The sequence below is a fragment of the Candidatus Desulfosporosinus nitrosoreducens genome (genome assembly GCF_030954495.1).
Lineage (GTDB): Bacteria > Bacillota > Desulfitobacteriia > Desulfitobacteriales > Desulfitobacteriaceae > Desulfosporosinus > Desulfosporosinus nitrosoreducens.
Window position 1 is genome coordinate 1 of the sequence record NZ_JAVHUW010000054.1, and the last position, 57,671, is coordinate 57,671.

Genomic DNA, 57,671 nt, shown 5'->3' on the forward strand with positions numbered 1-57,671 from the left:
GCCATTGAAAGAATGGATGACAAGATGCGCAATGCAGTGGAAGGAAAGTTTGGCGCAGGTAAAAGGAAATCTGGCGTTGATCGTATTGATGCGAAATTAAAAGAAACGGCCGCGTGTATGATTAGCATGCAATTGTTTGTCATGAACTTGGAGCATAAGCTCTGAGTTCTTTTTGTGCAATTTTTGAAGAGGTATTTTATAGTGACAGATTTTGGTTTTTTGCTTGATTAAAGGGTTTGGTTAGCAAGCCCTAATTAAACTCCGTTTATATTGACGGTTTATAAGCAAATATTATAAATCAATATGAAACGGAGTTACTTTGAATAAAATACCGATAGCAGATGATGATGGGAATACCAAGATTCATAACGGCAGCATAAGTGTTGAAAGTGAACCCGGAAAGGGTGTTTCTTTTCTGTGACACTGTCAAAAGGGTGAAACCCTACGAATTTTCTTGCAATAGTTTAAATTTAGCTACTGCTTCTGCCAGGTTTTGAGCCATTGCCACTAGAGATTCTATACTTACGCTAATACTTTCAATGGCTGTATTTTGTTTTTCGGTGGAATTAGCAGTTTCTTCAATACTTGCGGATGTTTCCTCAGCAATTGAAGCAACTTGTTGAATGGAGGAATTAATTTGTCCATTATTTGTTTTAATATTTATCAAATTAGAGTTTACCTTCTCAATATGGGTAGCCATCTTATTAATTTCAGAAGCTATTAATTTAAAAGCTTCATTAGTATCTGAGATAAGATTTGTTCCTTTTTCAACCTGCTTATAGGCACCTTCCAAAGTATTACTTACAAGTTTACTTTCATTTTGAAGATTGCCAACGATATCGGTTATATCCATTATAGAATTGCCTGTTTGTTCAGCGAGTTTGCGAACCTCTTCGGCAACCACAGCAAAGCCCCTGCCGGTTTCACCTGCTCTTGCGGATTCAATAGCGGCGTTCAGAGCTAATAGGTTGGTTTGATCAGCTATAGATTTAATGACATCAACAAGTTTAGAAATTTCATGCGTATTTTTTTCAAGTTCATTTACCTTGCCTACGGAATCGCTAACAATTTCATTAATAATTTGTATTTGAGCAATGGACTTGTCCATTTGCTCTGAACCATTTTGCGTGACATTCAAAACTATTGTTGAAGATTCTTCAAGATCTTTACTGCTTATACTTGCCTGCTCAATCAAGCTGTCAAGATTAACAATAGAATTGGCGACTTCGCTGGATGAATTTGCTTGTTCTTCTGAACCAGTTGCTATTTCTTGCATAGTTGAAGCAACTTGCCCGGACTGTTCTTTAATTTCTTTGGCCAGGATTGCTGCTTCAGCATTCTTGTTGGTTAATTCTTCAGAGACTGTTTTTACATGCGTAATCATGCTTCTTAAATTTTCAATCATCACATTTATGGCCTGCGATAACTGACCAACCTCATCTGTGCTTTTTACCGTAATTGTCTGTGATAAGTTTCCCTGAGAAACCAAAAGAGTTACATTCAAGGCATCTTTAAAGGGCTTGATTATCATCTTTATTGCTAATGACAAGATCAGGAATGTAACAATGATCAAATTCACAACCGTAGAAACTAATACTGCATAGGCAGTGTTTTCAAGTCCGCTCATGTTAAGTAATTTGATAATATATCCGGAAATTATTGGACCAATAATTTGTGATATGACAATGACGAGAATGAGCTTTAAAAGTATACTGCTTCTAATCCTAATAACACCAAGTTTGGTAAGTTTGACATTCCCCATATCTAGCTCTCCTTTCATGACGTTTATTTCCTATACATACTTCTTCAAAATTCGATTAAATCCTTTATTGGGGCAACATTTTTGAGAAGTCTTATAAATATCTACAAATAGCTGTGACCTTTTTACCGGACAGCCTTTTTTATAAGCCTAAAAGTTTTGGGGCGTTTAGGAGGTATCGGGCTGTTGATTATTCGTTAGAGTTTTCAAGGAAAATTAGAAGGAATATCCAGGAAACTTGTTGAATGTTGAGTACCATAGAGGGAGAAGAACGATAGAGTGTAATAGTTGTTTGGTAGCGAATTGTCGGTGGGAAATAGTTAAGATCCCCGAAGTAATAAAAAATAGGGGGAGTTGCAGGTGAAAGAATCAATTTTGATTCCCTCGCTGGTTGAAACAGACAGATTAATAGTTCGTGATTCTACGATGGAAGAGTGTACGGCCCTTCAGCAACTTAACGAAGTCTCAGATTATATTGCCGCTTGGGTTGGCATGAAAACTGAACCCGATTATATCTACAAGTGCCTTACTGAAGGCTGCTTGCCGCCAGGCGGAAAAAATGAATTATATCAGGCCAAGTCCATTTATATTAAAGAAAACAGGAAGTTGATCGGTTTTTCTGAATTGTATCATGGTTATCCGGAGAAAGAAGTATTTTTCATTGGTTGGTTATTTATTCATCCGGATCATCAACACAAGGGTTATGCTCAGGAATTCGTAAATAATGTTGTTTTTGAAGCTTCAAGAATTGGATTTTATGCAGCAAGGGTCGGCGTACATTTAAAGAATTGGCCCGCGCTAAGGTTTTGGAGTCAACTGGGCTTTGATAAGATAATGGGAATAATAGGCGATAGGGAGCATAGCGAAAATACTTATTCGGTACTGAAATTAGAGAAAAATTTACGTGAGATGTGAGTTCAGGAACGTCTCCAACGGTAAATTATTTGTCGCTGATTCTGGAAGGCGGTTAGAATGAAAAAATTCATCGGATTAGTAATAGTTTTATTCATTCTTACCAGTAGTGAAGTAAGTTACTTCCAATCGAATATTAGAACGGGAACTGTCCTTGGCTGGAATAATAAACTGTATACGATTATGTCCCAAACAAACGCGTCTGATGCAGGTAATAAACTTGGAGAGGTCTCGTACCACGGGAGGGAATCCGGCTTGTATTCTATCTTTGAATTTCGAAAAACTAATCCTGAAAACAGCATTATGTTTGAAGCCCCGAATGGCAAATATTATAGGGCGATTAGTTCACCAAACGAGGGAGTAACAGGGAAATAGCGAGTGATTCTCTGCACAAAGGTGAAGAGGTGATTCTGTGATATTAGAGGCGTTTGAATCTGTTGTCATACCGGAATTAACTAACGATTTTAAGACTAATATCGAAAATTTGTTTACCAGCAACCATAAGCAAGCAATATACAGGCATGTTCAGCGTGTAGCCACTACCAATAGTGAGATAGCCGAAAAATTTCATTTGAATAAAGAAGTGTGTATACAAGCGGCGTATTGTCACGATATAGCCGGTATTATCAACGAGAACCATATGCTGCAATACGCCAGAGATTATAATATGCCTCTGGATGTAGCAGAAGAAAAGTATCCGTTTTTATTGCACCAAAGATTTTCTGCTCTGCTTGCAATGGATATGTTTAAAATTAATGATGAAAGAATATTATCGGCAATAGCATATCATTCAACTTTAAAATCAAATCCTTCTCAATATGATATGGCGCTGTTTGTGGCTGATAAGTTATCCTGGGATCAGGATGGGGCGCCACCTTATTTGCAAATTATTCAAAGTGAAATAGATAAATCGTTATACCATGCTTCCTTGGCGTATATTGAATTCGTGCTAAACCACAATATGATTCTTTATCCTCACCATTGGTTGGTTGAGGCTTATGAATGGTTAAAAATGTATCGCTGTGATGGTTTTAACTAGTTTACATTCATTTACTAGGGGTGCGAACAGCGGGAAAAAATGGGGAATACAAAAATGAAAACTATTGGTTTAATTGGTGGAATGAGTTGGGAATCTACTGCTACGTATTATCTTGAGATAAACCGTTACATCAACCAAAAATTGGGTGGCTACTATAGTGCAAAATGTATTTTGTATAATGTTCAATATCAGGATATAAAGGATGTTCATAAAAATGGAGACTGGGATCGCGCCGGTGACATTTTAGCGGAAGCAGCCTTATTCCTGAAAGCGGCTGGGGCTGATTTCATAATATTAGCTACAAATACAATGCATATTGTAGCGCCAAGAATTAAGGCGGCCGTTGACCTTCCTTTTTTACATATAGCGGACGTTACGGCAGATCGGCTTATTCAAGATAACATAAAAATGGTGGCCTTATTGGGTACGCGCTTTACTCTGGAGAAAGATTTCTATAAAAAGGTGCTCGAAGCTCGCGGTATCAATGTCCTGATTCCCGCAAAGAATCACATTGAAAAAATCCATGAGATTATAAACAAAGAGCTGATTTTAGGCAAAATTGAAGCGTCATCTCGCGATTGTTTCAAGAGCATTATTCTTGAGCTTCAGAAACGAGGCGCACAGGGAGTTATTTTGGGGTGCACGGAAATTGGTCTTCTAATTAAGCAGGAGGACAGTGTTTTACCTGTATATGACACGGCGCTTTTGCATGCGGATGCCGCGGCGGACTATGCTTTAAGCAATTTCTAGGCTTTAAGATTACAACTTGAAGGCTGTGCTGGTAAATTAATTACTGATTATTCATATATCAATGGAAATTTGTTTTATAGAACTACCTTTAGCGGAACTCTCAAGTCCCTTTTGCAAATCGAAAAAATATATTATTCGGACTCATTAGTGGGACGACATTCTGAGAAGGTTGTTAAGGCTTGTCACCAATAGGATGAACCATTTAAAGAAAATCCACCCTGCAAGGCTGATTGGGGAGGTTAAATTGATTCAAGGCATAAGCCATTTGACGTTTATCGTCAAGGATATTGAAATTGCATCTGTTTTTTTTCGATCAATCTTTGATGCCAAAGAAATATATTCTAGTGAAGAAAAGACTTTTTCATTATCTAAAGAAAAGTTTTTTCTCATTAATGATCTGTGGATTGCAGTAATGGAAGGGGAATCATTATCTGATCGTTCCTATAATCACGTTGCCTTTAAGATCAATGACGAGGAATTTGACATTTATGAGACAAAAATACGGGCCTTGGGAGTAGATTTTAAGTCTCCTCGACCAAGGATTGAGGGTGAAGGCCGTTCGTTGTACTTTTATGATTTTGATAATCATCTTTTTGAACTACACACAGGGACGCTTGCGGAAAGGTTACTTCGCTATTCCTTGGGTACCTGTGAATAGGCTTAGCGCATCACAGATATTTACCGGCAACAAACCAAGCTATTCTGCCGGGGGCGTCGTTTTTAGAACATTGGGCGAGGGAGTGTTAAAATGGATAAAATTATAGAACGGCTAAATTATTTAATCGAGATACTTCCATTAAAGGTAAATGAGTTTTCGGAAGAAGAATTCTCTGTAAAGTTGTCGAATAAGTGGTCGAAGAAAGAAATATTGGGGCATTTATGTGATTCTGCTACAAATAATCACCATAGGTTTATTAGAATTCAATTTGAGGTGCAACCCTTTGTCAGCACTTCCTATGATCAAAACAACTGGGTCTTAATTCAGGACTACCAGACGATATCAACTGTTGATATCGTTGACTTTTGGCTGGCTTTAAACAGACAAATTATCAGAGTTATTTCAAAGCTTCCGGAAGAAAAACTTTCTTATCAATGTAGTGTTGGCGATAATAAATCCTTTACTTTACTAGGACTAATTCAAGATTATCTAAGGCATATGGAGCATCACCTTAATCAAATATTCGGTACATCTGACCTGTGAGTTACCTTTTTCCTGCCCAGTGTACCTGTTAGCTAGGGAAGAGGATTAAGAAAATAAGATGAAGAATTGTCAACACCGGAGCATTGAACTCCGGTTTTCAGGGTTTAGCGAAAAACAAATTGCAGGAGATCAAGGAAATTTGTGGAATGATAAGGTGTAGATAGGTTGGTTGCCAATATATCGCCATGTAAAAAGCCTTTTTAGGGGTGAGGGAAATGCAGGATCAATATGCCTTTGTGAGTGAATATGGTAATTACGATTTTGACTTTACAAAGGAAGGAGTATCTACACATTTTATAGTCACTGCAATTATTGTAGATGGAAATAAACTAGAAGGCGTAAGAGGTCAGGTAGAGTCAATCCGCCAAAAGTATTTTCCAACCGGAGAAATAAGCTCAATTAAGGTTTCAGAGGATGACGAGCAAAGGCTTTTAATTCTTAAGAGTTTAGCGAGTGTTGATTTTCATATCTTCAGTATGGTCGTCGATAAGAAGAAATTAAATTTGGAGGGAGGATTAGGCTATAAACGATCATTTCATAAATATTTGAACGGACGCGTTCACGATGAACTATACACAACCTTTTCTAACTTAAAGTTGGTTGCGCGTCAGCATGAGAGCAAGGAATTTATGGAGGGATTTGTTGCCTACGTTAATAAAAAGCATATTCCAAATTTATTTTCACAAGCTGAATTTGGGTTTGTAGACAGTAAAGATGAACTATTAATTCAAGTTGCCGATTTTATAGGTGCTACACTTGCGAAACACTTTGAGGAAAAGACATTATCTGCAAAGGAAAAAACGTCGTCCTCAAGCTATGAAGATTTCTGGGGGCTAATTAGCAACAAGATAATCGGCCTGAGAGAATGGCCAAATCAATTTCAGGATTTTATGGCAGATATCAAAACTCAGGGAATCTTCAATGATATTATAGCCAGGCAATCGGTTGCTTTGGCCTTACAGTATATATCATCTAATGAAGGCTCTATGGCACCGTTCGTACGGGATCAGGCCAATTTTCTAAGATTTCTTTTATTAAATCTTCGTATCGAACCCAATAAATATGTTTCAACCATGGAGATCATAAAAAACCTGAGTAAGCTGCGTGGCAGATCACTAACTCCTTATTATCTTCGATCGCGCATAGTGGGCAAGTTAAGGGATGAGGGTCTGTTAATTGCCAGCAGTGACAAAGGGTATAAACTACCCGTCTCTGAAGCTGACCTATTTGACTTTGTAAATCATAGCAATTTAATAGTACAACCTATGCTTCTGCGGCTTGAAAAATGTCGTAACCAAATATTGCTTGCTACCAAGAATGGACTCGATATCCTGGATAGACCTGAATATGAACGATTAGGAAGGTTCTTCAGAGAAGAGTAATATTTTCCCCCAAAGTAACTCTTGGCGGAAAACGTTTATTTTTAGAAATCACAAATAGCGACAGACCAATTAAAAAAGAAAAACCGCCAGAACTTAATGTTTCAGCGGTTTTTCTACCCCCTAAATTACTAGAGCCACAAGTACTAAAATAATATGCTCTCATTAGGCTGATTTTCAGGAAATTTCCTCCAGAGATTTGCCGCCTGTTTTTAGCCCCCATAGTAATAAAACGATTACAGGGATGCAAACCAAAATCGCCACCATATTGTAAACACCGGTAAATTTATATTGAGCAAAAACGATGGGAATATATAATTGAAGAACAGAAGTTGCCAAACGCCCTGCCGAATTATGAATTCCGGTAGAGGTATTCCGCATTTTTGTCGGATAATTCTCAGCAATGTAACTAAAGGTTATGAAGTTCATAGCCATATTGACAGCGATCAAAAGGAAGCCACAAATTACAATCGGAGCAAAGCCTTTTATTTGTCCAAAGATCACGGCTAATACCGCCACAGAAATAGCCATCACTGCCATCGGAATCTTCCGGCCGCCCTTGTCAGCGATCAGGGAGGATAAATAGCAGCCGGCCGGGACGCCAAACATAAGGAGAGAGGAAGCTGTTAAAGCATCATTAACGCTTAAACCTCTTTGGTTTAACAAAGTCGGTGTCCAGTTTGTAATAACAAAACCGGCAGGAACCGTCAGGAGAACAAAGAAGAGGATGACTAAGGTTCTTTTAAGATACTTCGGTGACAATATACCCGCCAAAACGTCCACTGTTTTAACCCGGGGCTCAACTATAGAAGCAGCTTCAGTTAAATCGACCTTTACATTCGTTAATTGTTCAATGACTTTTTCGGCTGATTCTTTTTTGCCTTTAGTAACTAACCAACGCGGCGATTCTTTTAAATATTTGATACCCATGATGAAGCCGATAAGTCCGACTCCGCCCAAGAAGAAAATATAGCGCCAGGCTTCAGGGCTCAGGGGAATAACGACGCGGCACAATAATCCCACTAAAGGAGCCGCCATAAAGCCAATTGAAGCAGTTAAGCTTTGCCACTTGCCACGAGTGGCCGCGGGGGCCATCTCCGCAATATAGACTTGAGAAGTGACCATCATACAGAAAACACCAAAACCGGTTATAGCTCGGGTTATCGTAAAAATTTCAACATTTTGAGCAAATCCGTTAGCGATGGAACCGAAAGAGAAGAGAAGAATCGCACCTAAGAATGTCTTTCTGCGGCCAATAAAGTCTGAAATTACGCCGCCCGTCAATCCACCGAGGGTCATGGCCACAAAATAGGCGAAATTGATTTTCCCAATCGCTGCCATATTAATCCCCCAGCTTTTCATTAAGGCGGGAGCAATAAAGCCGAAATTCCAATTATCCATTTGCTCAAAGAAATAGGCTAACATAATAATGAAAAATAATAACTTATGGATTGAGGTAACATCTAAACCGTCAAAGTAATTATTGCTGATCTTAGCGTTTTTGGCTGAAGCACCTGGAAGGTTTATAGAATGGTGATCTTTCTCACGTACCTCTACTGACATAACCTATCCCTCCCCTAAGATTTTTGTGAATTATTTCATCAGTGAATGTACCAAACTCCCTTTGCTCTTTGCTTATTATTTTGATTTAAGTAGTTTTGTTAAGCTCCTTTCTTTTTGCTTGTACTTGTTCTCTCAATCGTATTATACATAATCCTAATAGCACCATATAACAGAACCTTATTGTCTTTTCCCACAACAAAAAGTAGTTACTCGTTGGAGGTATTTACGGATAGTTCCAGGCATTCCAAAAACTTTTGCGCTGGAATTGACATTGAATAATTTGCGGAGCTTACCCAGGTAAAAACGAGCTTTAAGCGTAATTCTGACTGGAGTGTGCATTCTTTCAGGGATCGGCAATCACTCAGCTCCAGGGTAGAAACAAGCCCCATCGCCAGCCCGTCAATGATTGTTTGGCGGAATAACTCATTATTAAGAGTTTTTAAAAATACCTTTGGCGACTGATTGATTTCCTGAAAAATCAGAGATATGATTTCAGCGTATTGTTCCGTGTCAAAGCAGACCATGGATCGTTTTACTAATTCTTGGGCCGAATTAATCTGCTCTTTACTCAATGACCAAATTTTAGGAACACAGACAATTAAATCATCGCGTAAGAGTTCTTTATAAGCTAAATCGGGACAAGAATACAATATCCGTTTTTCAGGGTCCAGGTAATAGGCCGCCGGAAAGTTTATCAGCCCTACCACCGCGGGATCATCTTTAATTCGGGCGATAGTTTCTATAGGCGAACTTTCTTTGAGAGTCAAGTTAACATTGGGATATCTTGCTTTAAATAGTTTTAAGGCTTTGGGCAAAACAGTTGTACCCGAATTATGGGAGTGAAAAAGGGTCAAATCTCCCTCAACCGGGGAATTTTTTTGTCGGGAAAGCAGTTCTAACTCAGCCCTTAAGCCATCATACTTTGCAACAATCTCTTTGGCTGTCAGGACGGTCTTTTGTCCGGCTTCCGTTAGTGTTATGCCGTGACGGCTGCGACGAAATAATATTACATTAAGCTCTTGCTCTAAACGCGTAATCATTTGGCTCAGACCTTGTTGGGAAATGTGCATATTTTCAGCCGTCAGGGTAATTGACTTTGAATGAGACAATTCTATTAAAAGCTTTAAGTCGCTGATACGCATCTTTATTTCACTTCCTAAGCTAAAAATTAAATATAAAATCCGACCTTATGCAGTGAGATATAAGGTAAATAAAATCCAACTTTCACATCTAAGGTATTGTTTTGGTTAGTATACCCCAAAAGGGTCCCTGTGCAACAGATCCTTTTAGGGTGAGCTTTCTTAATTCACAACAAAAGGTTGTGATGAAAAACAAGGAAGTTGTGTTTTATGTTTGGATTTAGAGAAAGGTATAATGTACTTAAAAGAACAAGGATAGACAGCTTGATATTGGATAAGGAGTGAATCCCTTTGAGTAATTATTTAGAAACAGAAAAACATTTGATTACCCTTCAATCTGAGTCCGAAGAAAAGTTTTTAGCCGAACTTAGATCAGGAAATTACACCTCGGAAACCCCGCTTGTTGTTGTAAATCCCTATTTGATTAATCCTCTTGCCGCTGTCATTTGCTTTAACACAGATGAAGAAACCTCTGCACAGATAACTGTAAAAGGTAAAGCGGTGGAAGGGGATCTTACGCACACCTTTGCCGCTGCCCGAGAACATGTATTGCCGGTCTATGGGCTGTACGATGATTATGAAAACACTGTGGTTATAACCCTCGGCAATGGGAAAACGTCACAAGTAACGATCAAAATTGAAGAACTGGATGTCAATAAGGCTCTCTATTGCCGTACGACGCCAGAGTATTTTGGCAAAGACCTTATGGTCATCTCGACAACGACACCCCTTGTTGATTCGGCCAAAACCGTAGGCTTTGATTATGCAGGTGATTTAAGATGGGTTATCACCAATAAGCAAAGCTGGGATATTAAAAAACTTGCTAACGGCAGGCTCCTCTACACTTCTTACAGGACAGTGCAAAAACCCTATTATACCGCTGGGGTTATGGAGATGGACTTTTGCGGTAAGATTTATAAAGAATACCGTTTGCCGGGCGGGTTTCACCATGATGCTATAGAGTTGGAAAATGGCAACATTTTGGCCGCTTCTGACCATGATTTTGAAGAATCGGTTGAGGACTATGTTGTTGAAGTCGATAGAAAAAGCGGGGAAATCGTTAAATCATGGGATCTCCTGGAAATACTGCCCAGGGAGAAAGGCAACGCGGGAGATTGGAACCACCATGATTGGTTCCATAATAACGCTGTTTGGTATGACAAAGCTACTAATTCTATAACCATGTCCGGCAGGCACAAAGATGCAGTCATTAACTTTGATTATGATACTTCCAAATTAAACTGGATTCTCGGCGACCCGGAAGGTTGGGGAGAAGAGTGGCAAAAATATTTCTTTAAAAACGTCACTAAAGGTGATTTTGACTGGCAGTACGAACAACACGCCGCACGAATACTGCCCAATGGAGATGTATTCGTATTTGACAATGGCACTTATCGCTCGAAAAACGCGGCAACCAGAGTTTCACCTGAGGACAACTTCTCCAGAGGAGTTATTTACAGAATTGACACCGACAAAATGGAAATCGAACAAATTTGGCAATACGGGAAAGAAAGAGGAGCAGAATTTTATTCCCCCTATATTTGTAATGTCGACTATTACAGCGAGGGGCATTATATGATCCACTCCGGCGGTATTGCCACTTACAGGGGAAAGCATACGGATGGCTTAGGGGCTATGCTTTTGAATAAGTATAAAAACGAGTACATCCATTTAACCCTGGAATCTATCACGGTTGAGGTGCAAAATGATGAAGTTAAATACGAACTGAAAGTTCAAGGCGGTAATTATTATCGGGCACGGAGATTAACTTTATATGATGAAACAACTAATTTTGCTCTTGGCAAAGGGGAATTTCTGGGCGGGTTTGGCATAACCCCGGAGCTGGGATACAAGGTTAAATTTAAAGACGCTGCAGAAGAAGTTTCTGCCAAACACAACTTGTCCTTAATACTTGAAGAAGATAGATTGGCTCTGCGGGCAACATTTAAGGAAGGTTCCGAGGTTTTTCTGGAATTAAAAGGTCAAAACGAAGTGAAATTCTATGCGATCCCAACAGCAGTTCATGATGTGACCGCAGCCTGTGTTTCTTTTGAAGAGCAAAACGACAATGATTTCCAATTCTATGTTAGCCGACAAGGACTAGCCGGCGACTATCATCTTTATTTAAATATAGACAACAAGCGCTACGATACCCAGTTTTCAGCCAAGCTTTAAGAATCCGATGTTTAGTTTTCACTAAAATTGGACTTTGCTCCCTAAAGAAACAGAGAATAATAAAATAAATCTGTTGCTGCGCAGGGAGCCTTTTTTATTCGAACAGACAATGCCCGGCGGGCAGAAAAGTTATTTAGAGAGGTGTTTAAAAATGTCATTGCAACCCTTGGATTCAAGCCGCTTTGAAGAAGTGATTTACAATAACGGAGAACCCTGCCTAGTTATTTTCTCCAGAGAAAGCTGTCATGTTTGTCAGGGTGTTCTGCCAATTTTAGAAGATTTACAGCCACAATTTGCGGGCAAATTTAGTTTTTATCATGTCGATGTGGAGGAAGAAAAAGCCTTATACCAGAAATTTTCCTTAAAGGGCGTTCCTCAAATTCTTTTCTTTAAAGATGGTGAATACCAGGGAAAATTGGCCGGTAAGGTTGAGGAAGAAGACGTTGAGGAAAGAATTACAGACGTGCTGAGTGAATCGTAAGGTGGAATGAAAAATGGCTAATATGTATGATTTAATAATTATTGGCGGGGGACCCGCCGGACTATCCGCCGGCATTTACGGAGGCCGAGCTAAGCTCAAAACTCTGATTATCAACAAAGGTACTCTGGGCGGCTTGGTGAATACAACACGTGAGATTGTCAATTACCCTGGTTACGGACAAATCAGCGGCTCCGCGCTTATGCTGGATTTTAAAAAACATGCCGAAAGTTTCGGTGTGGAGTTTATAAGAGACCAGGTCATACGTACTGATTTTTCCCAAGAAAATAAAGTGATTCAAACAAAAAAGGGTAAAGAGTTTACGGCTAAAGCTGTGATCATCGCTTGCGGGAGTGAGCCGAGGCTTCTGAATATTCTCGGAGAAAAACGTCTCCAAGGCAGTGGAGTTGCTTATTGCGCCACTTGTGACGCCGAATTTTTTGAAGGCGAAGATGTCGTAGTCATTGGCAGCGGTGATCAAGCGATTGAGGAAGGTATGTATATTACCAAGTTTGCCAAAAAAGTTACGGTCATCGTACTTCATGATGAAGGAATTTTGGATTGCAACAAGATCAGTGCTGAACGCGCCTTTCAAAATGAAAAAATGGAGTTTATCTGGAACTCTACCGTCGAAGAAGTGTTGGGCGAGGAAGAGGTTAAAGGAGTTAAAATAAAAAATTTAAAGACCGGCAGTTCTTCCGAATTGGAATGCCAGGGTGTGTTTTTCTTTGTTGGCATGGTACCATCTACCCAATATCTCAAAGAGAGCGGAATCGAGCTGGATAAGAGGGGATATATCCCTGTCAATGGCTTGATGGAAACAAATTTGGAGGGCGTTTATGCGGTAGGGGATAACCGAGTCAAATACCTAAGGCAGGTTGTTTCGGCGGCCGGTGATGGAGCTACGGCTGCCGTAGCAGCGGAGCGCTACATGGAAGAGCTCGATGCCTTTCGAACCAATATCGCAACTAGTGATAAAAAAGTTTTACTGGTATTTTTCAATGCTTCCAATACAGAGAGTCTTAAATTCACTTCCCTTATGGAAGAGCTTCAGCAAGAGCATAATCAAGACTATAAAATTATCAAAGTGGATTTGGCGACTAAGAGAAATCTTGCCCAAAAGTATGGGATAAAAGCTGTTCCCGCCGTTGTTGTTCTAAACAAAGGGGAGAAGATTAAAGAGCTGGAATGTAGTATGGATAAGGCTAATCTCCAAGCGCAAATTCTCTAATTCGTTGTAAATTTGGAAGAGCCGGGGCTGCAGCTCCGGCTCCGTTTTTTATGTTTCCATTTTGGTTGCACTATAATCGGCCGGAAGCCTCTTTGCGCAGATTTTGTGGAACTAACTGTTGACATTAGTTTGACGTCAAACTATAATGCAATTAATGAATACGCAAGATGTTATATCATTAATTTCCAAAATCAGAGAGAAAACAAACAGGTTTATTGTGGCGGAGATGTCGAAATATGGGATAGAAGGTATTGTGACTTCACATGGCGATATCATCAACGCTCTTTTCAAGAAACCAAGATTAACTATGGCAGAGATTGCCGAGAAGATTGGCAGGGATAAGTCTACAGTTACGGCACTTGTTGACAAACTGGTCAGATTCGGGTATGTGACCAAAGAAAGAGATACAGAGGACACAAGGGTCGTTTATGTAACCTTAACCTCAAAAGGGAGCGGCTTGAAGCCCATATTTGCAGCGATATCAAGTGAGACTTTGGCTGTTTTTTATTCGGACATCTCAGAAGAAGAAAAGGAGGAGCTAGTAAGAATTTTAAATAAGATTTATAAAAGCTTCTAAAATTTTTGGCAATATAGTTTGATATCAAACTATATTGCCAGTAACGGCGAAAGGAACGATGAGAACATGAAAGATTATAGCAAACTATTGCCGGAGCATATTGAAAAATATATTGGAGAAAATGACTTATTCTTAGAGATTTATGAAAGCAAAAGCCATCCGGAAGCAATTGGCAAAAAGCCCCCTCTGCTTTTTGTGCATGGTGCTTATACCGGAAGCTGGATGTGGAGTAAATACATTCCGCACTTTGTCGGCAAAGGGTGGAAATGTTACGCAATGAATATGAGAAGTCACTATAAAAGCAGAGTGATGGATATGACGAAGATAACCTACCGTGATTATCTGGATGATATTAAGGAGATAACTGATGAGTGTGGTGAGTCTCCGATAGTCATCGGCTTCAGCATGGGGGGAATCCTCTGCCAAAAGTTAGCTGAAACAATTACCTTTGCCGGTTTAGTGCTAATAGACACAAGCATAAGTAAAGAAGTTTATGCAATAGCCCCCTACACAGAATCGTGTGAGATTATAGCGGAAATTGTAGAACCTGCCCCAGCCCGTGAGGAGTATTTCAGCATCGACGAATCGGCAGATGATCTTGCTTTTCAAAAAAAATACCTGGCCATGGAATCATCAAAGGCCAGAAACGCTATGTTTCCTTTTGCAGCACAGGGAGGAATTTCTATAGATGGCAGTTTGATCACTTGCCCAAGCCTTGTAATTAAGGCCGTGAACAGTGATGAGGATGACAGAAGAGGCAGGGCGACTGCTGAGCAGCTTAAGGCTGAATATATAGGACTTTATAACAAAACTCACACTGGTTTGTTAGTTGGGCAGCGATATAGGGAGGCAGTAGACGGCATAATGAACTGGTTAAGGAGGTTTTAAAGCTGAGCCTCAAGAATATGAGATTTAAAGGAAGAATAGGGTGCAGTTAGCTCCCATTGTTTTCCGGAGGGGCGTAAGAGTCCTATGTAAAAGGAGCAGTGCAAAAGTCAGTTACAACGGGTGCTGCTACCTTTTTTATTATATAACTTTATCAATATATCCTTGTAATACTTTTCTTGACAAATTTCACAACTTGATGCAGGCTAATATAAAGATGCATTAAGTTGCTCCTGAATTTATCAGCAGGCAATTACATTCTGGCTTTGCTTTAGACTGATAAATTGCCGAAAGTTGGCAGCAAGCCTCTGGCAAAGTAAGAATGTGCTTAACCGGTATGGAGGAACTAGAACAAATGAGGGGTGATTACTCTTATGAGTATGATGAAAGTTTCCACGATTGGAAGTTCTTTGTTAGTTGCCGAGGAACTTTATCGAGTCACAAAAATGTATTTCAACAATAAAGTGGAGTTGCTCGACAAATATGATATCAGACAATTGCCTAAACATCTTCCCGAAGACTTATTTATCGTGCTTCCAACTCGTGTCGAACAAGCCTCTCAATTCATACCAAGGGAAAAAATTCTGGGAATTGAACTCGTTCCTGAGCCTCAGCTTTATGTCGAGGTGGCTAAAATTCCCGCAGGAAAGACAATCGGCATTTTTAATAATAACTCCGCTCAAGGAAATCAAATTGTGACATATCTTCATTCTTATGGGCTTGATCAATTTAACTACCTAGTCATCCCTTTTGATGAATTAACGGCTGCCGAAGTTAAGGAAAGAGTAGGGCAAGCCGAGGCTCTCATTGGAGCGAAAGGTTTTGTCGGCTCAGGTGAAGTTCTGTTTAGCCAATATCGGGACGCACTTCGTCCCGACTGCAAGATTATTTCCTTTAATCGGACGATAAAACCTCAAGGAATCATGGATATCATAGAACGTATAACGCTTTTTAACTATCAAGCCATGGCTAAAGAAGCTCAGGAAATCTCCAACACTCTCCATAGCAGGATACAGGAAGTAATGGCGATCTCCGGCAACATTACTCATTCCATGGGATTAACAAAAAAATCAATTGGAGACACGGAGCAGATGATTAAGAAGCAATTGCAGGAGGTTGAACTCACAATCAATATTTCCTCAGATCTGGAAAAGGCCGCCTCGCAAATTGACCAAACAGTTCAACTCATAAAACGAGTTGCCAATCAAACGAACCTCTTGGGTTTTAATGCGTCGATTGAGGCAGCCCGAGCCGGCGAGGCAGGACGAGGTTTTACTGTGGTAGCCCAGGAAATTAAACGGCTTGCGGACGAAAGCCGTCAATCAGTCGAATTAATCCGCACCCTCATTCAGAACATACAGGAAGTCAGTGGTAAGATTATTCCCGTAATGGAGCTTTTAACTGAGGAATTCAAGCAAGTTGATACATCCATCCTGCAGATTTCCGAACGTTCACAATCCGATTCAATATCCATGCAGGCTATTGGCCAGGCTTTAGAAGAAATTGGCGCAACGAGTGAAATGTTATTGGAACAGTATAATCGATTAGTATCATAATCAAAGTTCACCTATTGTGTGTTTTTTTATAAGCTCTGTCTGCTGACAGAGCTTATTTTACTGTTCTTGCCGGGATGTTCTTTCGTCAAGTAGCGAAAGCAGTTTGTCGCTATAAGGTAATTGTATCGAGGTCATCGGGAACGAACAGGTTTCCGCTGTAATATTTTCTCCCTTCGGCAGTATAAAGCTCTTTTCGCCGGGTTATATTGGTATCTTCCGTGTGCCAGAGTACAAGGTTTTTAATATTAAGGGAAGCGGCAAGTTCGCAGGCATCTTTAACGGTGCTGTGATCCTTCTCATAAGGCTTGAATTTTTCGCGGTCACAATAAAGACAAAAGGCCTCAGATAAAAGCCAATCACTATTTAAGGCATATTTTCTGCATAATTCATTACAGGGTTCATCTCCTAAAAAAGTAAGAAGTTTTTCGTTACTCAGTTTCACAGTAAAGCCAAACTGTTTTGCTTTGCTGGAATGGATATCAAAAAAAGTAAAATCCCGACCTAAGAGATTGCTCGTTTGCCCATCATACAGCGGGATGAGGAGAATTCGGCTCCCGATTAAATCCGTCAATTTTTGATCAAGGGTTAAACCTGCGAGAGTTATGATAGTGTCTGTAAGCTCCTCATGGCAATAAATTTTTAAATTCCCGCTATACTGACCTGAAAGTATAGACGAAGCAACCATTCGTATAATCCATACCATCCCCAGTAAGTGGTCTGAATGCTTATGGCTAACGAAAACATGATGAATCCTGGCTAAGGAAATTCCGGCTTTCTCTAAAGCGGCTAATATGCCATTGCCGCCACCGGCGTCAACTAATAGATACTCATGGTCCTCACTTGAAAGGGCAAAACAGGTATTATAGCACTTAGTTACTGCAGCACATCCTGTTCCTAAAACAATTAGATGATTCATTACTTTCACTCCGATTGTAGTTTGCTTTGGTGTATCCGCTGAGATCTTCCCAACTCTTTCATTTGAGAACTAATTAAGCAGGAAGAACAAGAATTATAGTCCTAAAATTGTTAGTTTTTGGATGGCAAAATGTTAAACATTTAACAGACAATTTCTTCTCTAAGACTTATACTAAGAGACAGTAATAAATTAAAAGAAAGGGGATTGGCATGTCTCCCAAAATTATTGGTATTTCAGGTAGCCCTATACCAAACAGTAATACCGATCGCCTGATTATTCAAATGCTAAAATCAAGCGGAGTGGATTACGAGTTTGTCAAGCTCAGCCATATAAATGTAAGACCTTGCCGCGCTTGTAAAGCTTGTGTCACTGATAACCTTTGCAAGGTGTTGGATGATTTCCAGGAACTTGCCCCAAAAGTGAAAGAATCCCAAGCTCTAATCATCGGTGGTTACACGCCCTATGAAATGCTTGACGCTTATACAAAGTCTTTTTTGGAAAGACTCTGGTCGATGCGGCATGTCCGAGGCCTTAATCAGGGCAGAATCGTCGTAACTGTTGTCTCCAGCTTATCTTCACAAACGGCAGCCACTGTTCTGAAGTCAATGGCAGCGGAAATAAATAAGGAGAAAATGAATCACGTTGCACAATTAGGTATTGTCGGCAATGTTCCGTGCCTTACTTGCGGCTCTGGCGACAACTGTGATTTTAGCGGCGTACAAAAGAAATTTGGCCCTGATGCAAAAGCATCCGCTGACTTGTGCAGCGCTGTGGAAACACAACAAGTTTGGGAAGAAGCCAGCGGACTTGCCAAAATGATCGGGCAGTACATACGTGGTGAGAGTGTTATACTTCCCAAGGTGGTCTCTGAAAATAATTAAGAATTATGTCAGGCGCAGACTCCAGCAGAACTATAATTGCCTGTCAGAAAAGAACCGAGGCCGCAGCCTCGGTTCCGTTGCTATTCTTCCGTCTTTTTGCTGTCCTCATTTTGCTGAACCGGAGTTTCTCTTTCTGAAGAGTTTCTGAAATGGTGCTCGTGATTGAAGGAGTAGCCGCATGGCCCTCGTCCTCCGCTATGATGTGCATGGTGTTTGTGCATGGCTTTAAAAAACTGATGTATAGGGGAACCGTCAGGATGTTCGAAACCGGCCTGCCTGGCTTTCTCTTTAAAATTCAAGAAGGCTTCAAATGCTTCCAACTTCGCCCTCAGACTTTCTTTGTCCCCTTGAAGTGTGACCGTAAAGCCATTTTCATTTTCTGTAAAAGCGAATTTAAAGGTCTCTCGATTCATAAATATCCCTTCCTTTTTTACTTTATTTAAATTTGTATGAACCTCAAATTTAATTTGATCCGCTGACTAATCCGTTCTAAGACTCCCGCTGCGGCAAGCGGTGAGTTAAGAGCGGCTAAATCTCTGGCTAAGTGCGACTAAGTTTCAGATGGAGTTAAAACTCCACCTGAATCAAGCCATCTTTATAAAGCGTCTTCGGAAACAGATAGCCAACCTAGAAAAAGCTGTTTTTAGGGATGAAACCGCGGTTTGCGAAATCCTGGTGCCTGCCCCATGGCTCGGCTTCTTCGGCCCATTCTTGGGGAAGCGGAAGAATATGAGTTGCCTTTGATAACAGTAAGGAAAGCAAGGGCTGAAAGAAAAACCAATATTAACCCAGCCTTAAAATAGGGGCCTTCCAGTAAAATAGCTCCGGAGATTAGGAAACCGCTGCTAAAAATCGCTCGGACAATTTGGTTTGTCTGAGCCCTTTGGTTTTGTAAGAGATTCAACTCAAAACTTTTGGCTGGATAAACTTTAATCTCACCAAGTTCTAACCCGGTAATAAAGCGGTTTAGCTTTCCCGGCAAGGAAATAACTTCAGTGAAAGTCTTCTTTGCCTGGTCAAAAATTAATCTTTTAGGGGCATTTCCCGCTCCCTGTCCCAAGAGCAGCTCTTCAGCATAAGGCCGCAGAGTTTTTATAAGATCAAGCTGAGGGTTTAATCCGCCGCAGATTCCTGTAACCGTTAAAAGCGATTTTCCTAAAAACAAAGTCTGAGCCGGAATCTGAAAGGGTTGGGAATACATAAATTCTCTTAATTCTAAAAGGAATTCGTCAGAATTGACTTTATTTAGGCTGGGATCTGCGAAGACATTTGCCAATAGAAGTTTAAGTCCTTTGGCTAAGGTTTGTTTTTCAGCATGCGGCCTGAGGAAACCGAGTTTTTCAAAGACAGCCACCATTTGATCGGTGTCTTTTTGGAATAAAGCAATGATGAAAGCAATTAGTTTTTCTCGCATGTCTTCTTCAATCCGTCCGACCATTCCGAAATCTATAAAAACGAGTGTTCCGTCTTCTTTAACGAGCAAATTACCCGGATGAGGATCTGCGTGAAAAAAGGCGTCGTTCAGTAGCTGCTGCACATAAGCGGAGATCAAGGTGTCGGCAATCTCGGAGCGGTCTAATCCGGCCTTCTCCAGAGCCGCATAATCGTTTACCTTGTAACCGGAGACATATTCCATCGTCAGAACGTGTTGCGTTGTGTATTCCCAATACACTTCAGGAACGCTGATTTTAGAGTTCCCGGAAAAATTTGCTCTGAAAATATCCGCATGCCTGCCTTCCTTGATGTAGTCCAGTTCATCAAGTGTTGTTGCCACAAACTCACGATAAATCAGCTCTAAATCAACGGCCGCTCTGATCTTAGGGTATCGTTTGGCGAAGGTCACCATAAACCGGAGAGCGTTAAAGTCGGTTTGAATAATTTCTTCAATGCCAGGGCGCAGTATTTTAACGGCTACTTTTTTATGACCTTTTATCTCCGCCGTATGAACCTGCCCCAAAGAGGCGGAAGCAACCGGTTCTTGAGAGAAATTTGTATAAACCTCAGCAATGGCACAGCGGTATTCTTCTTCAATTCGCTGGATAATTTCCGGCGTTCCGACAGGTTTAACGGCATCTTGCAGCTTTGCCAGTTCACTTGTATACTCCTCAGGCAAGACGTCTACTCTGGAACTGAAAAATTGTCCCAACTTGATCAGAAGCCCTCCAAGTTCTCCCGCCGTCTCAGCAAAGGCACTGGCCTGCTTCCGATAGAGTGCTTTTGCCTCTTTTTGATATTTTTCTTCGCTAAGAAATCGCTTTTTCTTAGTTATCCACCAAAGTTGAACTATAAATCTTAAAAACAGTAAGATGATCACGCGAAAGCGCTTGTCCTTAAAAAACCGTGTGATAATAGGCATCGGTTTCCTCCTTCTTTAGACTGCGAATTCAATTTTTGACGCTAGGACTTAAGCTTTGTCCCGATAGCCTGAGAGCATCTCCGAATTCAATCATTTTGGTTTGGCACAAGTAAAAAAATATTGACACACTAAACATAAACCCTTATTATGAATTTAAGTTTTACTACAGCTAATATAATATTTATCACACCAAAATGCAAACCTATTTTCTTGTCTTGCCGGACATTCAGATAGAGTAAGAGGAATTATTCTGGTTTTTAGGAGATTAAGCCCCTCTCTAAAGCGCTTGACAATAATAAAACTAGGGAATAGTATTAATAACTAAATATAGACTGGCAGGCTATGACGAGAAGAGTAGGATGATCTGGCTTTTCAGAGAGAAAGCATCAGCGGCTGAAAGTGCTTTTAAAAAAAGACATCTGAAGACCACCTCCGAGCCGGAACGGTGATTCCGTTATCATCATTAATGAGCTAAAATTAGGGTGGAACCGCGGGATAAACTCCCGTCCCTTACGTTAAGTAAGGGACGGGAGTTTTTATAATTATAAGACAAAATCAATCAATGGGAGGTAATTTCAGGTATGATTAAGATTATGCTGAAAGATGGAAGCTGTAAGGAGTATAACAAAGGCATTACTATTAAAGAAGTTGCCGAAACTATAAGTCCGGAGCTGGCAAGGGGGGCTTTAGTAGGCGAAGTTGACGGTGTTATTCGGGATTTGAGTTACAAATTAGAAAATAATTGTACATTGAAGATTTTAACCTTTGCCAGTGAAGGAGGAAAACTTGCCTACTGGCATACGACATCCCACATCCTGGCTCAGGCAGTAAAGAGACGTTATCCGGAAGTCAAACTTGCCATCGGTCCCGCCATAAGGAACGGGTTTTACTATGATTTTGACAGTGATCAAACCTTTACACCTGAGGTTATGCAAACGCTGGAGAAGGAAATGGAAAAAATCATAAAAGAGGCTTTGCCAATTGAGCGCTTTACTCTTGACAAAATTGAAGCTATTAAGTTGATGGAGGAAAGAAACGAACCTTACAAGTTGGAACTTATCCGGGATTTGCCTGAAACAGAGGAGATTTCCTTCTACAAACAGGGAGAATTCGTTGATCTCTGCGCCGGCCCCCATTTGTCTTCAACGAATAAGATTAAGGCTTTCAAGCTGACCCAGTCCGCTGGTGCCTATTGGCGAGGCAGTGAAAAGAATAAAATGCTGCAGAGAATCTATGGAATTTCTTTTCCCAAGAAAAGTGAGTTGGATGAATATCTCGCACGAATTGAAGAGGCCAAGAAGAGAGATCACAATAAACTCGGACGCGAGTTGGAAATGTTTACAACTGTCGATTACATCGGTCAGGGCTTGCCAATATTGATGCCCAAAGGTGCGAAGGTTATTCAAATTCTCCAGCGTTTTGTCGAAGATGAAGAGGAGCGCCGGGGTTACATGCTAACCAAAACGCCGTTTATGGCTAAAAGTGATTTGTATAAAATTTCCGGACATTGGGACCATTACCGGGAAGGCATGTTTGTTATGGGGAATGAGAAAGAGGAAAATGCGGAGCTTTTGGCCCTGCGGCCGATGACTTGTCCATTTCAATTTCAGGTTTATTTGGCAAAGCCCAGAAGTTATCGCGACTTGCCTATGAGGTTTAATGAAACATCGACGTTATTTAGAAACGAATCTTCAGGTGAGATGCATGGACTAATCAGAGTAAGGCAGTTTACAATTTCTGAAGGTCATATAGCCTGTACGCCGGATCAGCTTGACCAGGAATTTGCTAATTGTATTGATTTGGCAAATTTCATGCTTAAGGCAGTCGGCCTGGATGAAGATGTTTCTTACCGTTTTTCCAAATGGGACCCTCAGAACAAGGAGAAATATATTGGAACAGAGGATCAATGGGAAGAAGCACAGAATCGAATGAGACAAATATTGGATAAACTTAATTTGAGCTATGAAGAAGAGGAGGGAGAAGCCGCTTTTTATGGACCTAAACTTGATATTCAAATAAAGAACGTATTTGGCAAGGAAGATACGCTAATAACTGTCCAGATAGATTTTCAGTTGGCGGAAAAATTTGGCATGCAGTATACCGACAGTGACGGTCAGAAGAAATATCCTTATGTAATTCATAGAACTTCTCTAGGCTGCTATGAGAGAACCTTGGCCTTGCTTATCGAAAAATACGGAGGCGCCTTCCCAACCTGGCTGTCTCCGCTGCAGGTGAAAATTCTTCCCTTGAGCGACAAGCATCATGCTTATGCCCTGGAGGTGCAAAGGCTGATGCAGAATAGAGGGGTAAGAGTGGAAGTCGATGCGAGAAACGAAAAGATAGGCTACAAAATTCGCGAAGCCCAAATGGAGAAAACACCCTATATGCTTGTTCTGGGGGACAAAGAATTAGAAAACAGGACAGTAGCAGTAAGGTCCAGAAAAGAAGGGGACCTTGGCACAATGGCAATTGACCAGTTTACGAATATGTTGGCTGGGGAAATAGCTGAAAGAATACGGTAAAAAAGAAGAGGAGCCCCCGGACAGTACCTTGCGGCAAACAACAGTTGATGGACGCTGATCAGTTTGCCGCAAGGGCTTTTTTATTGATGCCTTATACTATAAAGAAGGCTTGATTCAGGTGGAGTTTTAACTCCCTCTGAATCTTAGTCGCCCTTATCCGCTGACTAATCCGCTCTTAACCCACCGCTTGCCGAAGCGGGAGTCTTAGGGCGGATTAGTCAGCGGATAAAAAATTTTAGAATGTAACTAATACTACAGACTATCCTGAGGATATATAGTATGGTTGAATTATTAAATATACTAATTGTGACTATAAAAAAACCAGACTATACTTCAGGAGTTCGCGAAAATTTGTACCCTGTTGCTTCAGAGTAGAAGTGATGGTCACCCTGGTTACTGAGAATTAATAAAGAGAAGTAGGAGGTGGGATAGAATTAAATGTGAAAGAGAGAACGAGAACAAGACGTGAGTGCCTTAAAAGAGGAGGGGTTTACAATGGGATTGCCGACCGTGCATCCAACAGGTACTACAATTTATAATCCGGAAAAAGCCTACAATGGGTACACGATTTTTCAAGCCCAGGAGCTGGGGGCTTTGCTGATTGACATGAATGGCAAAGAAGTTAAGCTCTGGAAAGGACTTCAGGGATTTCCCAATAAAATGCTCCCGGGTGGTTATGTTCTGGGACATCGCGGCACAAGGGATACAAAATTTGGTTATCAGGACGACATTGACCTGATTCAAGTAGACTGGGAGGGAAATGTCGTTTGGGAATTCAATCAATATGAATATATCGAAGACCCGGGAAACGAACCCCGCTGGATGGCCAGACAACACCATGACTATCAGAGGGAAGGGAATCCGGTAGGATACTACGTTCCGGGTATGAATCCTAAAGTCAACAGTGGAAATACTTTGATTTTATGTCATAAAAATCTCGTCAATCACAAGATCTCAGATAAGACTTTGCTCGATGATACCATTATTGAAGTGGACTGGGAGGGAAATATTGTTTGGGAATGGATCTGCAGCGAGCATTTTGAGGAATTGGGCTTTTCCGAAGCCGAAAAAAATGTTCTTTTCCGCGATCCTAATATGCACGAGTGCGGCGGCGGTATGGGGGACTGGATGCATATCAATTCCATGTCCGCTCTGGGACCCAACAAATGGTATGACCAAGGCGACGAGCGCTTCCATCCCGATAACATTATCTGGGATGCCCGTGAGAGCAATATTATGGCTATTATCAGCAAAGAAACCGGAAAAATTGTCTGGAAGCTCGGTCCGGACTTTACCTCCAGTAAACAATTGAAAAAACTGGGGATAATTATTGGACAACATCACTGCCACTTAATTCCGAAAGGACTCCCTGGGGAAGGGAATATCCTTATCTTTGACAATGGCGGCTGGGCCGGCTACGGACTCCCCAGTATGACCAGCCCTTACGGGACAAAAGCCTATCGTCGGGATCATTCGCGGGTTCTGGAAATCGATCCTGTCAGCTTCAAAATCCTTTGGCAGTATACTCCCACTGAAGCCGGTCATCTCCAGCCTTTTCATTCTCATTATTTTTACAGCCCTTTTATCAGCAGTGCCCAAAGATTACCTAATGGAAACACCCTGATTACGGAAGGCTCCGGCGGCAGAATTTTTGAGGTAACGCAAGAGCATGAATTGGTCTGGGAGTTTATCTCGCCCTATTGGGGCAAAAGCTTTAAACTCAATATGGTTTACCGTGCTTATCGTTTGCCCTATGACTGGGTTCCTCAATTAGAAAAACCGCAAGAAGTGGCCATTGAACGGGTCGATGTTACCCAGTTTCGAATGCCTGGAGCCGCACCCTTGGGGTGTGACGATGTGGTCGAAGTGACTGGAACCTTGGGCTACGGTGATGTCGACGGTTTCTGTGTTACTACCGAAGAAGCAGCTCCGGTTGAAAACGCTGAGGAAGGCAGTGAGTACTCTGGACTAATCCGACTTTAAAGCCTGATATCATGATCGAGTTTAACTGGGAGGAGGGTTCTCCTCCCCAGGAGTCAAAATCTTCCGTCATATAATTCAACCTGAATTGGGCTATATCGCTTTATTAAGCAATTGAAAGGCGCAGGAAAACAACTATCACTATCACCCAGGCATTAGAAAGGACGTGGCAAGATGGGAATTTCAACAAATTTACCCGGCCAAACTAGTCCAGGGATAAGCAATAGTTCAGCTAATACGCCAAGGAAAAAATCAAATAATTATTTTGACGGACTGCAAGTAACCAAAAAGCACCTCTTCTTATTCTTTATCATTATTCTATCCTACTTTTTTGAGCAATTAGATAACAACAATTTTTCCTTTGTTGCTCCGGCGATTATTAAGTCATGGGGCGTATCACAAGGACAAATTGCTCACGTAACCTCTTTATACTTCCTGGGTATGACCTGTGGGGGCCTTGTCGGCGGAATCATCTCCGATCTTATCGGACGCCGCAAGTCCTTCTTAGGAGCGATCCTTATTTTCTCCTCAATGTCTGTAGTTAACGGTTTAACAAGTGATTTCTCAATTTTTATGATTTCAAGAGCCTTAACCGGTTTCGGAATTTTTTGTATGATGGTGGTTTCGGTAGCCTATCTCTCGGAGATGGCGCCTGGTGAATCCCGCGGAAAATGGCAGAGCTTAACTGCTGCCGGTGGTTTCTGCGCAATGCCTGTGATCGGCCTTATATCAAGAGCGATTATCCCCATGAGCCCGGAAGCGTGGCGGATTATTTTCTATATTGGCGGAATAGGTTTTATTGGCTTTCTTCTGGGGCTGATCTATCTTAAAGAGTCTCCGCGCTGGCTCGTCGCCAAGGGGAAAATAAGTGAAGCTGAAAAGGTCGTTGAAGATCTTACCGGAATTGCCGTCGATTTAAGTGAAGCCGCCCGCAATGTCCCTAAGAAACTCAAAACAAGTGAACAGTTCATTGGCATGTTCTCCGGAAAATACCTTAGACGAACAATCATCCTGCTTCTGATAGGAATCCCCATCAATGTGGGAACCTTTGCCACACAAGTTTGGACACCCACTTTGCTGAATATGAAAGGGTTTACCCTTGTCCAAAGCTTAAGTGTAGGAACGGCCTCCATGCTTGGCGGTCCGGTCGGGATCTTCCTTTCTTCCTTTGTCTCCGATAAGGGAGGGCGGAAAATACCTATAGGGATTGGCACTCTATTCTTAGTCTGTATGACGATAATCTTTGCAGGCCTGGGAAATACCTATATGGCAACCATGCTCGTTGGCTTCCTAATGAATGCGGCGATTATGGGAACCGGTTTTATCAGCATGGCCTATGTTCCTGAACATTACCCGACAAAAATGCGCAATACATCGGTTGGCTTTATTAATGCCTGCCAGCGCCTCGGCGTGTCAGGATCGCAGCTTTTTATTCCCACGGTTATGGCGGCTTTTGGTTTTAAAAGTTTATTTATGGGAATAGCGGGTCTGTATATCTTTTCAGCCCTTGTGGTACTGCTGCTGGGAGAAAGAACCGGCGGCAAATCTTTAGAGGAAGTAGATTGATGCTGTTAGTTATGGACCACACAGATTAGAGTAAGCTTAGTTCCTTTTAAAAAGATTTTGCTTTAAGGAACATTTGCGGAAGTTTATAAGGGGCATTTTAAATGTCCCTTTTCCCTTCGCTCACAATCTATGTCTATTGAATTTATTATGCTATATAATGAGAGGAGATCCTTTCTTACTTTTTCTGCGACGAGGTGAGAATTTGGAAAATGAGCGGGATGAATTGGCAAAATACATTACTCAATCCGTACTGATTGGGGTGGAAACCCTTCGCAGTGAAGAAATGCCGACAGATATTTGGGAAGATTACTTGTCCCTAGGGAGCCGTGCAGTTAAGAAAAAGGGAGAACACCTTGTTCGCTCGGGAGAGAATTTGCACGGTTTATATTTTATTGATAAAGGCAGACTTAAAACCAGTATCATCAGCCAAGATGGAACGATAAAAACCTTAAGTATTAACAGTGAAAAAACCATTGTCCTTTCGCAATTTGTTTTTCATCAGCAGCCAGGGATTATTGAATGCGTGGTTTTGGAGGATTCCGAACTGTATTTTTTTACCCAAGAAATTGTTTTACATCTAATGAAGGAAAATTTTGCAGTTGCCTTATATTTAGCGAAGAATATGGCAATTGTTTCCAGGATCTTAGCTACTCAAATTCAGGATACAATCTGTCATGTTCAGCAGAGCTTAGCTAGAATTTTATACAGTGTTTACTGTTATGAACAGAGAGATGGAAAGCTCAAAGAGCAAAATACAATCGCCATAACCCATGAGGAATTAGCTAATTTCCTGGGTGCTCATCGAGTAACCATAACCAAAGCCCTGAACCAGTTAAAGCATTTGGGAGTTATAGACTATAAATATGAGAAAATAATCATTTTACACGAAGAGGAACTTAAGGCATTAGCTTTTACCGTGTAAATTTCAGACAGGACTTGGTTTCGGTTAATTGCAATTCTCCCAGCTAAGGGTAAGCGGAGGGTTATAGCATATCTGAGTAATTATTTTTATTGGTAGTTGTAAGCCCGGTTGCAAACTTAGCCGGATAAATTGAGTAAAATAATGATATGCTTGAAATTAATTTTGAAAAGATAAAGAAAATAGCACAGCCTAAAAGATTATCTGTGGGGTGGTAGCATTGAGTTTGATGATCTTTACAGCGACAGGTTGCGCGCGCTGCAAAATTGTTAAGCGCTATCTGGATGAACATCAGATCGGGTATGTAGAAAAAGATGTAAAAGCTGAGGGCAAAGACGAGTTTCAAACCTTTTATAAAGCAAATAGAAAAGCAATTTTCCGTGGGTCCGACGGCATCGAATTCCCAATTATTGTTGACGGAAATACCATTCACCAAAGTATTGGCGCCGCCATAGCCTACCTACACGCAGGGGAAAAGCTGGAAGGATTTTTCAGTGAGGGTACCCTGCACAAAGAGTGGGTGGACGGAATCCATTTGTCCGAGGGAAATCCGGCTTATAAGGATGAGTTCATCCAAGTATTGCAACATATTAAGAGTAATGCTTTGAAACTGCAAATTGACACAGATGGCCGTAACAGCGGAATTCTGCAGCAAGTCATTGAGGAAGGTCTCGCTGATGTTTTAATTATGAATGTACTCGCACCACTTGAGTTATACCCTCAAATATTAGGCTATGCCGCTGAGGACAGCGATATCGTTAAAAGTTTAAGTTTGGTCAGCCGGTTCCCGGCGGCTAAGTTTCAAACAATAATTCAACCGGTCAAGCGTAAAGACGGAAGCTTATCTTACTTAACTCCAAGTGAAGTTGCCGCGACAGCGAAACTCATTCAAGATACAACCGGAAGTAACAAATGCATTTATACGCTTAAGCGCATGTCCCAGGAAAGCGAACGTCCGGCAGGGCAGGGAATCGAACCGCTTTCGCCGAATCAACTCTTAAGTTATCGCTCAAAAGCAAGAGCTTATCAGGTTTATACCGAGATCGAAAAGTCATAATGCTAAGCTTTAAGTTAGGGTTTTATAAAAAAATAATACAGGGGGTGTCGTGATGCAGAAAGTATCCGGCCGTTGGCAAGGTGGCAAAAAAATAGCCCTTTCCCTAAATCCGGACAGGGAAATTGTAATCGATGAGAATGGTCCGAAAGCAACGGATTTAGTCTTAGCAGGCCTAATAGGATGTAGTTCGGGCGTATTGACAATGCTCTTCGAAAAGATGAGGTTAGAACTTCATGGCCTGGAAATCACGGTTGAAGCTGAGCGTGATCCAGAACCTCCTAAGTTGTTCACTAAAATTTCTTTAATCTATCGGATTGAGGTGGACAAAGGGCTGGAAAATAAAGTGATCAGTGTCATAAAATTAAGTAAGAAATATTGCACCGTATTTAATATTTTGAATCAAAGTACCCCTATTGAGATATGCTGTTATATCAATGGAGTCAAGGCAAACTACGATGAAAAATAGGTATTGGCTCATTGAAGCAATAACTCTCCAATAAATACTGCCCGGTAACTGTCTAAAATATCTTCTCTGCCATTTAAAGTAAAAACAAAAGGACTTGGACCTGCTGGGGACAAGTCCTTTTGTTTCCGTAAACGTAACTTTTTGATATACTATGTCCTAATTATTTTAGTTGCGGAAGGGGATAAGGAGATAGATGAATAAGGTAATCAAAGAATTAATTGACGCTGCGGACAAAGCGATAAAAGAGGAACGCTTTGACGATCTTATGGACTTTTACACTGAGGATGCGGTACTTGTTGTAAAACCCGGACTGGAAGCTAAGGGAAAGGACTCCCTTAAAAAAGCTTTTATCAAAATCGCCGAATACTTTAAAAACAGCTTGGTTCCCCGGCAAGGAAAGATGTTGATGATAGAGGCCGGTGACACTGTTCTGGTTTTGTCACAAGCATTGTTGGAAGCAGACAATAAAAGCGAATCAAAATATAGTATGGAGCGAAGAGCAACTTATGTCTATAGAAATATTGACGGCAAATGGTTATGTGCTATTGACAACTCCTACGGAACAGCATTGCTTGACCAACCATAATAATGCCGAGGCAGTCTTAGAATACATATAGTTGTTCCGAATATGTGGAAGGCGGCGGATTTATTCTTGACTTTTCCGGCTGCAACCATAAATGCTTGGGCAGCATTGGCAAGTCTGGCTGTTTGTGTTTTTTGATTATCTTCAAAGATTTTGGAGGAAATGAAGATCAGATGTGGAAGCAATACTAAGCAAGCAGAACGTCATTGTTTAAAGGTGGGTGGCTAATGAGAAAGACTGATTACAGCAGGATTGCGGACAAATATGATAAGAATAAGTTTCGGCAAAAGGTTAAACCGGATGATGACTTGGAGGATTTTATTCACAGCTCAGGGAAACCGCAATATTCAGTTCTAGATTTAGCTTGTGGAACAGGCATTTATTTAGCTAACCAAACTAATTATTTGGCTAATATTAACATTCACTGGAACGGTTTGGACGCTTCCGAGGAAATGCTTAAGATCGCCAAAACAAAAACGGAGGAGGTTACCTATATACAGGGGTTTGCTGAGGACCTGCCATATAGTTCAGAATCCTTCGATTTTGTCGTTAATAATTTTGCCTTTCATCATTTTCAGAAGAAAAGCGAGGTCTTAGACGAAGCTGTCAGAGTTATTAAGAAAGATGGGGTTTTCAAAATACACAATATCTCGATCCATGATATGGAGAAATGGTGGATATACCAGCTGTTTCCTTCAGCGCTTTTTGAAGATTTAAAAAGATATTGGCCCAAGGACTTAATATTTTACGAGCTGTCAGCCAGAGGTTTTGATGTTGAGACTCGGATGGAATATCTGATGAACGGCACTAAACTGGCTGACTACATGGATCATGTTTATAATAGGGATATTTCAGTTCTAACTATTATTAGTGATGAAGAATACCGCCAAGGTATTGAAATGATGGAATACCGGCTTAGAAAAGACCCGGAAGCAATACTCTTTAATGATTTCGCAGAAATTTCTTTTGTCGCGACGAAAAAGTGACATCAGGAAATCAGCCTTGGGAGCATGGCGAACTTTGTTTTCGTGATTGTCTGAGATGGGTTAAAAGGAGTATGCCGAGGATGAATCAATTTGACCAGGATTTCTGGCATTCGCTGGACAAACTAGTGGAAGAAGCAACGGTAATCATCGATCGCCCAAAAGGCAGCAGACATCCCCGTTATCCTAAGCTAATCTACCCGGTCGATTATGGTTATTTGCAAGGCACATCTTCTATGGACGGGGGAGGAATCGATGTTTGGAGGGGAACTAAAGCGGCTCAGACGGTTGATGCGATTATTTGCACGCTTGATTTACTGAAGAAAGACTCTGAGATAAAGATTTTGTTCGGTTGTTCCGCTGAGGAAAAATCTATCGTCTATCGTTTCCACAATGAAAGTGAGTACATGAAAGGAATTCTAATTGAACGGAAGATGTAACAGGAGGGCCTGACTGCGATTCAAGCGGTATTCGGATAATATCGCGAAAATCAATGACTTGCTCGGAGCCTCGAACTCCTTTGCTTAGTGGCTAGGGGAATTGATGCATTTAAAGCCAATGGTTTATCTCCTAAAGACGCCCACCGGTTAAAGCCGGTGGGCTTAAATGTGCTGAAATTCCGAGCAAATTGCTAAATAGTTTGGGTAAACCTTTGGATTTTTCCCCAAATTTATTTCTAACCTTATATTAAGCCGAAATTTAATTTTCCCTTAATTTAATAGTTTGGATTAATTCAAAGTAAAAAGTAAGAAAATACTTTTGAAGAATTTTGATAGCCAGACACATAAATTATAGCGCATTTAGACAATTTAATATTGCCTGGTAAGAATTTAGTAATTCTCATCTGATAATCTAACTGAATTGCCACAGAACATAAATTAACATAAGAAAAATGAATCGCCGTAAACTGTAAGGAGTGATAAAACTTGTTAAATGAACTGCTGCTTCGCTTAGCCAATCCAATTTCTGATGGAGTTTTCGAGAAGTTAGTTACTGAGGATTACGCCAAAAACCCTCTGGTCATGATGACTATTATTGAGAAGCTTACTTTAAGGGCTATTGCCGAAACTGGAATTAGGGCGGAAACGGGCAAGGCACTTTCCCGTCCTATGGGTAGCCCTTTACGGCTTTCTCCCTGGGAAAAGCTTCTCCTCAATCCCCGACAACTATTTCAATTGCCGACTAAAAAACAAACCGAGATAAAAACTGAAGTAACAATAGGGCCTAATGCTAAAAAACCTTTGAAAATAAATCTGCCGATTCTTATTACCGGAATGTCTTATGGCGGTTCTCTCAATCTCAGAATGAAAGAGGCTTTAGCCAAAGGTGCCTCCTTAGCGGGAACAGCCACAAATACGGGTGAATCGTCAGTTACCGCTGAAGAAAGGAAAGCTGGAAAATTCCTGATTGGCCAGTACAATCGCGGTGGCTGGCTTAACACGCCCGAACAGCTTAAGCAACTCGACGCCATCGAAGTCCAGTTCGGACAGGGTGCTTGGGGTGGAGCGGTTGAATCATCTATGAATTACGATCAGATGGACGATCACTTGCGTGAGCTCTGGAACGTTAAGCCTGGTGAAAGCAGCGGAAAAAAATCTCGCTTTGATAAAGTTGATTCACCCGAAGATATTATCAACCTTGTCAATAACCTTAAACAAACTTATCAAGTACCGATTGGCATTAAGATTGCGGCTACCCACTTTATGGAACGGGAATTGGATGTCATCGGCAGAACACAGGCCGACTTCATTGTCATCGACGGACAAGAAGGAGGCACTGCGGCTGCATCTCCAACACTGGAGGACGATCTTGGCCTGCCGACGTTATTTGCCCTTAGCCGTACTGTTGACTGGCTGAGAACCCAAGGGAAGAGGCAACAATTTTCTCTCATTGCCGCAGGTGGATTGCGCACCCCGGGAGAGTTTCTTAAAGCCTTAGCGCTTGGTGCCGATGCCGTTTACATCGGATCAATTGCCATTATCGCTACGTTACAAAGTCAAATGATTAAAGCATTGCCGCAATATCCCGCACCTCAATTAGCACTTTATAACGGTAGTCTGGCCGAACAGTTAGATGTCGATATGGGGAGCAAACATTTGGGTAATTTCCTTCAGTCATGCAGGGAAGAAATGATTATGGCTCTCCAAGCCATGGGCAAAACCAGTATTCGCGAATTGGGACGAGAAGATCTGGTTTGTATTGATCGGGAATTAGCCAATGCGCTTAAGATTGATTATGCCGGCGACCCTTTATCCCAAGGGATTACGGTTCCTTTCGCCGCCAAATAGCAATTTCAGTTTCCAAACAATTAGATTAGTTTCTTAAGCTGGGTTAGAAATTAAATGATGCCAGATTGCGAAAACTCTCAAGGAGCTTGCCTGCCAATAGAGCAAAAACTCAGTTTGCACGAGTTTTTGCTCTTCTTTATTCACCGGGTTATTGATCTAAAAATACCCGCTCCATGTTAATAGAGCGGGTTGTAATGGTTGCAGGAAGCCGCATAGCCATTTTCGGCCTTACTTGTACTGATTTGCAATTTTCCCGCCTAAGGGGGCCAGGTAGCAGATTCGGTTGCTTCATCATAGTATCCTTCATTCTAATAGACTTCGTTAGCTAACAGTTCTCTTCTGTTTGTTCCTTGGGCAGGGCATTTCCCTCATGACATTTTTTGTGTTGGGCAAATTTGATGCATTCAATGATAAAATTCTTCTCATAATCATCCAGATCTTTAAAGCGGGAGACTACTTCCCACTTATCTTTAAAAAAAATAAATGGATCAATTAAACGGCTATTTTCAGCCTTAATATCACCCTTCAAAATCCAGTCGGCAGTAACATTAAAAAAATCTGACAAAGATACGAGATAATGGCCGCCAGGGATACTTCCCTTCTCCCATTTGTTAACACTTCCCCGTGGCGCACCTATTGCATCCTCTAATTTGTTCATGGAAATACCTTTTGTTTCTCTTAAAAACTTTATTCTTTCGCCGATATTATCCAATGAGAAATCCCTCCTAGCAAAATAACTACAAAAACTGGTTCATTCATTCAATTTACTGAATTAAATACCAAAATACCTTGACTTAACTGATTATAGTCTGTAAAATTTAATTGACTGTTTTATTCCTAATAAAATTATATCAGTAATTATAATAGCTTGACCATTAATAAGAATGTCGAACCAGAAAGGAGGAAAGCAATAGCGTGGCGCGTATACGGCCAATTACCGAATTTGGCTGGAAGGTTAAGGGAAAGCTTGCTGATCTGCGGATGGATCAGCGTGAATTCTGTAAACGATATGGCATTCCAGAAAATCGCATGGCTGATCTTATTACGGGCACCAGAAAAGCAACGAAATACCGTCAAAAAGTCGAACAAATTTTGGGCATTGATTGTTCCGGCACGGAACTTGAGGTGTCGTGTGATGATAACTAATAGGGTACAGAGAATTATTTTTTGTCATGATTCGGCAAGCTATGGACCTCAAGTGGGGAGTTTTTTCCGGTGACCGTAAATATTTCTTCAAGGTCTGTTTAAAGATGAAGTACGCATTTTGAACTAATTGACTTCATAGACATTCGGCGTGTTTTTATTTTTAGTACAGTATGAATGGAGTTTTCTGCACTGAAAACCCCATTTTTTCATTTGCCGACATGTCACTAAGTAAATGAAAGTAAAATGTATTTTGGGAGGCAGAACGTTGAAATTTTTTAATAATATCAAATGGAGCGTGAAACTGACTCTAGGCTTTGCGATTCTTGTCTGTTTAGTGGGGTTAGTTGGGTACATAGGAGTCAGGGACCTAAGCCTTATCAACAGTGACGGGACCAGGATTTATTCGGTCAACCTCATGTCGATCAAAGAACTTAACCAAATACGGGTGAATTTTCTGCAAAACCGTTCCAACTTGATTTTGCTTTCATTTACTTCAGACAAAATGAAGGGACAGGCCCTTAAGCAACAAATAGCAAATAATTCGGACCTTAACAATAAAAGCGAACAAGATTACGAAAAGACCTTCGGAAATAATCTTAGTTCAGCCGAAGTTCAACTATATAATGATTTTAAAAATAACCAAGCAGATTACCGTAAGCAACGGGAAAGTATGATTGCAAGTTTGGACGCAGGGAATCTTGCCCAAGCCCAACTTTTCTTGGCTCAAGCTTTGCAGATCAACGACAAGGCCTTGACAGGACTGGATAGTTTAATTTCCTTTAATGAAAAAGCAGCCAGTCAAAGGAAAACAAGCAATCAAGCCATTTATGAGCGAAACCGCAGTGTGATGCTGGGGCTAATAGGGGTTAGCATTCTGCTGGCTCTAATCATCGGATTGTCTTTGTCACGGAATCTCACCCGGAGGCTGGGCAAGATTGTTCGCTTGGCTGAAGCCTTAAGCAACGGAGATCTGACCCATCAACTGAATATTTATGGAAAAGACGAAATCGAACACTTAGGCATAGCCATTAATAAGGCCATGGGAAATATGAAAGAAATGGTTTTGAGTATTCAAAACAGTTGTCAAACCATGAATTCCCATTCCGAGGAGCTGTCTGCGAATATGCAGGAACTTTCGGCAACTATGCAGATTATTCGGCAGTCCACGGAACAAATTGCTCAAGATTCCGAAGAGTTAAGTGCGAGTACCGAAGAGGTTGGAGCTTCAACTCTGGAGATCCAGGAGTTTACGAAAAAATTAACAGTGAGCGCGGATCAAGGCCAAGAAAATGTGGCGGCGATTAAAGAGAGGGCCGGTATTGTTAAAAATCGGGGAACCCAGGCCGTGTCTGAGGCAGAAGCTATTTATCGCGATAAAGAGGTCAGAGTCAAGCAAGCCTTAGACGAAGCGAAAATTGTAGAAGAGATTAAGGTCATGGCGGAAACGATTGGGGGAATCGCTGCCCAAACGAACCTACTATCCCTCAATGCGAGCATTGAGGCGGCTCGCGCAGGTGATGCTGGGCGCGGCTTTGCAGTGGTTGCGGATGAAGTCCGGAAATTAGCCGAGCAGTCGCAGTCAGCCGTCGGGAATATTTATAACGTCATTGCCAATGTGCAAAGTGCTTTTAATAACTTAATGCATAATACCCGGGAATTGTTGGATTTCATTGAGACAAAAGTAAGACCTGATTATGAGGCCTATGCCCAGATAGGAACTCAATATGAAAGCGATTCCCACTTTGTGGAGGAGATGTCCCGGGAAACCGCCTCCTCGGCTCGTTCGATGAACCAGGTAATCAACCAAATCAGCTTTGCCATTCAAAATGTAACCACAACTGCCCAGGAGTCAGCATCAAGTTCGGAGGAAATTTCCACCAGCATTGCGCAGACAACAGTCGCTGTCGAACAAGTGAATTCTTCTGCCCAGGCACAGGCCGAGCTAGCCGGAAAGTTGAGTGAGCTAATCGGAAGGTTCAGGGTGGTATGACGTTTCCTTTGTCAGAGGATGGTATTACGCCGAAAAGGAAGGCAGGTTATGGACTATGGCACTTTAAGCTCTAATTCAAACGAACTGCTGGTTTCACTGGTAGCTTTAACAAGTTTCGGAATGTATCATCGAGTTCGGTTATAGGCCTAAAAAATCCTGCCTCCCTAATGGAGACAGGATTTTCAAATCGCTCTCAAAGCCTCGCACACGCGTTTTCCTCACGTTGAGAGAGAATAAGGTTGAAGCAACCGTTTAGTTCCAAAGATATTATGGTTGGCGGTGGAAAGAGAGTTTTGATTTAGGTATAAGCCTATTCGACCCAAATTATTGCTCCGGCGCCTTGAGTTAAGCCGCCGCAGATAGCACAAGCCGCATAGCCGCCGCCGTTTGCTTGGAGATTATAAGCGGCAGTCATCATGATGCGGGCGCCGCTGGCCGTGTTGGGATGTCCGACGGCAATCGCACCCCCGTTAGGGTTGAGCTTTTCCTTGAGCTCTTGATAGCGGGCATTGTCATTATCCAAGAGCGGTTGAACTGTGGCTTCTTTGACCATCGCCCCGTAGTCGCCCTTGAGGAATCGTTCGTTGGATAAGAGCTTAAGGGAAACCAGGGGGACGCAGGCGAAGGCCTCATTGATTTCAATCACTTTAATGTCATCCATGGTCATTTTAGCGTCAGCAAGGCATTTCTTAATGGCGAAAGCTGGGGACACAGGCATAATTCTTGGCTGCAAGGCGATGGCGGAAATTGCAACCAGAGTATAGAGAACAGGCAAACCTAATTGCTCGGCCTTTTCCCGGGTTGTGATGATTTGAGCAGTGGCCCCGTCGTTCATTCCCGGGGAATTGCCTGCGGTACAGGTCGGATTGTCAAAAATCGGTTTTAGCTTGGCAAGTTTAGCCATACTGATATCGGGGCGGAACTGCTCATCAATCGTTAGGACTTTGGTCGAAATGATAGTTCCTTTTTTATCCTTTTGGCTTATTTCCAGGGGCTGCATCTCATGCTTGAAAAATCCGCGTTCCCAGGCTTTACCGTATTTAATATGGCTGCTCAGAGCCAACTCATCCTGTTCTTGGCGTGATACGCCATACTCAAGGGCTACATTGCCGGAATCCACAGCCACGGGGGCATAGTCCTTATAGCCCAGGGGGATAAGCGGGTCTTCGACCATAAAAGAGGAATGCTTCTTTCCCTCCCAACGAATGTCGCGGAGTAAAAAGGGAACAGTGCTGAAACTCGTTGACCCTCCGGTCATGACGATTTCCGCTTCCCCCAGTTTGATGCTGCGCGCCCCATATTTAACCGTGCTTAAGGCAGAGGTGCAGGCTTGGTCGAAAGCGAGGGAAGGGGTTTCGGGAGAAATTCCGGCTTTCAGCATAGTTTGACGTGCCACAACGGGTGTGAAGGGGTCCTTTGTGTTGCTGGTATCGCCGTTGCCCCACCACACCTCGTCAATTAAGGCTGGATCAAGGTTGATCTTTGCCAGCGCGTTTCTCATGGCAATGGCTCCGAGATCATAAATGTCCACATCTTTCATGGAGCCGCCGAATTTGCCAAAAGGGGTTCTGACTGCACTTACACAGACGATATCATTGTTACTTTTGGAAAAACCCATGACATTTCACCTCATTATAAAATTTAATTTTATAGATTTATAAAACCCGGCCATACAGTTCACGGTATTGGCGCTTTAGTTCAGTTCTGAATTCCGGATGGGCAATGCTGATCAGAGCCGCGGCCCTTTCTTTTTCCGATTTGCAGAACAAATTGACAGCTCCGTATTCGGTCACAACCCAGTGAACATCATTGCGGGTCGTGGTTACGGGGGTTCCCGCTTTTAATTGACAGGAAATTCTGGAGATAGTTCCCTTTTTGGCGGTAGACTGTAACACAATAATCGGCCGCCCGTTCTTGGCCGCCGCCGCGCCGCGGATAAAGTCTAATTGTCCGCCGATGCCGCTGTATTGCCTGGTCCCAAGGGCTTCGGCACATACTTGGCCGCTTAAATCAATTTCCAAGGCCGAATTGATGGCAACCATATTGTCATTTTGAGCGATGACACAGGGGTTGTTGACGTAATCAACCGGATGGAACTGGAACCTGGGATTCCTATTGATATATTCGTAAACCTTCCTGGTTCCTTCGGCAAAGGTGACGACGATTTTTCCCGGATTTAAGGTCTTTTTAAAGCCATTGACAATCCCGGCCTCTATCAGATCAATGAGACCATCGGAAAACATTTCCGTGTGAATCCCCAGGTCATTTTTATCCTTGAGGTAATGAAGTATGGCGTCCGGAATAGTTCCGGCGCCCATTTGCAGTGTGTCGCCATCTTTAATAAGTCCGGCTACATTTCGCCCTATGGCCTGAGTAACTTCATCCATGGCTGCAAAACGAGTGAGTTCCAGAATAGGTCCGTCGTTTTCTACGATGTAATCGAGATCGCTGACATGAACAAAGGTGTCTCCGTAGGTGCGCGGAACATTAGGGTTGACTTCGGCAATAACTGTTTTGGCGCACTTAACCAGTTCTTTGGAGTGATCGACTGACATTCCCAGACTGCAATAACCATGTTCATCAGGCGGGCTGACCATCGTAAGGAAGACATCAGACCCTAAGTAACCTTCGCGAAAAGCCCGGGGAAATTCGTGAAACATCAGCGGGAAAAAGGTTCCCCGGTTTTCCCAGATTGATTGGCGGGTATTCGCCCCCACAAACATGGATTTTAAAATAAAATGGCCCGCCATTTCGGGTTTGCAGTAAGGCGAACTGCCAAGGGCAACCCCTTGGATAAGGGTGACATTTTCCAGTTCCGCGTAACGGCCGGCCAGGGCGTTGACCAGCAGCTCCGATTCGCTGGCCGCATGACCGGGAATGACAAAATCCCCTGATTTGACGACGTTTACTGCTTCTCCGGCAGTGGTTAAGCGGCTCTTATACATTTCTCTCCAATCCATAGAGAAGGTGCTCCTTTCAAGATATAGAATTTGAATTGACCCAGGCTATTGCAAAATCAATGCCAAATACATTTGATGACAATAAATCAGAACTAAACTTAAAATTAATGCCAAAGCAAGTAGTCTTAATAATGGTATATATGGTAAATCTGCGACAGTTTCTGTTGCAAATTCACTATAGGCAGGCCATGTGCGGCAATTAAACTGGGCTGTTTGTAAGTACAAATGCTTCGAGGGATTTACGTGCTTTTTTTGAAAAAGCATAAAGGAGAGACCTCTCGTGCCGCTCAATTGAGGGCCGCCTAGCTGCAAAGGAAACCGCCGTCGACGAAAAGCGTCTGACCGGTTACATAATCTGAGGCTTGGGAACTGAGAAAAATAAGGGCACCTGCCAATTCTTCAGGCTCAGCCATTCTCCCCAAAGGAATACGCTGGAGAATAGCTTCGGCATCCTTTAAGGAGTCATTCATTCTGCCTTTAAAGTACCCGGGACCTATGGCATTGACGTTAATATTGTAAGGAGCCCATTCCAGAGCGAGAACTTTGGTGAACTGGATAACCGCCGCTTTAGAAGAAGAGTAAGGGCCTCTGGTCGGCAGGGCCTGAGATCCGATAACTGAGGTAATATTAATGACTTTGCCTTGCCTATTTTTAAGCAGAGTAGGTCCGACGGCCCGCGAACAAAGAAAAATTCCTTTGAGGTTTACGCGCATAACCTCATCCCATTGCTCTTCAGTCATGTTGACACATAATTCCCGGTGGTTAATCCCGGCGTTGTTGATGAGAATATCAATGGTGCCATATTCCTCCAGAGTTTGCCGTACCATGTTTGCAACGCTTTGCTCCTGACCGACGTCGACCTGTAGGGAGATACTTGAGCCACCTTTTTGCAGGATGGAGTCGCGTACCTCGCTGGCCTTCTTCAGAGTTCTGCTGGCACAGACGACGGATGCTCCCGCGGCGGCTAGAATTTGAGCCATGACCGAGCCTAAACCCTGTCCTGCTCCTGTGACCAGAGCAACCTTTCCGCTTAAGTTAAAGATGTCCTGCATTTTAATTTCCTTTCCTCAATTATTTTTCAGGCTGCGGAATATAGAGCAGGGCTTCGCCGTCCAAAACGACTTCATCCTTCTGATTCAGACAACGGGTGTGGAGCTTGAGCATCCGTTTTTTTTCAAGCTTTTCAATGATCGTCGATTCCGCCGAGACCGTATCATTGACATAAACAGGTTGCGTGAAACGAACACTTTGCGAAGCATAAATACTGCCCAGGATCTTGCCCAAAGTAGCCGACACAAATCCCAAGACATAAATGCCAGGCACAATAATGTCTTTGAATTGAGTCTTTTTGCTGTATTCACGATCGAGATGAATCGGGTTCATATCCCCTGTAAGTCCGCACCACATGACAATGTCAGCAGAGGTAATGGTTTTGGCATAATTAGTGGAATCACCAACTTTAAGATCCTCCCATGTTTTTACAGCCGTTTTATAATCCATCACTGTTCGCCTCACAAAATTTTTTAAAGATAGGACATTGCAAATTCCGTACCAGAACCCTGCTTACCGCTTACCTGAGAACCTCCTTAAAAATTGGCATCCTTCTTGCAAGAATATCGAAAATAAAAATTAAATGGGAAGGGGAATTTTTTTGCAATTAAGGGAAGCCGTTATTGTTGCCCCAGTGAGAACACCCGTTGGTAAATGCGGCGGAGTCCTTGCGGAAGTGCCGGCTTACAAGTTGGGAGCAGCTGTTATTAAAGCGACGATAGCAAGAGCGGGGATTGATCCTCTGGAAATTGACGATGTCATTATGGGAAATTTGTTTTCCTTTGACGTAGCCAATATGGCCCGTATGTGTGTATTGGAGGCAGGGTTACCGCTGGAAGTGCCGGGCTTAACTGTCGACCGGCAGTGCTCTTCGGCGCTAAATGCCATTATCCTGGCCGCTGCCCTCGTGATGAGCGGTTTGGGCAATGTTTATATAGCCGGGGGTACTGAAAGTGATTCGCGAAGACCTTATGTCCTGGAACGGGCGGATAAGGCTTATAAAGTGCAGACAGCGCCGAAATTTTTTGGCATTCAGGTTTCGCCGCCCCAAATCGGCAATCCGCCGATGGGAATAACGGCTGAAAATGTGGCTGATCTCTACGGAATTACCCGCAAGGAAATGGATGAATTTGCCTATCAAAGCCACAGGAAAGCTCTGGCAGCGGTGGCGAGGGGAGCCTTTGAGGAACAGATCGTACCGGTCGTGATTCCTCAGCGCAAAGGTGATCCTCTAGTTGTTTCCCGCGATGAGTGCCCGCGGCCGGATATTAGTATCGAGGTATTGTCAAAGTTAAAACCGGCTTTTAAAGAGGGCGGGACGGTTACGGCGGGTAATAGCTCTCCCATGAACGATGGAGCCTCCGCCTGTATCGTTATGTCGAGAGAAAGGGCTGAAGAGCTGGGACTTGATTGGCTGCTGAAGTTCAAAGCCTATGCCGTGACGGCATTAGACCCTAATTACATGGGCCTGGGCCCTATTCATTCAACCCGCAAACTTTTAAGACAAACAGGTACGACAGTCAAAGATTTTGATACCTTAGAATTAAATGAGGCCTTTGCAGCCCAAGCGATAGCCTGTATTCGGGATTTAGGCTTTGAGAAGGAAAAAGTCAATCTCAATGGCGGTGCTATTGCTTTGGGACATCCGCTGGCAGCTACAGGCGGAATTTTAACGGCTAAACTTGCTTACCTTATGCGCGAGCAAGAGCTTAAAAACGGCTTGGTCTCCTTTTGTTGCGGCGGAGGACAGGGCGTCACGGCCTGGTTTGAGTCGAGGTCAAGATCTTAAAATAAGTCTTAAGTAAAGATAAAAACAAAGCCGGTTAGAGCTATACAAACGAATTTTTGTAAGTCGACCGGCTTTGTTATTTTTTAAGTATTGTGGAAGCTTTTAAAATTAAATATAATTTAGTTAGATTATCTAATTTTTTGTCAGTGAATCATTTAACGTTTATTTAAATAATTAACAAAAGGGTGGCAATAAATGATTGAGACAAAAAGTGCTTTTAAGGGCAACGCCTATTATCTTAAAGAAATCATGGATAATTCGTATGATTCGATTTTTGTTACCGATGCCGTAGGTAATATTTTGATGGCCAATCCGACATCTGAACGGCTTTTGAACTTGCCGGCAGCGGAAATGGTCGGCAAAAATATTCGCGAACTTATTGAAAAAGGCTATTGGGATAAATCAATTGCCTTAGAGGCTATTGAGAAGAGAACAACGGTGACGGGAGTACTTAAAACCCGGGCTGGAGTGCATCTGATGTGCACCAGCCGGCCCTTATTTGATGCCGACGGAAATATTACAATGGTTATCAGCAATAGCCGGGCTCAGGATACCCTTGTGAAATTAGCTCAAACCTTGGACAAAGAGCGTGAACTTGTTCAACGCTATAAAGATGAAGTTCAATATTTGCGCAATCAGGATTTAAAAAACCGGCATCTGGTTGCCGAGAGTCTGGCCATGAAGAACTTACTGCTTAAAGCTAATACGGTCGGACCCACGGACTCCTCCGTTTTATTATATGGCGAATCCGGTACGGGCAAGGAAGTATTGGCAAAGTATGTCCACAGTATCAGTCGCCGCTCTAAAGAAGCTTTTATCACGGTTAATTGTTCGGCGATTCCGGAGAACCTGATTGAGGCTGAATTATTTGGGTTTGAAAAAGGCTCCTTTACAGGAGCGGACGCCAAAGGGAAACCGGGTTTATTTGAACTGGCTGATAAGGGGACGATTTTCCTGGATGAGATTGGTGAGATGCCCCTCATACTTCAGGCCAAATTATTGCGTGTCTTAGAAAACGGCGATGTCAGAAGAATAGGGGGCACAGCCTCCCGCAAGGTTGACTTTCGCTTAGTTTGTGCGACAAATCGTGATTTAAAGGTGATGGTTGCCAATAAAACCTTTCGGGAAGATCTTTTTTACCGGATTAATGTTGTTCCCCTGCGCTTAACTCCTCTGCGCGAACGGTCCGAGGATATCATGGCTATGAGTGACATCTTTTTAGAAGAGTTAAATAGAAAATACGGTTATGAAAAGGTATTTTCCGAAGAAACTCTCAAAGGCTTTCTGAACTATAATTGGCCGGGCAATGTCCGCGAACTTCGCAATTTGATCGAGCGCTTAGTTATAACAACTGTGGGGCGGGTTATTGATTATCAAGTTGAGGAAATAACTAATTTATCGCGCAATGTTGTTGCCAACCTAAATCCTAACCAAAATGAATCCTTTTCGATTAGCGTAAGCTCAAAAGCTCCGCTCAAAAAAATTATGGACCAAGTGGAGAAGGAATATATTAAAAATATTTTACATGAATGTAATAGCTGCGTGAGTGAGGCCGCACGGATACTGGGCATCGACCGTTCGGCTATCTACAGAAAGGTTCATGTCGTCAATCTGCGGGATCAGGAAGCCAAAAAATATGGATATTAATCAAAGCCTCTTCAGGAGTTCTGGAGAGGCTTTGATTTTCAGGCCTTAACTTTATTGTTGAAGAAATAAGACATATTGCAAATTTACTATAGTTCATATTGTAAATTTGCAATATGAACAGATCAACTTACCAACAAGTTTATTGAAAATTCTTGAAAACCACTTTAATGGTTGTATCTTGAAGATGAAAAAGCATGTTTAAAAACTGGCACATTTTTTGCAAGTTGGAAAATGCCAAGTGTGTCAGAAGTAAAAAAAATCACTCAATTATTATTTTTAGGAGGGGAAAAATTAATGAAAGATTTGTCTCGTCGTAAATTTATGCTTTCGGGCGCGGCTACATTAGCAGCTTTGGCTTTTCCAAGCATTCTTTTGACAGGGTGTGGAAGTTCCCCAACTCAATCCTCAACTCAGTCCGGTGATAAGGGCAAAAAGGAATTTGTCATAGGGGTTATCGGGGCGATGACCGGAGCCAGTGCCCAGTTGGGAAATAACGCCAAATATGGTACTACGATTGCAGTCGATGAGGTCAATGCTAAAGGCGGGATTAATGGCGTTCCCGTTCGTTTGGTTATCCTTGACGACGAGGCAGATCCCACTAAATCCCTTAATCTGGCACGCGAACTTGTGACGAAGGAAAAAATTGACGCCTTTATTGGGCCTACCAATACGACCTGTGCCAAAGCTATTCAGCCCTATCTGAATCAGAATAAAATAATCCACCTCAACGGCGGGTGCACCGGAGCGGTGCTTATCGACGAAAAGCAGTTCCCGTATTCTTTTAGAACCCACATCAATGACCGGGACCAGGCCATATTTATGGTGAAACGGGCTATAAACAAGGGACGCCAGCACATAGCCATGGTTCATGATACTACGGCCCTGGGAAGCGGAGCTAAAACAGATATGGAAGCCGCCTTTAAACAATTGGGCAAGCAGCCGGCCGTCGATTGCCCTTACAACGTAGGCGATGTCGATATGCTGCCCGTGGCCCAAAAAATCAAGGGCGCTCAATGTGACTCGGCTTTGTTTTTTACCTTGGGGGTTGACGGAGCTCAAATTGCCAAAGCTCTGGAGAAAATTGATTACTTGCCTCCCAAAATCGAAATTCACGGCTACACAAGTGTCGGTCAGCCTGCTTACCGGGATCTCGCGGGAACCGCCGCCAAGGGAACTCTTGTCAATACGCCGACTAAGTGCACCTATAAAGAAAATCAGCCGCTCCCTGCCCGGCAGGCCGCCTTAGTCAAAGCCTTCGAAGATAAATTCGGTGCCAAGGCGACGGATGAGATAATTTTTGCTACTGCCGTTTCCTTCTATGACTGTGTTTATATTATCAAAGAAGGGGTAGAGAAAAATAAAAGTTATGAGGCCGATAAGATCAAAACAGCTATCGAATCTATCAGCAAATATGACGGTGCTAACTCCGACTATCAATTTGCTCCCAACAAACACGACGGCAACGATCCTTCACAATTATCCGTTGGTTTGGTCACCCAGTATAATAAAGGTCTCTTCCAGTTAGTTGAATAAACCTAACATTGGTGGAATAACTTGGCTAAGTTATTCCACCGAACATTCTAGCAGATTATTCGCCGCAGTGAATTCGGAAACTAATCAAAGGAAGTGATGGAATGTTTCAAGCTTTGGAGAGCGGAATGGTCATGGGATGTATCTATGCCCTGCTGGCCTTGGCTATTAATATCATTTATTCCACGACGGGTATCATCAATTTCGCCCACGGTGAAATTGTTATGCTGGGAGCTATGTTTGGGCTCACCTTTATTGTAACCGCCGGGATTCCCTTCCTTCCCGGCCTTATACTGGCTTGCCTGGCCGTGGCCATTATAGCCATCCTATTGTACTATGGCACGGTTCGGCCTTTTGGCGACAAATTAGGCAATTCCCTGGGCTGGTTGATGGCAACCCTTGGCGCCGGCATTGTCTTTACCAATGTCGCCATGCTTGTCTGGGGTACTCAGCCTAAAGCATTTCCGCCGATTGGCGGGTCCGAATTAGTCAATATCCTGGGCATAAAAATACTCCCGCATGATATTTGGGTGCTGGTTATTACCTTTTTAATAGCCCTTTTTTTCAATGTCGTACTGGGGAAAACAATCCTTGGCAGTGCCATAAAGGCTACGTCCTTTAGCCATAACGTCACAAGGCTGATGGGGATAAGTTCTCAGAAAATAATTCTCGCCTGTTTTGCGATGAGCGGTATTATTGCCGCTATTGCCGGTATCTTAATCAGTCCGATAACCTTTGTCGGGCCTCAAATGACGGCGACTATAGGTTTAAAAGGATTTGGGGCAGCCATTATTGGCGGTGTCGGAAACAGTAAAGGGGCTTTTGCCGGAGGACTGTTGTTGGGAATATTAGAAGCTCTGGCTATGACTCAGGTGACACCGGGCTATAAAGATGCAATCGCCTTCTTGATTATCATAGTGGCTATTAGTATCAAACCGGAAGGGATATTTGGTGTGGCATATGAGAAGAAAGTTTAATAAAGAGCAAAAATTAATAGTTCTCTTGGGCGCCCTGGTACTGATCGGGTTTTTGGCCGGTCCCGCAGCCGGCTCCTATTACTTAAGGCTTTTAAGTCTGACCTTGATCTATTTGGTCCTGACGACAGGCCTGAATATAGTGGCGGGATATGCCGGACAGGTGTCTTTGGGTCAGGCGGGTTTGTATGCCGTAGGCGCCTATACGGGGGGCATCCTGGGGGCAAATCTGGGTTTGTCGTTTTGGCTGTGTTTACCTGCCGCCATGGCAGTGGCCGGCATTTGCGGTTTTATCGTAGGTATTCCCACGCTGAGAGTATCCGGACTTTATTTGGCTCTTGTCACTATTGGCTTCGGGGTTATCGTGGAAAAAGTTTTAGTGGAGTGGGCAGCACTTACAGGAGGACCCGGTGGCATTTCAGTCCCTTTCATCGAAATAGGGGGACAGCCTTTAAGCGAGTCGCAGGTCTATTATCTGCTTTTGGCTATCTGCCTGCTGGTATTGTGGCTGGCCAATAATCTGATGAAAAGTCCGATTGGCAGAGCCTTTTCAGCCATAAGAGACAATGAAACAGCGGCGGGCTGTATGGGCATCAACATCATGGGCTACAAGTTGATGGCCTTTGTCTTAAGCGCAGTGTTGGCGGGATTGGCAGGCTGCCTCTATACATTTTTGAGCAGTTATATCAGTCCGGATACGTTTACCTTTAACCTCTCGGTTTTCTTCCTCCTGACTATCATTATCGGGGGGCAGGGGACGATAGCCGGACCGATTATCGGCACGTTGCTGTTAACTATCCTTCCCGAATACTTACAAGCCTTGGAACAGTATCGTTTGATTGTCTATGGTTTATTACTGATTGTTGTCGTAATTGGTCTGCCCTATGGTATAAGCGGCGCCATCATCAGAAAGTTCCCCAAATTAACTGATGTGGAAAAACCCAGGGAAATTGCAATAGATCCTATCGCCGATAGACACCAGAACAAGGAGAACGCTACTTTGCTGGTTCTGGAAAACGTCACCAAACGTTTTGGGGGATTGAATGCCATCCAAGATATGTCCCTGGCGGTTAAAAAAGGCTCGGTTCATTCTTTAATCGGACCCAACGGCGCAGGCAAGAGCACGATGATCAACATCATCACGGGCGTATATAAGCCTAACGAAGGCCGGGTCCTGTTTAACGGTCAGGAAATCAACAATATAAAACCTTACAAAATTGCTTTGGCCGGAATTAGCCGCACCTTCCAAAGTGTTCAGGTATTCGGAAAAATAAGCGTTCTGGAAAATATCATGGTCGGCCGGCATGGTCAATACCACAGCAACTTGTTTGATTTTACCTTTAAATCCGGCCGGGGCCGCAGGGAAGAGAAGGTTGCCCGCCAACGTGCTTGGGCTTTGCTGAGGATGGTGGGCTTGGAGGACAGAGCCGGCGAGTTTGCCGACAGTCTATCCGCCGGACAGCAGAGATTGCTGGAAATTGCCCGGGCTTTGGCCATGGAACCGGACTTGCTGTTACTGGATGAGCCGGCGGCCGGGCTTAATGAGGTCGAGATCAGAAATTTAGCTCAGATTATTGAGGAAATAAAGAGTAGGGGAATCACTATTCTTTTAATCGAGCACCACATTGATTTTGTCATGAATATTTCGGACGCCATTACTGTTCTCAACTTTGGTAAGAAGCTGGCTGAGGGTACTCCGCTGGAAATACAGGGGAATCAAGAAGTCATTGAAGCTTACCTCGGTAAAGACGAGGTGGTGGAAGTATGCTGAAAGTCAATAATATTAATGTCAGCTACGGCAAGGTAGAGATTATCAAGCAGGTTTCTTTTGAGGTAAATCAGGGGGAAGTTGTCGTTATTATCGGAGCTAACGGGGCGGGTAAAACCACAATCATGAAAACAGTAACAGGTTTGCTTAAACCGACTCAAGGTGAGATTACTTTTGAGGGCCGGACTATCTCCCGTACGCCGGCAGAGAAAATAGTGAAGCTGGGGCTGGCCATGTGCCCTGAAGGCAGACAGGTATTTCCTCAGCACACGGTGTATGAAAATCTTGTCCTGGGAGGATATCTGGTTAGGAGAGACAAACAAAAGTTTCTCAAGTCTATTGAGCAGATGTACGATCTTTTCCCCATTTTGCAGGAACGGTCCCAACAGTTCGCAGGGACTCTGAGCGGCGGGGAACAGCAAATGCTGGCTATTGCCCGGGCGATGATGTCGAGGCCTAAGTTGCTGTTGCTTGACGAGCCCTCTGCCGGTTTAGCGCCGATTTATGTCAAAAGCATTTTTGATATGCTTCAGAAACTTTCGGAGCAAGGGACGACGATCTTGCTGGTTGAACAAATGGCCAACATGGCGTTAAAGGTCGCCGATAGAGCCTATGTCTTGGAAACCGGCCGCATTGCCCTGGGAGGGGAAGCAGCCGAAATCCGCAATGATCCCAAGGTTGTGGAAAGCTATCTCGGAGCGAAAAAGTATTAAAGCGTTTATTGCTCTTGTTATTTATTATAATTTATAATTAAGGAAGAAGGAGTTATTCATGTCGAAGTTCGAGGGAAGAGTTGCCGTAATTACAGGTGGAGCCAAAGGTATCGGGGAGTCGATTGTGAGAAAATTTTACGCCGAGGGCGCCAAGATTGCCATTATGGACGTCAATGCCGCCGGAGCTCAACAATTGGCCTTGGAACTTGATCCCAGCGGCGATAAGGCCATGGGGCTGGGATGTAATATCGTCAACCGTCCCGAGGTAAAAGCTGCTTTTGCAGCCATTGCCGCAAAGTTTGGTACCGTGGATATCCTGGTCAATAACGCCGGAATTACCCGGGATGCCATCTTTCATAAAATGACTGAGAAACAATGGGATGATGTTATTGCCGTCAATGGCAAAGGACTGTTCAATTGCACCCAGGAAGCCTGGCTGCTTATGAAAGCTCAGAAATACGGAAAGATTTGCAATTTGTCTTCAACAAATGCCAGCGGCGAAGCCGGACAGGCTAATTATGCCTTTACCAAAGCAGGGATTATTGCTTTTACTAAGAGTTTGGCAAAAGAAGGGGGCCGGCATAATATTAATGTCAACTGTGTGCGCCCTGGCGTGATTGATACTGAGATGATGCGGGCTGTACCTGAAGAGGTGCTGGAGGATTTAGTTGCTAAGACGGCGTTTAAACGCATGGGAAAACCGTCGGAAGTGGCGGACGTCATCGCCTATTTGTGCAGTGAAGAAGCCTCCTGGGTCACGGGTGAAGAACTTTTAGTGGCCGGTGGATTTATGTACAGATAATCCGGGAGCTTAGTTAAATAATGGCATTTAGCCGCTGACTAATCCGCTCTAAGACTCCCGCTGCGGCAAGCGGTGAGTTAAGAGCGGCCAAGTCCCTGGATAAGTGCGACTAAGCTTCAGATGGAGTTAAAACTCCACCTGAAGCAAGTCTTCTTTATTTGGTCATTAGCCCGTGAGGATATAGTAATATTATAGATAATCATAATTGTAATTATAATCGTAATCATAGTCATAGTATAGAAAACCGGATGTGTTTTCTCCTTTTTGTGGAGAATTGCATCCGGTTTTTCAGTTAGCAAGGTTGGTAAAGTGTCGCCTAAATTTTCAGGAAAATTTCTGTCAGAGGTTTAGGGAGTCAGCCAGAGGATTCCTATGCTGCTTTGTGTGGGGAAACATGGCTCTCTTAGTAAGAGCTGTTGTAGTACTCTATGAGTGGACAATGGCCGAAAATGTCCTCGTGTAGAGGACAAAGCTGTTTTGGGCCATTTTGAAATAGTGTGAATTTAGTCCTTAATAGATTTAAACAACTGGAGGATAGCATGTAAACAGTGTGCCGCAATTATTTTGATATTTGAATGTAAAATGTAAAATAATATAAAATCATGTCGAAATATTAATCTATCTTAGGAGGTTACAGAATGGAAAAGAAAGGCCTGGATCATTCGGCCTACGGCGGAGTCAGTGGAGAGGATTATATTCCTTACATACCTGCCAGCGAGGCCATGCCTGAAATCACAGTGGTGTCCATCATCATGGGGGTTTTGCTTGCGGCACTTTTTGCTGCCGCCAATACTTACCTCGGCTTAAAAGTAGGGATGACCATTGCGGCAGGCATTCCCTCGGCGGTTCTGGCTACCGGAATTCTTAAAGGGCTCTTTAAGCGGAATAACGTCTTAGAAGCTAATATGATTCAATCCATTGCCGCTATGGGCGAAGCACTGGCCGGGGGGATAATTTTTACTCTGCCGGCAATTATCATCTGGGGTTTAGAGTTAAAATTGTCGACGATTGTAGTCGCCACCTTGTTGGGAGGCTTAATCGGTATTTTCTTCGTTGTTCCCCTGCGCAAATATCTTACCGTTGAAGAACACGGAAAACTTATTTTTCCCGAGAGTATGGCTGCTGCTGAAATCCTGGCTACAGGCAGTTCGGGGGGCAGCGGATTTAAGACAGTACTTACAGGCTTGTTGTACGGCGGCGGGTATAAACTTTTATCCGGCGGTTTTGCCCTCTGGATGGAAGAACCGCAGTGGACCATCAAGTCGCTGCAGAGTACTGTCTTTGGCATTGATACTCTGGCTTCCCTGGCCGGAGTAGGTTTTATTATCGGCATTGAGGCTGCACTTTACATGTTTGCTGGTGCTCTGGTAGCCTGGTTTGGTTTAATTCCTTTAATTAAATACGTCGGTGCGGGGCTGACCACACCCTTGTTTCCTTCCCAGACCTTAATCTCGCAAATGAGCGCCTCCGCTATCTGGAGCAGTTATATCAGATACGTAGGGGCCGGGGCAGTGGCCGCCGGCGGCTTTATCAGTTTGGGCAGATCCTTGCCCACCATCATCCGTTCCTTCAGATCGGCCATGGGGGGGCTGGGTAAAGGAAGCGCCAGTACCAAACGTACGGATGTAGACGCTCCTATAATCTGGGTTATTGGGGCAGCGGTCTTTGTTTTCCTCCTGGCTTGGCTTTTGCCGATGATATCTATCGGCCCGATAGGATCTTTTCTGGTAGTCATTTTCGCCTTTTTCTTTGCCGTGGTGTCCGCCAGAATGTGCGGTATAATCGGCGCTTCGAACAATCCGGTATCCGGAATGACCATTGCTTCGTTGCTTTTCATCACAGCTGTCCTGAAAGCTACGGGCATGACCGGTCAGCAAGGTATGATCGCCGCTATTCTGGCCGGTTCTATCGTCTGCATCGCTATCGCCGTATCCGGTGATGCCGCCCAAGCGCTTAAGACCACCCACATCATTGGGGGCACACCGAAGCGGGTAGAATTCAGCATGTACGCCGGTGTGGTTTTTTCCTCCGTTTTTTCCGGTTTAGTGCTGCTTATGCTCAATCATACCTACGGAATCGGTTCCGATGCCGTTGCGGCTCCTCAGGCGACTTTAATGTCCATGGTGGTTAAAGGAGTTATGACAGGACAACTGCCCTGGGTTCTGGTTATCATCGGGGTAACCTTCGGAGTAATGTGCGCTTTAATGAGATTGCCGATTTTGCCCGTCGCCCTGGGGCTTTATCTGCCCATTCATCTCAGTGCCGGTATCCTGATCGGCGGTTTGGTAAGGGTGCTGGTTGACTACAAGTTCCGCAACAACAGTGCGCAACAAAAGGAACGGGTGGAAAAAGGCATTCTGCTCTCTTCGGGTCTGGTCGCCGGGGATGCTATCATGGGCATTGTGATTGCGCTTTTTGCTACGCTAAGTGTCAACATCGGTTTTGGAGCCAATATTTTACCGGGCATCACTGGCAGCCCTTATACTGCGACCATACTTTATGTTCTCTTAGCGATCTGGATGTATCGTGTTACAATTAAGAAAGATGGAAAACAGAATGGCTAAGCCAATGTCTATTCTCAGGCAGAAAAAGCGAGAAGATAATTATTTGTGTTATATCCCCCGGAGACAACACAAACAGTGGGAAATTCGCGATGGCAAAGTGCTGCTTCTCTTTGAACATGACAAACTGATTGAAAAGTTTGCGCGCTGGTTGGTGAAAAAACCCTATAGCAGTGATCTTGAATTGGATGAAATAGGCTCTCAGGTCTGGTCCTATATTGATGACCGGAGTACAGTGTTCGAGATCGGACAAAAACTGCAAACAGATTTTGGGGCGGAGTTTGATCCCAGGTATCAGAGACTAATCTCCTATTTGAACTATCTTAATAAAAAAGGTTGGATCTTGTTTAGGAGAAGTCCGCAAATGGAGGAGGGTTAAAGATGGAACTAAATCAACAAATTGAGCGCTATAAAGACGACCTGGTTCAATCCGTTCAGGAACTTGTGCGCATCAGGAGCGTTCAGGAGGAGGCCCTGGAAGGTATGCCTTTCGGTGCTGCCGTTAATGAGGCTCTCAATAAAGCACTGGCGCTTTCCCGGGAAATGGGTTTCCGAACAGTCAATTTAGACGGCTACATCGGCTATGCCGAGTACGGTGAGGGAGAAGACTACGTGGGAGTCCTCGGGCATCTTGACGTGGTGCCTGAAGGCGACGGCTGGCTTTATCCCCCTTACGCCGCGGAAATTCATGACGGGAAAATTTATGGACGGGGAACCATGGATGATAAAGCGCCGATTGTGGCTGCCCTTTTTGGCCTGAAAGCGCTTAAGGATCTGCAGCTGCCTTTAAAGCATAGGGTCAGAGTTATATTTGGCACCAATGAAGAAAGCGGCTGTCAGGAAATGGAGCACTATCTGGCCCATGAAAAGGTCCCAATATCCGGTTTTACACCTGACGCCGAATATCCGATTATCTATGCCGAAAAAGGAATTACTTTTTTAGATTTGGTGAAAGAACTGGGTCGGGGAGATGAGGGCGAGGTCGTAATTAAGAGTATTAAAGGAGGGCAAAGGGCCAATATGGTGCCGGATTACTGCGAGGCTGCAATCCTGGCAAAGGACCCGGCTCAAGTCAGCCAAATCGTTGAAGACTTCGCCGGCACTACCGGTTACCCTATTTGGGCCGAGTCTCAGGACAACACTGTGTTTATTAAAACCAAGGGTGTTTCAGCTCATGGCAGCCTGCCTCACTTGGGCAAGAATGCCATCATGCAGATGTTTCAATGCTTGGAGAAATTGCCTTTGGGTAACGGCGAGACGGCCAAATTTATCGCTTTTCTCAATAACTATGTCGGGATGGAGACGGACGGCAAGTCTTTTGGGGTCGGCCTTGAGGACAAAGAGTCCGGGAAGTTGTCCTTTAATGTGGGGATTATTTCCCTGGAGAACAACGAAGTGCGCTTGACTTTAAATTTACGCTATCCGGTAACTTATCGCCTTGAGGATATGCTGGATTTGCTCTACCAGCGCTTGGAGGGGACAGGAATCGGGGTTGAACTCAGCCTGCACCAAAAGCCTTTGTATTTTCCTGTTGATCATCCTTTAATTAAATCCTTGCAGAAAGTCTATACGGAACAGACTGGCCAGGAGGCCACTTTGTTAGCGATCGGCGGCGGTACTTACGCCAAAGAAATGCCTAATATTGTCGCCTTTGGGCCGATACTGCCCGGGGAAGAGGATCTTGATCACCAGGCCAACGAGTATATTGAGATCGAACATTTGCTGCTTAACGCTAAGATCTATGCTCATGCAATCTATGAATTAGCTAAGTAACAAGACCAATAAATAAGCAGTTATCTTTATTGGAAAGTGAAGGACACCTGATTGGTTTGTCTTACCAGGGAGTATCATTGACGCTTAAAACTTTAGGCGTCTTTTTTCTATATGTTTTGAAGTTGGAGGATATTAGCAAACTATATAGAATAAAAGGAGTACGGAAATTTTGCCTTTTCCTTGCCTAAAGGGATAAGAGCTTATGCGCTATCAGGATGGAATAATTAACGATCCGATGTTAAAGCTAAAAGGATTAGCGAGGAGCTTATTATCGAGAGACCGCCAGACAAAGGTTTATTTAAAATTTAGTTGACTTATTTACATTGCAAAGAAGGTATTTAAGTTTGAGCTCTTCTGTCGGAACTAACAAACAACAAGAACAATTACATAAGCTGAATGCTGCACTGGCCGAACTGTCGTCCGCAATCATTAGTCCGGCCGCTACCATTGATCAGGTGTACCGGATCGTCTTAGATAAGTCAAAATCTTTAACTGAGAGTCAGCACGGCTTTGTTTCTACTATTGAGTCCAAAACACAGGCCCACATCAGCAACACCTTGACAGACATGCTCAGAGAAGGTTGTTCCGTTCCGGCCTCATTGTACGCTTTGCCGGAAAAACCACATTCTTTATATCATGGCTTATGGGGCCACGCTCTTAACACCCGCACTGCATTTTTTACCAACAGCCCGGGGAGACATCCGGCAGCAAAAGGGTTGCCCCAAGGACATTTAGCACTGCAAAATTATCTTGCAGTGCCTATTATGTTTGGCGGAAACCTTTTGGGACAAATAGCCTTAGCTAATTCCCCGCGCGGCTATAGTGAAGAAGATTTGAGGATGATCTCCAGGTTGGGGGAACTGTATGCCATAGTGTTACACAACCGGAACCAGGAAAATGAGCTGCGCAGCAGCGAAGAGCGGTTCCGGTTGATGGTTGAAACAGTGCCTTTTCCGCTGGTTGTCACGGGATTAGCGGACCAGTCCGTCCTTTATATTAATCACTTTGCCGCGGAATTGTTCCAAGTCCCGCCCCAGGAAGCGGTAGGCAGGAAAGTCTCGGCTTACTTCGCTTTACCGGAGGAACGGCTGAAAATTTTTGTGGAAATTCAGAAAAGAGGCCGGGTGCTTGACCGGGAACTGCAGCTGAGAGATGAACAGGGTCGGGCCTTTTGGGTGTTGCTCTCCGCAACTCAAGTGGAATGGGCTGGTGATCCGGTTATAATGGCGGCGATCAATGATATTACCGCCAGAAAATTGATCGAAGAAGAGTTAAATCGCCTGGCAACGACGGATTCTTTAACGGGTATTTTCAACCGCCGCCAGTTTCTGTCTTTGGGCGAACAGGAGATCAGCAAGGCCCACCGCTACCGCAGACCGGTGTCTTTGATAATTTACGATGTGGATCATTTTAAAGCGGTTAATGATACATACGGACATCAAACGGGCGACATTGTTTTAAAGGAAATTACCAAGGCGGTAAATCAGCAGCTGAGAAGCAGTGATATCGTGGGAAGGATCGGGGGAGAGGAGTTCGCTATTATCCTCCCGGAGACTCAAATTTCGGAGGCGCTGCTTGTAGCGGAGCGCATACGTGCTGCCATCGAAAATCTACTGGTTGAGTTCAACGGGATAACTTTGCACATAACAGCCAGTTTCGGAGTTACGGACCAGCCGGAAAATGATTGTTCCTTGGATAAAATGTTCAATCGCGCTGACGGCGCTTTGTATGAAGCCAAAGAGCGGGGGAGAAATTGTATCCGTCAAAAGTAAAGGCACGGAGGCTGACTTGCAATTGTTCTCCCACCAAGTTAAACACTCAGTTTTTCTTTAAGACTAAGCTTGCGGTAGACTTTAAAATACACCCATAGAGCATTAATCAGCAGCAAGGCACTGGTGATAAAAAAGACGTATTGAATACCCAAACGGGCTGCCACTTGGCCACCCAAAACAGAACCTCCAAATACGCCCAGATACCCTGCCGACATGGTAAAACCGAAAACTCCGCCTGTCAGAGAATCCGGTGTAATTTTCTTAACCAGAGTATTCACGGAAGGATTCAGACCCGCTATCGTTAAACCCAATAAAAAGCGCAGGCCCGTCAATTGCCACGGATTTTTCACAAAGGCTTGGGGTATATAAATGATTCCGGCAATCACAAGAGCAACGGTTATGACTTTATGCGCTCCTATTTTATCCGAAAGTTTTCCCAGTCGTGGGGCGGCTATGATATTGGCCAGACCTGAGGCTGAAAATGCCAATCCGGCCAAAAGTGCGACATGACCGGCGCCTTTAGTTAATTGAGTGACATAAACGGTTACGATGGGTTCGATAGAATACAGTCCCAGAGTTAAAATAAAAAAGGTTACAAGCAGGACAATCGTCAGGCTCTTTTCCGGAACACCCTGCCATATCGCCTTGAGGCCGGTCGCCTTTTTCTCTTTAGGGACAAAGGATTCTTTGACAAATAAAGCCGTCAGAATAAAGGCAATCAGCAGCAGGGCGCCCGTTATGAAAAAGACGGGTTGAAAGCCAAGGCGCTCTTCGATAAAACCGCCGATAATCGGCCCCAGCAAAGAACCGGCAATACTTCCCGTGGAAAGCGTGCCTAAGGCATATCCCGCATGCTCCTTATCCGTCTGGGTTGCAATCAGTGCAGTGCAGGCTGTACCATACCCGGTGATAGCCCCCTGCACTAATCTTAAGCCGATTAGAACATAGACATTCGGTGCAAACCCCATGCAGCCTATAATTATGGCCATGCCCAGGCTTGCCCGCAGAATCATCGGTTTTCGCCCGACCTTGTCAGCGACATGGCCCCAAATAGGCGAGAAAACAGCAGAGATTATATAGGTAATACCAAAGGCGATTCCTGAAAGCTGGGCAACGGCAGACATGCTGTGAACGCCTAAATGCTGTATATAAAGCGGCAATACCGGGGCAATCTGACTCATACCTATGCCTGCTACAAACATTCCAAACCAGCAAACGAATAAATTTCTTTTCCAAATCGGCATGAATATAAGCCACCTTTCCTTTATGACTCCCATGGCGGGCGCTTCTTTGGCCAGTTAAAAGGGCGCTCGCTTTTGCTCAGATTTTCTACAGAGCTTCCGGTTTTGGGCTTTAGCCCGAGGTGACGGCCGGGAGGACGCCGCCGGCGGCAAGGCCGCACCTGACCAACAGAGCGGTCTTATTGTCGTGATGTTGCATGTTTTACAACCTCTTTTCTTTATGTTAATATAAACGGAGACATCTCCATTTATATTAACCGGGGAATTCTCCATTTGTCAAGAGGAGTTTGACAATTTACGTTGAGGAAGTGATGAATGATGTACAGTTCAGAGACAAGCCGGGGGCGTTCCGAACGCCGGGATGCCGCTGAAAATCGGCAGCGCATATTGGATGCGGCTTTTAGGTTATTTGAGCAAAACGGTGTTGAACAAGTCAGTATGAATCAAATCGCCACTGAAGCCCAGATCGGTCCGGGAACGCTTTATCGCCGTTATCGGAATAAAGGGGAATTGTGTCTGGATTTAATTAAGGATAACGTTATCCTGCTTTTTGATGATATCGAAATCTATCTGCAGGAAAATTGTTCCGCACCGCCAAGCTGGCGGCTAAAAGGAATTCTCAGTTTATTTATCCGTTTCAGAGAAAAAAAGGCGCAGCTGCTTACGGGAGTCGAGGATTTTCCCTCGCCTAACCCTCTGCGCTCCAGGACGCGAAGTCCCATCTTCGAGGAGTTACACCAGCTCTTAGTTGAACTGTTTGAGGAAATGAATGCAACTGAGCAAAATCATTTTGA

The 57,671-nt window shown here is 43.3% G+C and carries 51 protein-coding genes (1 of these 51 running past the window's edge); 39 read left to right on the forward strand and 12 right to left on the reverse strand.

Translation table 11 applies throughout. From position 1 onward, the window contains the following. On the forward strand, positions 1-165 hold a 165-nt coding region (locus tag REC12_RS13130), incomplete at its 5' end, for a transposase (protein WP_374214208.1). Between the two features lie 277 nt (positions 166-442). On the opposite strand, the gene REC12_RS13135 is transcribed toward REC12_RS13130, so the two are convergent. Then, on the reverse strand, positions 443-1,762 hold the full coding sequence (locus REC12_RS13135) for a methyl-accepting chemotaxis protein (RefSeq protein WP_308895141.1): 1,320 nt from the start codon (positions 1,760-1,762) through the stop codon (positions 443-445). A 357-nt stretch (positions 1,763-2,119) separates the two neighbouring features. On the opposite strand from REC12_RS13135, the gene REC12_RS13140 reads away from it, so the two are divergent. The 7 genes from REC12_RS13140 to REC12_RS13170 all read left to right on the forward strand — a co-directional run bounded on the left by REC12_RS13140 (position 2,120) and on the right by REC12_RS13170 (position 7,043). After that, positions 2,120-2,674 carry a GNAT family N-acetyltransferase gene (locus REC12_RS13140; protein WP_308895143.1) on the forward strand — a complete coding sequence of 185 codons (555 nt, stop codon included), beginning with the start codon at positions 2,120-2,122 and terminating at the stop codon, positions 2,672-2,674. A gap of 57 nt (positions 2,675-2,731) precedes the next feature. Beyond that, entirely contained in the window at positions 2,732-3,046 is a 315-nt protein-coding gene (locus tag REC12_RS13145; protein ID WP_308895145.1) for a hypothetical protein, read from the forward strand. A gap of 37 nt (positions 3,047-3,083) precedes the next feature. Continuing rightward, positions 3,084-3,710 carry a bis(5'-nucleosyl)-tetraphosphatase (symmetrical) YqeK gene (gene yqeK, locus REC12_RS13150; RefSeq protein ID WP_308895147.1) on the forward strand — a complete coding sequence of 209 codons (627 nt, stop codon included), beginning with the start codon at positions 3,084-3,086 and terminating at the stop codon, positions 3,708-3,710. 54 nt (positions 3,711-3,764) lie between these two features. Next, positions 3,765-4,460 (forward strand): aspartate/glutamate racemase family protein, encoded by a 696-nt coding sequence (locus REC12_RS13155; protein ID WP_308895149.1) that lies wholly within the window; start codon positions 3,765-3,767, stop codon positions 4,458-4,460. Positions 4,461-4,704: 244 nt separating this feature from the next. Further along, positions 4,705-5,118, forward strand: coding sequence for a FosX/FosE/FosI family fosfomycin resistance hydrolase (gene fosX / locus REC12_RS13160; protein ID WP_308895151.1), 414 nt, complete (start codon positions 4,705-4,707; stop codon positions 5,116-5,118). 90 nt (positions 5,119-5,208) lie between these two features. Next, a complete protein-coding gene (locus tag REC12_RS13165; protein WP_308895153.1) occupies positions 5,209-5,661 on the forward strand; it encodes a DinB family protein in 453 nt (150 codons plus the stop codon). A gap of 215 nt (positions 5,662-5,876) precedes the next feature. Continuing rightward, positions 5,877-7,043, forward strand: a complete 1,167-nt coding sequence (locus REC12_RS13170; protein ID WP_308895155.1) for a DUF3800 domain-containing protein — start codon at positions 5,877-5,879, stop codon at positions 7,041-7,043. 174 nt (positions 7,044-7,217) lie between these two features. Here the strand turns inward: REC12_RS13170 and REC12_RS13175 are convergent, their stop codons facing one another. Both REC12_RS13175 and REC12_RS13180 read right to left on the reverse strand, forming a co-directional pair. Further along, complete coding sequence (locus REC12_RS13175) at positions 7,218-8,603, reverse strand: MFS transporter (protein ID WP_308895157.1); 1,386 nt, start codon at positions 8,601-8,603, stop codon at positions 7,218-7,220. 206 nt (positions 8,604-8,809) lie between these two features. Beyond that, positions 8,810-9,745 (reverse strand): LysR family transcriptional regulator, encoded by a 936-nt coding sequence (locus REC12_RS13180; protein ID WP_308895159.1) that lies wholly within the window; start codon positions 9,743-9,745, stop codon positions 8,810-8,812. A 288-nt stretch (positions 9,746-10,033) separates the two neighbouring features. Between REC12_RS13180 and REC12_RS13185 the strand changes: the two genes are divergently transcribed. From REC12_RS13185 to REC12_RS13210, 6 genes are all read left to right on the forward strand, one after another. After that, positions 10,034-11,917, forward strand: coding sequence for an aryl-sulfate sulfotransferase (locus REC12_RS13185; RefSeq protein WP_308895160.1), 1,884 nt, complete (start codon positions 10,034-10,036; stop codon positions 11,915-11,917). Positions 11,918-12,068: 151 nt separating this feature from the next. Further along, positions 12,069-12,398 (forward strand): thioredoxin family protein, encoded by a 330-nt coding sequence (locus tag REC12_RS13190; protein ID WP_308895162.1) that lies wholly within the window; start codon positions 12,069-12,071, stop codon positions 12,396-12,398. 13 nt (positions 12,399-12,411) lie between these two features. Then, positions 12,412-13,626 carry a thioredoxin-disulfide reductase gene (gene trxB / locus REC12_RS13195; protein WP_308895164.1) on the forward strand — a complete coding sequence of 405 codons (1,215 nt, stop codon included), beginning with the start codon at positions 12,412-12,414 and terminating at the stop codon, positions 13,624-13,626. Positions 13,627-13,780: 154 nt separating this feature from the next. Beyond that, positions 13,781-14,203 carry a MarR family winged helix-turn-helix transcriptional regulator gene (locus REC12_RS13200; RefSeq protein WP_308895166.1) on the forward strand — a complete coding sequence of 141 codons (423 nt, stop codon included), beginning with the start codon at positions 13,781-13,783 and terminating at the stop codon, positions 14,201-14,203. An 87-nt stretch (positions 14,204-14,290) separates the two neighbouring features. Next, complete coding sequence (locus REC12_RS13205; protein ID WP_308895167.1) at positions 14,291-15,091, forward strand: alpha/beta hydrolase; 801 nt, start codon at positions 14,291-14,293, stop codon at positions 15,089-15,091. Positions 15,092-15,462: 371 nt separating this feature from the next. Continuing rightward, positions 15,463-16,644, forward strand: a complete 1,182-nt coding sequence (locus tag REC12_RS13210) for a methyl-accepting chemotaxis protein (protein ID WP_308895169.1) — start codon at positions 15,463-15,465, stop codon at positions 16,642-16,644. Between the two features lie 109 nt (positions 16,645-16,753). Here REC12_RS13210 and REC12_RS13215 read toward each other — a convergent pair whose 3' ends face one another. Next, entirely contained in the window at positions 16,754-17,560 is an 807-nt protein-coding gene (locus REC12_RS13215; RefSeq protein ID WP_308895171.1) for an MBL fold metallo-hydrolase, read from the reverse strand. A 209-nt stretch (positions 17,561-17,769) separates the two neighbouring features. Here REC12_RS13215 and REC12_RS13220 point away from each other — a divergent pair, with 209 nt between their 5' ends. Next, a complete protein-coding gene (locus REC12_RS13220) occupies positions 17,770-18,441 on the forward strand; it encodes a flavodoxin family protein (RefSeq protein WP_308895172.1) in 672 nt (223 codons plus the stop codon). An 80-nt stretch (positions 18,442-18,521) separates the two neighbouring features. On the opposite strand, the gene REC12_RS13225 is transcribed toward REC12_RS13220, so the two are convergent. Together REC12_RS13225 and REC12_RS13230 are read right to left on the reverse strand one after the other, a co-directional pair. Then, positions 18,522-18,854 carry a hypothetical protein gene (locus REC12_RS13225; protein WP_308895173.1) on the reverse strand — a complete coding sequence of 111 codons (333 nt, stop codon included), beginning with the start codon at positions 18,852-18,854 and terminating at the stop codon, positions 18,522-18,524. Between the two features lie 230 nt (positions 18,855-19,084). Continuing rightward, positions 19,085-20,797, reverse strand: a complete 1,713-nt coding sequence (locus tag REC12_RS13230; protein ID WP_308895174.1) for an ABC1 kinase family protein — start codon at positions 20,795-20,797, stop codon at positions 19,085-19,087. Positions 20,798-21,378: 581 nt separating this feature from the next. Here REC12_RS13230 and thrS point away from each other — a divergent pair. From thrS to REC12_RS13280, 10 genes are all read left to right on the forward strand, one after another. After that, entirely contained in the window at positions 21,379-23,319 is a 1,941-nt protein-coding gene (thrS, locus tag REC12_RS13235) for a threonine--tRNA ligase (RefSeq protein WP_308895176.1), read from the forward strand. A 495-nt stretch (positions 23,320-23,814) separates the two neighbouring features. Continuing rightward, the gene (locus tag REC12_RS13240) at positions 23,815-25,302 is read left to right on the forward strand and encodes an aryl-sulfate sulfotransferase (protein ID WP_308895178.1); all 1,488 of its coding nucleotides are present in this window, start codon (positions 23,815-23,817) and stop codon (positions 25,300-25,302) included. 171 nt (positions 25,303-25,473) lie between these two features. After that, entirely contained in the window at positions 25,474-26,865 is a 1,392-nt protein-coding gene (locus REC12_RS13245) for an MFS transporter (protein WP_308895180.1), read from the forward strand. A gap of 202 nt (positions 26,866-27,067) precedes the next feature. Further along, entirely contained in the window at positions 27,068-27,787 is a 720-nt protein-coding gene (locus REC12_RS13250) for a Crp/Fnr family transcriptional regulator (RefSeq protein ID WP_308895182.1), read from the forward strand. 226 nt (positions 27,788-28,013) lie between these two features. Continuing rightward, complete coding sequence (locus tag REC12_RS13255) at positions 28,014-28,841, forward strand: glutaredoxin family protein (protein ID WP_308895271.1); 828 nt, start codon at positions 28,014-28,016, stop codon at positions 28,839-28,841. Positions 28,842-28,893: 52 nt separating this feature from the next. Continuing rightward, positions 28,894-29,307 (forward strand): OsmC family protein, encoded by a 414-nt coding sequence (locus tag REC12_RS13260; protein WP_308895184.1) that lies wholly within the window; start codon positions 28,894-28,896, stop codon positions 29,305-29,307. A 193-nt stretch (positions 29,308-29,500) separates the two neighbouring features. Continuing rightward, positions 29,501-29,893 carry a YybH family protein gene (locus REC12_RS13265; RefSeq protein ID WP_308895186.1) on the forward strand — a complete coding sequence of 131 codons (393 nt, stop codon included), beginning with the start codon at positions 29,501-29,503 and terminating at the stop codon, positions 29,891-29,893. 224 nt (positions 29,894-30,117) lie between these two features. Further along, the gene (locus tag REC12_RS13270; RefSeq protein ID WP_308895188.1) at positions 30,118-30,876 is read left to right on the forward strand and encodes a class I SAM-dependent methyltransferase; all 759 of its coding nucleotides are present in this window, start codon (positions 30,118-30,120) and stop codon (positions 30,874-30,876) included. Between the two features lie 80 nt (positions 30,877-30,956). Further along, positions 30,957-31,313, forward strand: a complete 357-nt coding sequence (locus tag REC12_RS13275) for an inorganic pyrophosphatase (RefSeq protein ID WP_308895189.1) — start codon at positions 30,957-30,959, stop codon at positions 31,311-31,313. Positions 31,314-31,799: 486 nt separating this feature from the next. Continuing rightward, complete coding sequence (locus tag REC12_RS13280) at positions 31,800-33,161, forward strand: FMN-binding glutamate synthase family protein (RefSeq protein ID WP_308895191.1); 1,362 nt, start codon at positions 31,800-31,802, stop codon at positions 33,159-33,161. Positions 33,162-33,486: 325 nt separating this feature from the next. On the opposite strand, the gene REC12_RS13285 is transcribed toward REC12_RS13280, so the two are convergent. Beyond that, entirely contained in the window at positions 33,487-33,873 is a 387-nt protein-coding gene (locus tag REC12_RS13285; RefSeq protein ID WP_308895193.1) for a helix-turn-helix domain-containing protein, read from the reverse strand. Positions 33,874-34,076: 203 nt separating this feature from the next. Here REC12_RS13285 and REC12_RS13290 point away from each other — a divergent pair, with 203 nt between their 5' ends. Both REC12_RS13290 and REC12_RS13295 read left to right on the forward strand, forming a co-directional pair. Continuing rightward, complete coding sequence (locus REC12_RS13290) at positions 34,077-34,307, forward strand: Rha family transcriptional regulator (RefSeq protein WP_308895194.1); 231 nt, start codon at positions 34,077-34,079, stop codon at positions 34,305-34,307. 265 nt (positions 34,308-34,572) lie between these two features. Then, positions 34,573-36,297, forward strand: coding sequence for a methyl-accepting chemotaxis protein (locus REC12_RS13295; RefSeq protein WP_308895196.1), 1,725 nt, complete (start codon positions 34,573-34,575; stop codon positions 36,295-36,297). A gap of 310 nt (positions 36,298-36,607) precedes the next feature. Here REC12_RS13295 and REC12_RS13300 read toward each other — a convergent pair whose 3' ends face one another. The 4 genes from REC12_RS13300 to REC12_RS13315 all read right to left on the reverse strand — a co-directional run bounded on the left by REC12_RS13300 (position 36,608) and on the right by REC12_RS13315 (position 40,757). Further along, on the reverse strand, positions 36,608-37,915 hold the full coding sequence (locus REC12_RS13300; RefSeq protein WP_308895198.1) for a thiolase family protein: 1,308 nt from the start codon (positions 37,913-37,915) through the stop codon (positions 36,608-36,610). Between the two features lie 37 nt (positions 37,916-37,952). After that, complete coding sequence (locus REC12_RS13305; protein ID WP_308895200.1) at positions 37,953-39,257, reverse strand: acetyl-CoA hydrolase/transferase family protein; 1,305 nt, start codon at positions 39,255-39,257, stop codon at positions 37,953-37,955. A gap of 302 nt (positions 39,258-39,559) precedes the next feature. Continuing rightward, positions 39,560-40,309, reverse strand: a complete 750-nt coding sequence (locus REC12_RS13310; protein ID WP_308895202.1) for an SDR family NAD(P)-dependent oxidoreductase — start codon at positions 40,307-40,309, stop codon at positions 39,560-39,562. 19 nt (positions 40,310-40,328) lie between these two features. Then, complete coding sequence (locus REC12_RS13315; RefSeq protein ID WP_308895204.1) at positions 40,329-40,757, reverse strand: MaoC family dehydratase; 429 nt, start codon at positions 40,755-40,757, stop codon at positions 40,329-40,331. A gap of 151 nt (positions 40,758-40,908) precedes the next feature. Between REC12_RS13315 and REC12_RS13320 the strand changes: the two genes are divergently transcribed. The 11 genes from REC12_RS13320 (at position 40,909) to REC12_RS13370 (ending at position 55,636) form a co-directional block, all read left to right on the forward strand. Then, positions 40,909-42,096, forward strand: a complete 1,188-nt coding sequence (locus REC12_RS13320; RefSeq protein ID WP_308895206.1) for a thiolase family protein — start codon at positions 40,909-40,911, stop codon at positions 42,094-42,096. A 195-nt stretch (positions 42,097-42,291) separates the two neighbouring features. Continuing rightward, positions 42,292-43,743, forward strand: a complete 1,452-nt coding sequence (locus REC12_RS13325; RefSeq protein ID WP_308895208.1) for a sigma-54 interaction domain-containing protein — start codon at positions 42,292-42,294, stop codon at positions 43,741-43,743. Positions 43,744-44,037: 294 nt separating this feature from the next. Next, entirely contained in the window at positions 44,038-45,276 is a 1,239-nt protein-coding gene (locus REC12_RS13330) for an ABC transporter substrate-binding protein (RefSeq protein ID WP_308895211.1), read from the forward strand. Positions 45,277-45,377: 101 nt separating this feature from the next. Beyond that, positions 45,378-46,250 carry a branched-chain amino acid ABC transporter permease gene (locus REC12_RS13335; RefSeq protein ID WP_308895214.1) on the forward strand — a complete coding sequence of 291 codons (873 nt, stop codon included), beginning with the start codon at positions 45,378-45,380 and terminating at the stop codon, positions 46,248-46,250. Beyond that, the gene (locus REC12_RS13340) at positions 46,234-48,018 is read left to right on the forward strand and encodes a branched-chain amino acid ABC transporter ATP-binding protein/permease (RefSeq protein ID WP_308895273.1); all 1,785 of its coding nucleotides are present in this window, start codon (positions 46,234-46,236) and stop codon (positions 48,016-48,018) included. Before REC12_RS13335 ends, REC12_RS13340 begins: the two co-directional genes overlap by 17 nt. Then, positions 48,012-48,728: an ABC transporter ATP-binding protein gene (locus tag REC12_RS13345; RefSeq protein WP_308895216.1), complete on the forward strand. Its 717-nt coding sequence runs from the start codon at positions 48,012-48,014 to the stop codon at positions 48,726-48,728. Before REC12_RS13340 ends, REC12_RS13345 begins: the two co-directional genes overlap by 7 nt. 58 nt (positions 48,729-48,786) lie before the next feature. Then, positions 48,787-49,530 (forward strand): glucose 1-dehydrogenase, encoded by a 744-nt coding sequence (locus REC12_RS13350; RefSeq protein WP_308895219.1) that lies wholly within the window; start codon positions 48,787-48,789, stop codon positions 49,528-49,530. 638 nt (positions 49,531-50,168) lie between these two features. After that, positions 50,169-52,094 carry an OPT family oligopeptide transporter gene (locus REC12_RS13355; RefSeq protein WP_308895221.1) on the forward strand — a complete coding sequence of 642 codons (1,926 nt, stop codon included), beginning with the start codon at positions 50,169-50,171 and terminating at the stop codon, positions 52,092-52,094. Beyond that, complete coding sequence (locus REC12_RS13360) at positions 52,087-52,470, forward strand: PqqD family protein (protein ID WP_308895224.1); 384 nt, start codon at positions 52,087-52,089, stop codon at positions 52,468-52,470. Before REC12_RS13355 ends, REC12_RS13360 begins: the two co-directional genes overlap by 8 nt. 2 nt (positions 52,471-52,472) lie before the next feature. Next, positions 52,473-53,864: a dipeptidase PepV gene (pepV, locus tag REC12_RS13365; protein WP_308895225.1), complete on the forward strand. Its 1,392-nt coding sequence runs from the start codon at positions 52,473-52,475 to the stop codon at positions 53,862-53,864. A gap of 344 nt (positions 53,865-54,208) precedes the next feature. Then, complete coding sequence (locus tag REC12_RS13370; RefSeq protein ID WP_308895226.1) at positions 54,209-55,636, forward strand: sensor domain-containing diguanylate cyclase; 1,428 nt, start codon at positions 54,209-54,211, stop codon at positions 55,634-55,636. A gap of 38 nt (positions 55,637-55,674) precedes the next feature. Here REC12_RS13370 and REC12_RS13375 read toward each other — a convergent pair whose 3' ends face one another. Beyond that, entirely contained in the window at positions 55,675-56,880 is a 1,206-nt protein-coding gene (locus tag REC12_RS13375) for a multidrug efflux MFS transporter (RefSeq protein WP_308895228.1), read from the reverse strand. A gap of 312 nt (positions 56,881-57,192) precedes the next feature. Between REC12_RS13375 and REC12_RS13380 the strand changes: the two genes are divergently transcribed. Beyond that, a protein-coding gene (locus REC12_RS13380) for a TetR/AcrR family transcriptional regulator (RefSeq protein ID WP_308895230.1) crosses the window boundary here: on the forward strand, positions 57,193-57,671 show its 5' portion. 133 nt of this gene lie beyond the right edge of the window; only the first 479 of its 612 coding nucleotides appear in the window; the start codon lies at positions 57,193-57,195; its stop codon lies off the right edge, out of view.

What these genes read in the sequence shown, in the direction of transcription:
- REC12_RS13135 (WP_308895141.1), bottom strand. Translation starts at nt 1,762, where the DNA reads ATGGGGAATGTCAAACTTACCAAACTTGGTGTTATTAGGATTAGAAGC.
- REC12_RS13145 (WP_308895145.1), top strand. Translation starts at nt 2,732, where the DNA reads ATGAAAAAATTCATCGGATTAGTAATAGTTTTATTCATTCTTACCAGT.
- REC12_RS13155 (WP_308895149.1), top strand. Translation starts at nt 3,765, where the DNA reads ATGAAAACTATTGGTTTAATTGGTGGAATGAGTTGGGAATCTACTGCT.
- REC12_RS13165 (WP_308895153.1), top strand. Translation starts at nt 5,209, where the DNA reads ATGGATAAAATTATAGAACGGCTAAATTATTTAATCGAGATACTTCCA.
- REC12_RS13170 (WP_308895155.1), top strand. Translation starts at nt 5,877, where the DNA reads ATGCAGGATCAATATGCCTTTGTGAGTGAATATGGTAATTACGATTTT.
- REC12_RS13175 (WP_308895157.1), bottom strand. Translation starts at nt 8,603, where the DNA reads ATGTCAGTAGAGGTACGTGAGAAAGATCACCATTCTATAAACCTTCCA.
- REC12_RS13180 (WP_308895159.1), bottom strand. Translation starts at nt 9,745, where the DNA reads ATGCGTATCAGCGACTTAAAGCTTTTAATAGAATTGTCTCATTCAAAG.
- REC12_RS13190 (WP_308895162.1), top strand. Translation starts at nt 12,069, where the DNA reads ATGTCATTGCAACCCTTGGATTCAAGCCGCTTTGAAGAAGTGATTTAC.
- trxB (WP_308895164.1), top strand. Translation starts at nt 12,412, where the DNA reads ATGGCTAATATGTATGATTTAATAATTATTGGCGGGGGACCCGCCGGA.
- REC12_RS13200 (WP_308895166.1), top strand. Translation starts at nt 13,781, where the DNA reads ATGAATACGCAAGATGTTATATCATTAATTTCCAAAATCAGAGAGAAA.
- REC12_RS13210 (WP_308895169.1), top strand. Translation starts at nt 15,463, where the DNA reads ATGAGTATGATGAAAGTTTCCACGATTGGAAGTTCTTTGTTAGTTGCC.
- REC12_RS13215 (WP_308895171.1), bottom strand. Translation starts at nt 17,560, where the DNA reads ATGAATCATCTAATTGTTTTAGGAACAGGATGTGCTGCAGTAACTAAG.
- REC12_RS13220 (WP_308895172.1), top strand. Translation starts at nt 17,770, where the DNA reads ATGTCTCCCAAAATTATTGGTATTTCAGGTAGCCCTATACCAAACAGT.
- REC12_RS13225 (WP_308895173.1), bottom strand. Translation starts at nt 18,854, where the DNA reads ATGAATCGAGAGACCTTTAAATTCGCTTTTACAGAAAATGAAAATGGC.
- REC12_RS13230 (WP_308895174.1), bottom strand. Translation starts at nt 20,797, where the DNA reads ATGCCTATTATCACACGGTTTTTTAAGGACAAGCGCTTTCGCGTGATC.
- thrS (WP_308895176.1), top strand. Translation starts at nt 21,379, where the DNA reads ATGATTAAGATTATGCTGAAAGATGGAAGCTGTAAGGAGTATAACAAA.
- REC12_RS13240 (WP_308895178.1), top strand. Translation starts at nt 23,815, where the DNA reads ATGGGATTGCCGACCGTGCATCCAACAGGTACTACAATTTATAATCCG.
- REC12_RS13245 (WP_308895180.1), top strand. Translation starts at nt 25,474, where the DNA reads ATGGGAATTTCAACAAATTTACCCGGCCAAACTAGTCCAGGGATAAGC.
- REC12_RS13255 (WP_308895271.1), top strand. Translation starts at nt 28,014, where the DNA reads ATGATCTTTACAGCGACAGGTTGCGCGCGCTGCAAAATTGTTAAGCGC.
- REC12_RS13260 (WP_308895184.1), top strand. Translation starts at nt 28,894, where the DNA reads ATGCAGAAAGTATCCGGCCGTTGGCAAGGTGGCAAAAAAATAGCCCTT.
- REC12_RS13265 (WP_308895186.1), top strand. Translation starts at nt 29,501, where the DNA reads ATGAATAAGGTAATCAAAGAATTAATTGACGCTGCGGACAAAGCGATA.
- REC12_RS13270 (WP_308895188.1), top strand. Translation starts at nt 30,118, where the DNA reads ATGAGAAAGACTGATTACAGCAGGATTGCGGACAAATATGATAAGAAT.
- REC12_RS13275 (WP_308895189.1), top strand. Translation starts at nt 30,957, where the DNA reads ATGAATCAATTTGACCAGGATTTCTGGCATTCGCTGGACAAACTAGTG.
- REC12_RS13300 (WP_308895198.1), bottom strand. Translation starts at nt 37,915, where the DNA reads ATGGGTTTTTCCAAAAGTAACAATGATATCGTCTGTGTAAGTGCAGTC.
- REC12_RS13305 (WP_308895200.1), bottom strand. Translation starts at nt 39,257, where the DNA reads ATGGATTGGAGAGAAATGTATAAGAGCCGCTTAACCACTGCCGGAGAA.
- REC12_RS13310 (WP_308895202.1), bottom strand. Translation starts at nt 40,309, where the DNA reads ATGCAGGACATCTTTAACTTAAGCGGAAAGGTTGCTCTGGTCACAGGA.
- REC12_RS13315 (WP_308895204.1), bottom strand. Translation starts at nt 40,757, where the DNA reads ATGGATTATAAAACGGCTGTAAAAACATGGGAGGATCTTAAAGTTGGT.
- REC12_RS13325 (WP_308895208.1), top strand. Translation starts at nt 42,292, where the DNA reads ATGATTGAGACAAAAAGTGCTTTTAAGGGCAACGCCTATTATCTTAAA.
- REC12_RS13330 (WP_308895211.1), top strand. Translation starts at nt 44,038, where the DNA reads ATGAAAGATTTGTCTCGTCGTAAATTTATGCTTTCGGGCGCGGCTACA.
- REC12_RS13335 (WP_308895214.1), top strand. Translation starts at nt 45,378, where the DNA reads ATGTTTCAAGCTTTGGAGAGCGGAATGGTCATGGGATGTATCTATGCC.
- REC12_RS13340 (WP_308895273.1), top strand. Translation starts at nt 46,234, where the DNA reads ATGAGAAGAAAGTTTAATAAAGAGCAAAAATTAATAGTTCTCTTGGGC.
- REC12_RS13345 (WP_308895216.1), top strand. Translation starts at nt 48,012, where the DNA reads ATGCTGAAAGTCAATAATATTAATGTCAGCTACGGCAAGGTAGAGATT.
- REC12_RS13350 (WP_308895219.1), top strand. Translation starts at nt 48,787, where the DNA reads ATGTCGAAGTTCGAGGGAAGAGTTGCCGTAATTACAGGTGGAGCCAAA.
- REC12_RS13355 (WP_308895221.1), top strand. Translation starts at nt 50,169, where the DNA reads ATGGAAAAGAAAGGCCTGGATCATTCGGCCTACGGCGGAGTCAGTGGA.
- REC12_RS13360 (WP_308895224.1), top strand. Translation starts at nt 52,087, where the DNA reads ATGGCTAAGCCAATGTCTATTCTCAGGCAGAAAAAGCGAGAAGATAAT.
- pepV (WP_308895225.1), top strand. Translation starts at nt 52,473, where the DNA reads ATGGAACTAAATCAACAAATTGAGCGCTATAAAGACGACCTGGTTCAA.
- REC12_RS13375 (WP_308895228.1), bottom strand. Translation starts at nt 56,880, where the DNA reads ATGCCGATTTGGAAAAGAAATTTATTCGTTTGCTGGTTTGGAATGTTT.